Annotated in this window: 50 protein-coding genes and 1 pseudogene (2 of these 51 cut by a window edge); 27 read left to right on the top strand and 24 right to left on the bottom strand. The window is 72.3% G+C overall.

Going from position 1 to position 56,882, the window contains the following annotated elements:
• Positions 1–2,110, bottom strand: partial view of a valine--tRNA ligase gene (gene valS / locus ABD091_RS03360; RefSeq protein WP_343915732.1) — the 5' portion only. It extends 524 nt beyond the left edge of the window; the window shows 2,110 of its 2,634 coding nt (coding positions 1–2,110); it begins with the start codon at positions 2,108–2,110; its stop codon lies off the left edge, out of view.
• A gap of 80 nt (positions 2,111–2,190) precedes the next feature.
• Here valS and ABD091_RS03355 point away from each other — a divergent pair, with 80 nt between their 5' ends.
• From ABD091_RS03355 to ABD091_RS03345, 3 genes are read left to right on the top strand one after another with little or no spacing between them, the layout of a single operon-like run.
• Complete coding sequence (locus tag ABD091_RS03355; RefSeq protein WP_343915731.1) at positions 2,191–3,153, top strand: GNAT family N-acetyltransferase; 963 nt, start codon at positions 2,191–2,193, stop codon at positions 3,151–3,153.
• An 11-nt stretch (positions 3,154–3,164) separates the two neighbouring features.
• A complete protein-coding gene (locus ABD091_RS03350) occupies positions 3,165–4,517 on the top strand; it encodes a bifunctional folylpolyglutamate synthase/dihydrofolate synthase (RefSeq protein WP_343915730.1) in 1,353 nt (450 codons plus the stop codon).
• Positions 4,514–4,894: a DUF4233 domain-containing protein gene (locus ABD091_RS03345; RefSeq protein WP_343915729.1), complete on the top strand. Its 381-nt coding sequence runs from the start codon at positions 4,514–4,516 to the stop codon at positions 4,892–4,894. The genes ABD091_RS03350 and ABD091_RS03345 overlap by 4 nt, the downstream gene beginning before the upstream one ends.
• Here the strand turns inward: ABD091_RS03345 and ABD091_RS03340 are convergent.
• Both ABD091_RS03340 and ABD091_RS03335 read right to left on the bottom strand, forming a co-directional pair.
• Complete coding sequence (locus ABD091_RS03340) at positions 4,864–6,144, bottom strand: MFS transporter (protein WP_343915728.1); 1,281 nt, start codon at positions 6,142–6,144, stop codon at positions 4,864–4,866. The genes ABD091_RS03345 and ABD091_RS03340 overlap by 31 nt on opposite strands.
• Complete coding sequence (locus ABD091_RS03335; protein WP_343915727.1) at positions 6,141–6,716, bottom strand: helix-turn-helix domain-containing protein; 576 nt, start codon at positions 6,714–6,716, stop codon at positions 6,141–6,143. Before ABD091_RS03335 ends, ABD091_RS03340 begins: the two co-directional genes overlap by 4 nt.
• 101 nt (positions 6,717–6,817) lie before the next feature.
• Here ABD091_RS03335 and ndk point away from each other — a divergent pair, with 101 nt between their 5' ends.
• The 6 genes from ndk to rodA all read left to right on the top strand — a co-directional run bounded on the left by ndk (position 6,818) and on the right by rodA (position 13,288).
• Positions 6,818–7,252 (top strand): nucleoside-diphosphate kinase, encoded by a 435-nt coding sequence (ndk, locus tag ABD091_RS03330; RefSeq protein ID WP_343915726.1) that lies wholly within the window; start codon positions 6,818–6,820, stop codon positions 7,250–7,252.
• 246 nt (positions 7,253–7,498) lie between these two features.
• Positions 7,499–8,527, top strand: coding sequence for a rod shape-determining protein (locus ABD091_RS03325; protein ID WP_343915725.1), 1,029 nt, complete (start codon positions 7,499–7,501; stop codon positions 8,525–8,527).
• Positions 8,527–9,453, top strand: coding sequence for a rod shape-determining protein MreC (mreC, locus tag ABD091_RS03320; protein ID WP_343915724.1), 927 nt, complete (start codon positions 8,527–8,529; stop codon positions 9,451–9,453). The genes ABD091_RS03325 and mreC overlap by 1 nt, the downstream gene beginning before the upstream one ends.
• 4 nt (positions 9,454–9,457) lie before the next feature.
• Positions 9,458–9,970 carry a rod shape-determining protein MreD gene (mreD, locus tag ABD091_RS03315; protein WP_343915723.1) on the top strand — a complete coding sequence of 171 codons (513 nt, stop codon included), beginning with the start codon at positions 9,458–9,460 and terminating at the stop codon, positions 9,968–9,970.
• A gap of 10 nt (positions 9,971–9,980) precedes the next feature.
• Positions 9,981–12,101 (top strand): penicillin-binding protein 2, encoded by a 2,121-nt coding sequence (gene mrdA, locus ABD091_RS03310; protein ID WP_343915722.1) that lies wholly within the window; start codon positions 9,981–9,983, stop codon positions 12,099–12,101.
• Positions 12,098–13,288: a rod shape-determining protein RodA gene (rodA, locus tag ABD091_RS03305; RefSeq protein ID WP_343915721.1), complete on the top strand. Its 1,191-nt coding sequence runs from the start codon at positions 12,098–12,100 to the stop codon at positions 13,286–13,288. Before mrdA ends, rodA begins: the two co-directional genes overlap by 4 nt.
• A 72-nt stretch (positions 13,289–13,360) precedes the next feature.
• Here rodA and ABD091_RS03300 read toward each other — a convergent pair whose 3' ends face one another.
• Both ABD091_RS03300 and ABD091_RS03295 read right to left on the bottom strand, forming a co-directional pair.
• Complete coding sequence (locus tag ABD091_RS03300) at positions 13,361–14,467, bottom strand: calcium:cation antiporter (protein WP_343915720.1); 1,107 nt, start codon at positions 14,465–14,467, stop codon at positions 13,361–13,363.
• Positions 14,468–14,496: 29 nt separating this feature from the next.
• Complete coding sequence (locus ABD091_RS03295) at positions 14,497–16,434, bottom strand: sensor histidine kinase (RefSeq protein WP_343915719.1); 1,938 nt, start codon at positions 16,432–16,434, stop codon at positions 14,497–14,499.
• Between the two features lie 152 nt (positions 16,435–16,586).
• Between ABD091_RS03295 and ABD091_RS03290 the strand changes: the two genes are divergently transcribed.
• Complete coding sequence (locus ABD091_RS03290; RefSeq protein WP_343915718.1) at positions 16,587–18,542, top strand: TIGR03960 family B12-binding radical SAM protein; 1,956 nt, start codon at positions 16,587–16,589, stop codon at positions 18,540–18,542.
• A 251-nt stretch (positions 18,543–18,793) separates the two neighbouring features.
• Here ABD091_RS03290 and ABD091_RS03285 read toward each other — a convergent pair whose 3' ends face one another.
• The 6 genes from ABD091_RS03285 to ABD091_RS03260 all read right to left on the bottom strand — a co-directional run bounded on the left by ABD091_RS03285 (position 18,794) and on the right by ABD091_RS03260 (position 24,281).
• Entirely contained in the window at positions 18,794–20,077 is a 1,284-nt protein-coding gene (locus ABD091_RS03285; protein ID WP_343915717.1) for a hypothetical protein, read from the bottom strand.
• A 122-nt stretch (positions 20,078–20,199) separates the two neighbouring features.
• The gene (locus ABD091_RS03280; protein WP_343915716.1) at positions 20,200–20,493 is read right to left on the bottom strand and encodes a hypothetical protein; all 294 of its coding nucleotides are present in this window, start codon (positions 20,491–20,493) and stop codon (positions 20,200–20,202) included.
• A 45-nt stretch (positions 20,494–20,538) separates the two neighbouring features.
• Complete coding sequence (locus tag ABD091_RS03275; RefSeq protein WP_343915715.1) at positions 20,539–20,991, bottom strand: globin domain-containing protein; 453 nt, start codon at positions 20,989–20,991, stop codon at positions 20,539–20,541.
• Positions 20,992–21,332: 341 nt separating this feature from the next.
• Positions 21,333–22,055, bottom strand: a complete 723-nt coding sequence (locus ABD091_RS03270; RefSeq protein ID WP_343915714.1) for a DinB family protein — start codon at positions 22,053–22,055, stop codon at positions 21,333–21,335.
• Positions 22,056–22,158: 103 nt separating this feature from the next.
• A complete protein-coding gene (locus ABD091_RS03265) occupies positions 22,159–23,070 on the bottom strand; it encodes an endonuclease/exonuclease/phosphatase family protein (RefSeq protein ID WP_343915713.1) in 912 nt (303 codons plus the stop codon).
• Positions 23,067–24,281, bottom strand: coding sequence for an MFS transporter (locus ABD091_RS03260; protein ID WP_343915712.1), 1,215 nt, complete (start codon positions 24,279–24,281; stop codon positions 23,067–23,069). The genes ABD091_RS03265 and ABD091_RS03260 overlap by 4 nt, the downstream gene beginning before the upstream one ends.
• A 21-nt stretch (positions 24,282–24,302) precedes the next feature.
• Between ABD091_RS03260 and ABD091_RS03255 the strand changes: the two genes are divergently transcribed.
• From ABD091_RS03255 to ABD091_RS03235, 5 genes are all read left to right on the top strand, one after another.
• Entirely contained in the window at positions 24,303–25,490 is a 1,188-nt protein-coding gene (locus tag ABD091_RS03255; protein WP_343915711.1) for a winged helix DNA-binding domain-containing protein, read from the top strand.
• A gap of 146 nt (positions 25,491–25,636) precedes the next feature.
• A complete protein-coding gene (locus ABD091_RS03250; protein ID WP_343915710.1) occupies positions 25,637–27,361 on the top strand; it encodes a S8 family serine peptidase in 1,725 nt (574 codons plus the stop codon).
• Positions 27,362–27,600: 239 nt separating this feature from the next.
• On the top strand, positions 27,601–28,848 hold the full coding sequence (locus tag ABD091_RS03245; RefSeq protein ID WP_343915709.1) for a S8 family peptidase: 1,248 nt from the start codon (positions 27,601–27,603) through the stop codon (positions 28,846–28,848).
• A 67-nt stretch (positions 28,849–28,915) separates the two neighbouring features.
• Entirely contained in the window at positions 28,916–29,611 is a 696-nt protein-coding gene (locus ABD091_RS03240; protein WP_343915708.1) for a TIGR03936 family radical SAM-associated protein, read from the top strand.
• Positions 29,612–29,951: 340 nt separating this feature from the next.
• Positions 29,952–32,981, top strand: a complete 3,030-nt coding sequence (locus ABD091_RS03235; protein ID WP_343915707.1) for an Rne/Rng family ribonuclease — start codon at positions 29,952–29,954, stop codon at positions 32,979–32,981.
• A 134-nt stretch (positions 32,982–33,115) separates the two neighbouring features.
• On the opposite strand, the gene ABD091_RS03230 is transcribed toward ABD091_RS03235, so the two are convergent.
• A complete protein-coding gene (locus tag ABD091_RS03230) occupies positions 33,116–33,535 on the bottom strand; it encodes a hypothetical protein (protein WP_343915706.1) in 420 nt (139 codons plus the stop codon).
• Positions 33,536–33,755: 220 nt separating this feature from the next.
• Between ABD091_RS03230 and rplU the strand changes: the two genes are divergently transcribed.
• From rplU to ABD091_RS03205, 5 genes are all read left to right on the top strand, one after another.
• Positions 33,756–34,064: a 50S ribosomal protein L21 gene (rplU, locus tag ABD091_RS03225; protein ID WP_343920877.1), complete on the top strand. Its 309-nt coding sequence runs from the start codon at positions 33,756–33,758 to the stop codon at positions 34,062–34,064.
• Positions 34,065–34,110: 46 nt separating this feature from the next.
• The gene (gene rpmA / locus ABD091_RS03220) at positions 34,111–34,365 is read left to right on the top strand and encodes a 50S ribosomal protein L27 (protein WP_343915705.1); all 255 of its coding nucleotides are present in this window, start codon (positions 34,111–34,113) and stop codon (positions 34,363–34,365) included.
• A 95-nt stretch (positions 34,366–34,460) separates the two neighbouring features.
• A complete protein-coding gene (obgE, locus tag ABD091_RS03215) occupies positions 34,461–36,032 on the top strand; it encodes a GTPase ObgE (RefSeq protein ID WP_343915704.1) in 1,572 nt (523 codons plus the stop codon).
• A complete protein-coding gene (gene proB / locus ABD091_RS03210) occupies positions 36,029–37,141 on the top strand; it encodes a glutamate 5-kinase (protein WP_343915703.1) in 1,113 nt (370 codons plus the stop codon). Before obgE ends, proB begins: the two co-directional genes overlap by 4 nt.
• 38 nt (positions 37,142–37,179) lie before the next feature.
• Positions 37,180–37,803, top strand: coding sequence for a nucleotidyltransferase domain-containing protein (locus ABD091_RS03205; RefSeq protein ID WP_343915702.1), 624 nt, complete (start codon positions 37,180–37,182; stop codon positions 37,801–37,803).
• Between the two features lie 227 nt (positions 37,804–38,030).
• Here the strand turns inward: ABD091_RS03205 and ABD091_RS20210 are convergent.
• From ABD091_RS20210 to ABD091_RS03195, 3 genes and pseudogenes are all read right to left on the bottom strand, one after another.
• Positions 38,031–38,606: pseudogene (locus ABD091_RS20210) on the bottom strand (DUF222 domain-containing protein); the annotation flags it as partial.
• Between the two features lie 206 nt (positions 38,607–38,812).
• Complete coding sequence (locus ABD091_RS03200) at positions 38,813–39,598, bottom strand: SDR family oxidoreductase (protein WP_343915701.1); 786 nt, start codon at positions 39,596–39,598, stop codon at positions 38,813–38,815.
• Between the two features lie 70 nt (positions 39,599–39,668).
• Positions 39,669–40,043 (bottom strand): nuclear transport factor 2 family protein, encoded by a 375-nt coding sequence (locus ABD091_RS03195; protein WP_343915700.1) that lies wholly within the window; start codon positions 40,041–40,043, stop codon positions 39,669–39,671.
• Positions 40,044–40,121: 78 nt separating this feature from the next.
• Between ABD091_RS03195 and ABD091_RS03190 the strand changes: the two genes are divergently transcribed.
• Entirely contained in the window at positions 40,122–40,913 is a 792-nt protein-coding gene (locus ABD091_RS03190) for a MerR family transcriptional regulator (protein ID WP_343915699.1), read from the top strand.
• A 203-nt stretch (positions 40,914–41,116) separates the two neighbouring features.
• Here the strand turns inward: ABD091_RS03190 and ABD091_RS03185 are convergent, their stop codons facing one another.
• Entirely contained in the window at positions 41,117–41,899 is a 783-nt protein-coding gene (locus tag ABD091_RS03185) for an alpha/beta fold hydrolase (RefSeq protein WP_343915698.1), read from the bottom strand.
• Between the two features lie 302 nt (positions 41,900–42,201).
• Between ABD091_RS03185 and ABD091_RS03180 the strand changes: the two genes are divergently transcribed.
• From ABD091_RS03180 to ABD091_RS03160, 5 genes are all read left to right on the top strand, one after another.
• Positions 42,202–42,666: an SRPBCC family protein gene (locus ABD091_RS03180; protein WP_343915697.1), complete on the top strand. Its 465-nt coding sequence runs from the start codon at positions 42,202–42,204 to the stop codon at positions 42,664–42,666.
• Between the two features lie 45 nt (positions 42,667–42,711).
• A complete protein-coding gene (locus ABD091_RS03175; RefSeq protein WP_343915696.1) occupies positions 42,712–43,893 on the top strand; it encodes a cysteine desulfurase family protein in 1,182 nt (393 codons plus the stop codon).
• Complete coding sequence (gene mnmA / locus ABD091_RS03170) at positions 43,890–45,008, top strand: tRNA 2-thiouridine(34) synthase MnmA (protein WP_343915695.1); 1,119 nt, start codon at positions 43,890–43,892, stop codon at positions 45,006–45,008. The genes ABD091_RS03175 and mnmA overlap by 4 nt, the downstream gene beginning before the upstream one ends.
• Positions 45,005–45,973 carry a uroporphyrinogen decarboxylase/cobalamine-independent methonine synthase family protein gene (locus ABD091_RS03165; protein ID WP_343915694.1) on the top strand — a complete coding sequence of 323 codons (969 nt, stop codon included), beginning with the start codon at positions 45,005–45,007 and terminating at the stop codon, positions 45,971–45,973. Before mnmA ends, ABD091_RS03165 begins: the two co-directional genes overlap by 4 nt.
• Before the next feature lie 72 nt (positions 45,974–46,045).
• Positions 46,046–47,092, top strand: a complete 1,047-nt coding sequence (locus ABD091_RS03160) for a hypothetical protein (RefSeq protein WP_343915693.1) — start codon at positions 46,046–46,048, stop codon at positions 47,090–47,092.
• 4 nt (positions 47,093–47,096) lie between these two features.
• On the opposite strand, the gene ABD091_RS03155 is transcribed toward ABD091_RS03160, so the two are convergent.
• From ABD091_RS03155 to ABD091_RS03145, 3 genes are all read right to left on the bottom strand, one after another.
• A complete protein-coding gene (locus ABD091_RS03155; RefSeq protein ID WP_343915692.1) occupies positions 47,097–48,746 on the bottom strand; it encodes an MFS transporter in 1,650 nt (549 codons plus the stop codon).
• A 38-nt stretch (positions 48,747–48,784) separates the two neighbouring features.
• On the bottom strand, positions 48,785–49,372 hold the full coding sequence (locus ABD091_RS03150; RefSeq protein WP_343915691.1) for a TetR/AcrR family transcriptional regulator: 588 nt from the start codon (positions 49,370–49,372) through the stop codon (positions 48,785–48,787).
• 102 nt (positions 49,373–49,474) lie between these two features.
• A complete protein-coding gene (locus ABD091_RS03145; RefSeq protein ID WP_343915690.1) occupies positions 49,475–50,113 on the bottom strand; it encodes an alpha/beta hydrolase in 639 nt (212 codons plus the stop codon).
• 80 nt (positions 50,114–50,193) lie between these two features.
• Here ABD091_RS03145 and ligA point away from each other — a divergent pair, with 80 nt between their 5' ends.
• Positions 50,194–52,308 carry an NAD-dependent DNA ligase LigA gene (gene ligA / locus ABD091_RS03140; RefSeq protein ID WP_343915689.1) on the top strand — a complete coding sequence of 705 codons (2,115 nt, stop codon included), beginning with the start codon at positions 50,194–50,196 and terminating at the stop codon, positions 52,306–52,308.
• A 3-nt stretch (positions 52,309–52,311) separates the two neighbouring features.
• Here the strand turns inward: ligA and ABD091_RS03135 are convergent, their stop codons facing one another.
• The 5 genes from ABD091_RS03135 to ABD091_RS03115 form a co-directional block, all read right to left on the bottom strand.
• Entirely contained in the window at positions 52,312–53,427 is a 1,116-nt protein-coding gene (locus ABD091_RS03135; RefSeq protein ID WP_343915688.1) for a YncE family protein, read from the bottom strand.
• On the bottom strand, positions 53,424–53,942 hold the full coding sequence (locus tag ABD091_RS03130; protein ID WP_343915687.1) for a SigE family RNA polymerase sigma factor: 519 nt from the start codon (positions 53,940–53,942) through the stop codon (positions 53,424–53,426). The genes ABD091_RS03135 and ABD091_RS03130 overlap by 4 nt, the downstream gene beginning before the upstream one ends.
• A gap of 64 nt (positions 53,943–54,006) precedes the next feature.
• Positions 54,007–54,897, bottom strand: a complete 891-nt coding sequence (locus ABD091_RS03125; RefSeq protein WP_343915686.1) for an SGNH/GDSL hydrolase family protein — start codon at positions 54,895–54,897, stop codon at positions 54,007–54,009.
• 34 nt (positions 54,898–54,931) lie between these two features.
• Positions 54,932–55,936 (bottom strand): cobalamin B12-binding domain-containing protein, encoded by a 1,005-nt coding sequence (locus ABD091_RS03120; protein WP_343915684.1) that lies wholly within the window; start codon positions 55,934–55,936, stop codon positions 54,932–54,934.
• 141 nt (positions 55,937–56,077) lie between these two features.
• Positions 56,078–56,882: the end of an acyltransferase family protein gene (locus tag ABD091_RS03115; protein WP_343915683.1), read on the bottom strand. Its footprint extends 1,184 nt past the window's final position; only the last 805 of its 1,989 coding nucleotides appear in the window; the start codon falls outside the window, past its right edge; its stop codon occupies positions 56,078–56,080.

Raw genomic sequence — 56,882 nt, 5'->3', positions numbered from 1 at the left:
CCGTGACCTCGAGCGCGCTGGTGTAGTCGTAGGTCGCGAACGCGTCGGTCGCCTTGTTGACCACGGTCTCCAGCCGGCCGAGCAGGGCGCAGTCGACGGGATCGCTGACGGCCGAGTGGTGGAGGTCGCTCGCGCCCATCCCGAGGACGAACCGTGAGGCGTTGAGGACCTTCATCGCCAGCCGGCGGCCGACCTTCATCTGGCTCTCGTCGAAGGGCGAGTCCATGCCCGGCCGCGCCATGGCGGCGCGCCAGCGCACGGCGTCGGTGCCGAACTTCTCCAGGATCTCGTTGGGCACGACCACGTTGCCCTTGGACTTCGACATCTTCTTGCGATCGGGGTCGAGGATCCAGCCCGACAGCATCGCGTGGCGCCACGGCAGCTGGCCGTGCTCGAAGTGGGAGCGGACGACGCGGCTGAAGAGCCAGGTCCGGATGATGTCGTGCCCCTGGGTGCACAGGTCCATCGGGAAGACCCGCGAGAACAGGTCCGGGTCGGTCTCCCAACCGCCCGCGATCTGCGGCGTCAGCGAGGAGGTCGCCCAGGTGTCCATCACGTCGGGGTCGCCGATGAAGCCGTTCGCCGCGCCGCGCTGGTCCTCGGAGTAGCCCGAGGGGGCCGTCGTCGACGGGTCGAGGGGCAGGTCCTCCTCGCGCGGCAGCAGCGGGTGGTCGTAGTCCGGCTCGCCGTCGGCGTCGAGGGGGTACCAGACCGGGAACGGGATGCCGAAGTAGCGCTGGCGCGAGATCAGCCAGTCGCCGTTGAGACCGCTGACCCAGTTCTCGTAGCGCGACTGCATGTGGGCCGGCGACCAGTCGATGTGGCGCCCGTCCTCGACCAGCTCGTCGCGGAGGCCCGCGTCACGGCCGCCGTTGCGGATGTACCACTGGCGGGTCGCGACGATCTCGAGCGGCTTGTCGCCGTTCTCGTAGAAGTTCGTCATCCGCTTCGTCGGCGTCGGGTCGCCCTGCAGGTCGCCGCTCTCGCGCAGCGCCGCCACCATCGCCTCGCGGGCCGAGAAGGCGGTCTTGCCCTTCAGCGGCTCGTACGCCGCCGCGGCGGCCTCGCCGGAGAGCCACTCCGGCGTCTCGCGGGACATCCGGCCGTCACGGCCGATGAGGGTGCGGACGGGCAGGTCGAGCTCGCGCCACCAGGTGACGTCGGTGAGGTCGCCGAAGGTGCAGCACATCGCGATGCCCGCGCCCTTGTCCATCTCGGCGGCCGCGTGGGCGAGCACGGGGATCTCCACACCGAAGACGGGGGAGGAGACGGTCTGGCCGAACAGCGGCTGGTAGCGCTCGTCGTCCGGGTGCGCGATCAGGGCGACCACCGAAGGGATCAGCTCGGGGCGGGTCGTCTCGATCTCGACGGTGCCACCCTCGGGCCGGTGGAAGGAGACCCGGTGGTAGTGGCCGTCGTACTCCTGGGCCTTCAGCTCGGCCTGCGCGACCGCGGTCTGGAAGGTGACGTCCCAGAGGGTCGGCGCCTCCTGCAGGTAGGCCTCGCCACGGGCGAAGTTGCGCAGGAACGCGCGCTGGCTGGCGAGCTGGGCCTGGGGGCCGATGGTCGTGTAGTGCTGCTTCCAGTCGACCGACAGGCCGAGCGTGCGCCACAGCTGCTCGAAGACCTGCTCGTCCTGCTCGACGAGCTGCTCGCAGAGCTCGATGAAGTTGGGCCGGCTGATCGGCACCTGGCGCTTCGGGTCCGGCTTCTCCGGCGGGGTGAAGTCCTCGTCGTAGGGCAGGGACGGGTCGCACCGGACGCCGTAGTAGTTCTGGACGCGGCGCTCGGTCGGCAGGCCGTTGTCGTCCCAGCCCATGGGGTAGAACACGCTCTTGCCGCGCATCCGCTGGAAACGGGCCATCAGGTCGGTGTGGGTGTAGCTGAAGACGTGGCCGACGTGGAGCGACCCCGAGACCGTCGGCGGCGGCGTGTCGATCGAGTAGACGTCCTCGCGCCCGGCGGTGCGGTCGAAGGCGTAGGTGTCGTCGGCCTTCCACTGCGCCGACCACTTCTGCTCGAGGCCCTCGAGTGCGGGCTTGTCCGGTACGACGACGGGCCGCGGCTCGGCGGTCGTCGGGTTCTCGGACGGGGGGAGGGTCTCGGTCATGGCAGGAAAGCCTAGTTGTAGCGCGCTGAGCAGGGAAAACGGGTTCGCGTCGGCCGCCGCCGACCGCCTAGCGTGAGCCCATGGCCAAGCGACCCAAGAAGCGTGCTGCGGACCGCGGGCGCAGGCGCCCGGAGAAGGGTCTGCCGGGGCTGGAGTTCCACGACGACCCCGCCGACTTCCTGAAGGCCGCGCGGGCCCACCTCGCGGCCGACCCGGTGATGTCCTCGGTCGTCACGACGATCGCCGAGCGCTCGGTCCGGGAGGACCGGGACGGAGCCGAGCACGACCTTCCCCACCGCTGGTGGGTCGTCGTGCGCGACGAGCTGGGCGAGGTCGTCGGCGCGGGGATGCGCACGGCCCCGTTCGCGCCCTACCCGCTGTTCCTCCTGCCGATGCCCTCCGACGCCGCCGCGGCGCTGGCCCACGTGCTCCACGCGCGCGGCGAGCACGTCGGGGGAGTCAACGGTGCCCTGCCCGCGGCGAACGTGTGCGCCGGCGTCCTCGCGATGCTGCAGGGGGAGACGGCGGAGGTGGTGCTGCGCAGCCGTCTCCACGAGGCGCGCACCGTGGTGCAGCCGCGGCCGGCCGCCGGTCAGCTCCGGCTCGCCCGGGAGGACGAGGCCGGTCTGGTGCTCGAGTGGTTCGCGGCCTTCGCTGCCGACGCGGCCGAGCAGGCAGGGCGGACGGAGGGTCCGGTCCACGACCTCGCCGAGGACGAGCAGGGCATCCGGCGCCGGATCGCCGAGGAGCGGCTCTGGTTCTGGGTGGACGAGGACGACACCCCGGTCCACCTCACGGGTCACAACCTCCCGGCGCTGGGATCCGCCCGGGTCGGACCGGTCTTCACTCCCCGCGAGCACCGGGGGAGGGGCTACGCCGGGAACGCGGTCGCCCGGGTCACCCAGCGGATCCTCGACGGAGGCTCGCGCGCCTGCCTCTTCACCGACCAGGCCAACCCGACGTCCAACGAGCTCTACGCCGCGCTCGGCTACGAGCCGGTGGTCGACATGGTCGAGATGGGGATCGGACCGGTCGAGCCCTAGACTCCGGAGCGATGACTGAAGCCGCCGCCGCGCGTCCGGCCGAGACCTATGCCGAGGTCGAGGACGCCCTGCTCTCCCGCTGGCCGGAGACCCGGCTCGAGCCCTCGCTCGACCGGATCCGTGCCTTCACCGAGCTCCTCGGAGACCCCCAGCGCGGCTACCCGGTCATCCACCTGACCGGCACCAACGGCAAGACCTCGACCTCGCGGATGATCGACACGCTGCTGCGCACCCTCGAGCTGCGCACCGGCAGGTTCACCAGCCCCCACGTCGAGAAGATGAGCGAGCGGATCTGCCTCGACGGCAGCCCGCTGACCGACGAGGAGTTCGTGCGCGCGTTCAACGACGTGGCGCCCTACACCCACCTCGTCGACAGCTCGGAGGCCCATCCGCTGTCGTTCTTCGAGACGGTCGTCGGGATGGCCTACGCCGCGTTCGCGGACGCGCCGGTCGACGTGGCCGTCGTCGAGGTCGGCATGGGGGGCGCGTGGGACGCGACCAACGTCGCCGACGGCCAGGTCGCGGTCGTGCTGCCGATCGGCGTCGACCACGCGCAGTACCTCGGCGACACGCCCGTGAAGATCGCCCAGGAGAAGGCCGGCATCATCAAGGCCGGTGCCGCCGTCGTCATCGCCCGACAGGAGTCCGACGTCGAGGAGGTGCTCCTCGCCCGCTGCGCCGAGGTGGGCGCCACCCCGGTCCGCGAGGGCGTCGACTTCGGCGTGGTCACCCGGGCAGCCGCCGTGGGTGGTCAGTTGGCGACGTTCCAGGGGCTGCGCGGGCGCTACGAGGAGCTCTTCCTCCCCCTCCACGGCGCCCACCAGGCTCAGAACGCGGCGGTCGCGCTGGCGGCGGTCGAGGCCTTCGCCGCCGACCAGCCGCTCGACGCGGACCTGGTCTCCTCGGCCTTCGCCCAGGTCACCTCGCCCGGCCGGCTCGAGGTAGTCCGACGCAGCCCCACGATCGTCCTCGACGCCGCCCACAACCCCCACGGCGCCCGGGCGGCCGCCGAGGCCCTCGACGACTCCTTCGCCTTCGACCCGCTGGTCGGGGTCATCGGCGTGATGGGCGACAAGGACCACGAGGGCGTGCTCGCCGCGTTCGAGCCCCACCTCGCTCACCTCGTCGTCACCCAGAACTCCAGCTCCCGCGCGATGCGTGCCGAGCGGCTCGCCGAGGCGGCCCGCGAGGTCTACGGCGACGACCGGGTCACCGTCGTGCCCCGCCTCGGCGACGCCATCGACGTCGCAGCCGGCATCGCCGAGGAGCAGACCGGTTCCTCGATCGGCTCGGGTGCGGTGCTCGTCACCGGTTCCGTCGTCACCGTCGGCGAGGCGCGCTCGCTGCTCAAGGGCACCCGATGAGCGAGCAGGCGGGGCGCTCGCCGCGGCGGGGCATGTGCGCTGCCGTCCTGTCCCTCGAGGGCATCGTCGTCGGGCTCTCGACCCCGGTGATGGCCACGCTCAGCGACGTGTCGCTCGGCACGGCGCTCGCCGTCGGGCTGGGACTGGCCGCCGCCTGCTTCGTGGTCGCCGGCATGCTCCGCTCCGAGGCCGGGTACGCCGCCGGGTGGGTCGTCCAGGTCGCCGCGGTCGCCCTCGGGCTGCTGGTGCCCGCGATGTTCGTGCTCGGCGGCATCTTTGCGGCGCTGTGGGCCACGGCCTACTTCCTCGGTCGCAGGATCGAGCGCGAGCGGGCGGAGCGCCTGGCCTACGAGGCCGGCACGTCCACCGACTCCTGAGCCCGTGACCGCTCGGCCCTCAGGGCGGGCAGGTAGAGCAGCGCGCCCAGCACGCTGAAGGCGCCTGCTGTCACCATCGCCACCGGGGTCGTCGTGGCCTCGGCGAGCAGGCCGAGCGGCGGGCCGAGGGCCGAGAAGGTCAGGAAGAAGACCATCGACCCCATCGACAGCACGGTCGCGCGGTTGCGGGCGCTCGCCTCGCGGTGCATGAGTGACTGGTGCATGGGGCCGGCGGCTCCGTGCATGCCGTTGGTGAACAGGAAAGCGGCGATCAGCCCGACCGGCCCGACGGCGAGCCCCATGGCCACCACGCCGAGGCCGTTGAGGACGCGCGCCGCGATGGCCGTCCGCGCCACGCCCCACCGCCGGCTGGCCAACCCGGCGAGGGCGGAGCAGGCGGCGAAGATGCCCCAGCCGGCGGCCGCGACCGGTCCCATGAGCGCGCCGGCCTGCTCCTCCCCGCCGACGAGCTCGGCGAGCCGGATCGGCTGGAAGGTCTCGAAGATGACGAGCGCGGCGGTCCAGAAGACCTCCACCAGCACGATGCAGCGCAGGACCCGGTTGCGGCCGAGCAGCGCCAGCCCCTCGCGGATCACGCCGGGGGCCTCCTTCACCGAGCGGGAGGCGCGGTCGAGCCCGGTCGCGTCGAGGTGGGTCCGGGGCTCCTTCATCAGGACCGAGACGGCGACGAGGTGGACCACGTTGAGCGACGTCCAGGCGAGCATCGGGAGCAGCAGCGCCGAGGCGAAGCCGAACGGGTTCCAGGCGACGAGGCCACCCGAGAGGACGGCACCGGTGGCCATCGAGGCGCCGAGCATGGTGCCGGCCGCGGCGAGGGTGCGGTCGACGTCCGCGCCCGGCTCGGTCGCGTGGACGGTGTCGACGTACCACGCCTCGAGCGGGCCGGAGTCGAGCGCCCGGAAGACGCCCTGGAGGCCGGCCGCCAGCACGAAGCCCCAGAAGGAGTCGGCCAGGATCATCACGGTGCTGCCGACGATGTTGACCGAGGCGGCCGCGACGAGCAGCGGCCGTCGGCCGAAGGCGTCGGCGAACCCGCTGGTCGGCAGCTCGAGCAGGAACACGACGATGCCCTGGAGGGCGAAGGCGGTGAGCGCCTGGGAGATGGTGAGGCCGTTCTCCACGACCCAGAGCGTGATCACGCCGACGACGAGGCCGACGGGGAACCACCGGGTGAAGGTCAGCGCCAGGAAGGCGCGGCGCGCAACGGTGGGCGAGAAGTGGTCGGTCATGACGGGTCCCCCGGGATGTCGTCGTCCATGGGCAGCAGGTAGGTGAAGGTGCGGACACGGATCGCGGCCGGGTCGCCCTCGCCGGCGTCGCGGTAGCGGCGCACGACGGCCCGGAGCTCCTCGGCGAGCGCCCGCGCCTGGTCCGGCGTCACCACGATCCCGTCGTCGGCCGAGCCGAGGGCGTCGCGCCACGCGGCCGGCCAGTCGCGCTCGGTCTGGTACCAGTGGTCGGCCCGCTCGACCATGCTCTCGGTGTAGTGGCGGGTCAGCCAGGTCATCGACGCCTGGGCCTCCTCGTCACCCTCGAAGTCGCTGGGGTGCCACTCGTGCCCGCGGGTGGAGGCCTCCCAGACCCTCCGCTTCCCCTCGCCGGTGTCGGTGTCGGCGACCAGTCCCACCGACTCGAGCTTGCGGAGGTGATAGCTGGTGGCGCCGGTGTTGGTCGTGAGCCGGTCCGCGAGCTCGGTCGCCGTGGCGGGTCCGTGGAGCCGGAGCTCCGACAGCAGCCGCGAGCGCAGCGGATGGGCCAGCACGCGCAGGGCCTGCGCGTCGAGGCGGAGGAGGTCGGTCACGGGTGCACAATAACTCTGCACAATGTCTGTGCACAAGTAGTGTGTACGACGAGGCAGGGCCGCGGTGGGCGACGGTCCGCGCCGTGGCTAGGCTCCGGGGCATGGCTGAGCAGACCCTCGAGCGCACCCTGGTCCTCGTCAAGCCCGACGGCGTCCGCCGGGGCCTCACCGGCGAGGTGATCCGCCGGATCGAGCAGAAGGGCTACACGCTGGTCCGGCTCGAGCTGCGCGACGCGACCCCCGAGCTCCTCGCGGCCCACTACGCCGAGCACGAGGGCAAGCCGTTCTACGAGCCGCTCGTGGAGTTCATGCTCTCCGGCCCGGTCGCCGCGATCGTGGTCGAGGGCCAGCGCTGCATCGAGGGCTTCCGCTCCCTCGCCGGCGCGACCGACCCGACCGCAGCGGCGCCCGGCACGATCCGCGGTGACCTCGGCCGCGACTGGGGCCTCGCGGTCCAGCAGAACCTCGTCCACGGCTCCGACTCGCCCGAGTCCGCCGCCCGCGAGATCAGCATCTGGTTTCCGAGCGCCGACTGACCCGCCGCAGGCGGGCCAGTCGTAGCGCGAGGAGGTTGAGGAGGACGCGGCACGCCGAGCCTGCGAGGCGGGCCGACCGTCCGTCTCGAAACCCGGTGAGCCTTCCTTCGGCCTGAAGCCCCGCGTGTCTCCCCAGTTCCGGGGAGACCGCTCCTTACCCTGCACACAGGGGGCACTCCTCGGCCTGTGGCAGAGCGTCGTACCCCCTCTTCCCCAGGTACGACGAGCACGAGGGTGGGCACCCCTATGGCGAACAGCTTCATCGGCCGCGACATGGCGGTCGACCTCGGCACCGCCAACACGCTCGTCTACGTCCGCGGCAAGGGCGTGCTGCTCGACGAGCCCAGCGTCGTCGCGCTCAACGACACGACCGGTGAGATCCTGGCGGTCGGCCACGAGGCCAAGCGGATGATCGGCCGGACGCCGGACAACATCACCGCGATCCGCCCCCTCAAGGACGGCGTGATCGCCGACTTCGAGGCGACCGAGCAGATGCTGCGGTTCTTCATCCAGCAGGTCCACCGCCGCCGCTACTTCGCCAAGCCCCGCATGGTCGTCTGCGTGCCGAGCGGCATCACCGCCGTCGAGCAGCGTGCGGTCAAGGAGGCCGGCTACCAGGCCGGCGCGCGCCGCGTCTACATCGTCGAGGAGCCGATGGCCGCCGCGATCGGCGCCGGGCTCCCGGTCCACCAGGCGACCGGCAACATGGTCGTCGACGTCGGCGGTGGCACGACCGAGGTCGCCGTCATCAGCCTCGGCGGCATCGTCACCAGCCTCTCCATCCGCACCGCCGGCGACGACCTCGACCAGGCGATCGTCGCGTGGATGAAGAAGGAGTACTCCCTCATGCTCGGCGACCGCACCGCCGAGGAGGTCAAGATGACCCTCGGGTCGGCGTTCCCGCTGCCCGACGAGCCCGAGGCCGAGATCCGCGGCCGCGACATGGTCTCCGGCCTGCCCCGCACCGTCGTCGTCTCCAGCGCCGAGATCCGGCAGGCGCTCGAGGAGCCGCTCCACGCCATCGTCGACGCCGTGCGCTCGACCCTCGACCAGACCCCGCCCGAGCTGGCCGGCGACATCATGGACCGCGGCATCGTGCTCACCGGCGGCGGCGCCCTGCTGCGCGGCCTCGACGAGCGGCTGCGTCACGAGACCGGCATGCCCGTCCACGTCGCCGAGGACCCGCTGGTCAGCGTCGCACTGGGCGCCGGCAAGTGCGTCGAGGAGTTCGAGGCGCTCCAGCAGGTGCTCGTCAGCGAGCCCCGGCGGTTCTGATGGGCCAGCGCGAACGCCGCTGGCGCAGCCTCGGTGACCTCGATGCCGACCGGCGCCGCCCCTCGCGGGCGTTGCTGGTCGCGCTGGTCCTGGCCTGCGCCTCGCTGATCGTCCTCGACGTCCAGGGCGACGGCGACTCGCCGCTCGAGCCCGTCCGCGCGGCCGTCGGTGAGGTCTTCGGCCCGGTCGAGAACGCCACGGCCGCCGTGGTCCGACCGATCGCGGCGATCCCCGACTTCTTCCGGACCCGCGACTCGCTGAAGGCCGAGCTGAGCTCGCTGGAGGCCGAGAACGCCGAGCTGCGCTCCCAGGTCGCGCGGTCGGGCTTCGACCGCAACCGGCTCGCCGAGTACGACGGGCTCACGGCCGCCGCCGACAACCTCGGCCAGGCGCTCGTGCCGGCCCGGGTGGTCGGCATCGGCCCCTCCCAGTCGTTCTCGCGCACGGTCACGATCGACGCGGGCTCCGACGCCGGGATCACCCCCGACCAGACGGTCCTCAACGCCGACGGCCTCGTCGGTCGCGTGCTCCGCACGACCCGCACGACCGCGACGGTGCTGCTGGTCATCGACACCGGCTCGGTCGTCGGCGGCCGGGTGGGGGAGTCGATGGAGATGGGCTTCCTGCGCGGCCGCGGCGACCTCGGCGCCGAGGGCAAGCTCGACCTCGAGCTGGTCGACCAGGCCGAGGTGCCGGCCAAGCACGACGCCGTCGTCACTTGGGGGAGCGACGGCGGGGCGCCGTACGTCGCCGGCGTGCCGGTCGGGCGCGTGACCAGCGTCTACTCCTCCATCCGTGAGACCGCCCAGCGGGCCGTCATCGAGCCCTTCGTCGACTTCGGCGCGCTCGACCTGGTCGGCGTCGTGGTGCCCTCGGGCACCCCGAGCGACCGGGCCGTCATCGAGGCCGACGGCGAGCTGAGGTGACCCGATGAGCCTGGTCCGTTCCCTGGTGGCCCTCGCGGCGGTCGCCGTCGCGCTGGTGCTGCAGGTCAGCGTCTTCCCCCACGTCGCGTGGCACGGCATCGTCCCCAACCTGGTGCTGCTCGTCGTCGTCGCGGCCGCCCTCACCCGCGGCGCCCAGTTCGCCGCCGTGCTCGGCTTCGCCGGCGGCGTCGTCCTCGACCTCGCACCGCCCGCCGACCACGTCGCGGGGCAGTGGGCCCTCGCCCTCGTCCTGGTCGGCTACGTCGCCGGACGGGTCCACGCGGAGCAGCGTCCCGCGGCGACGGCCGTCGTGGCCACCGTCGCGCTGTCCTCGTTCGTCGGCACCTCCGTCTTCGCGCTGTCCGGCATGGTCCTCGGCGTGACCACCTTCGAGGTCTCGACGCTGCTCCAGGTCATCCTCGTGGCGGTGGTGTGGGACGTGCTGCTCACGCCGTTCGTGCTGCCGCCGCTGATGACGATGTTCCGCAAGCTCGAGCCCGCGCGGGCCCTGGCGTGAGCACGACGCGATGAGCAGCAGCGACACCCGCAGCCGGCTCCGGCTGCTGGTCATCCAGGCCCTGGTCTTCAGCCTCTTCGCGACCCTCTTCGCCCGCCTCTACTACCTCCAGGTCGTCAGCGGCGACGCCTACACCGCTCAGGCCGCCAACCAGTCGGTCCGCGAGATCGTGGTCCAGCCGCAGCGCGGCCTCATCGTCGACGCCCAGGGCCGGCCGCTGGTCACCAACCGGATGTCGTGGGTCGTCTCCATCGACCGCACGCTGCTCGAACGGATGTCACCGGCCCAGCAGGCGAAGCTGGTCCAGCGGCTCTCCGACACCGTCGACCGGTCCCCGCGCCGGATCCGCCAGCAGCTCGTGACCTGCGGCGACGAGGGCAGCGTCCCCGGGGTCTGCTGGAACGGGTCGCCCTTCCAGCCCGTGCCGATCGCGCGCGACGTTCCCCAGCGGGTCGCGCTGCGGATCCTCGAGCAGCCCGAGGACCACCCGTCGGTCATCGCCGAGCAGCAGAGCGTGCGGGCCTACCCGGAGCCCTTCGGCATCAACCTCGCCCACGTGCTCGGCTACCTCAGCCCGATCACCGAGGAGGAGTACGACGCCGCCAGCGCGGCCGGCGACCGCTCGGTCAACGGTGCCTCGTCCGTCGGCCGCGCCGGTGTCGAGAAGCAGTACGACGCGTGGCTGCGCGGCATGCCCGGCTACCAGCGGGTGGCCGTCGACTCCCGTGGCCAGGTGATCGGCGAGGAGAGCGAGATCCCCAGCCAGCCCGGTGACACCCTCGTCACCTCGATCGACGCCAAGGTCCAGGGCGTGGTCGAGAAGCAGCTGGCCGAGACCATCCGGACCGCCAGGGCCACCCACGACGACGTCACCGGCCGCAACTACGTCGCCGACTCCGGCGCGGTCGTGGTGCTGGAGGCCGACACCGGGCGCGTGGTCGCGATGGCCAGTCAGCCGACCTACGACCCCGGCGTCTGGGTCGGTGGCATCTCCAAGAAGCAGCTCGCCCGCCTCTACTCCGAGGAGGCCGGCACCCCGCTCCTCGGTCGCGCGATGCAGGGCCAGTTCGCGCCCGGCTCGACGTGGAAGCCGTTCATGACCGCGGGCGCCATGACCCACGGCTTCGGCCCGGACACCCGGCTCGACTGCTCCTCAGGCTTCACCGTCGGCAACCGCGTCTTCAAGAACTACGAGTCCGGCGCCTACGGCTCGATCGGCTTCGACCGTGCGCTCGAGGTCTCCTGCAACACCTTCTTCTACCGCGTCGGCTACTACTACTGGCAGAAGTACGGCTCCGACGTCGACGACGTGAAGGCGAAGGACCCGCTGGTCGCGGAGGCCAAGGAGTTCGGGTTCGGCGACGAGACCGGCATCGACATCCCGGGGGAGGCCTCCGGCCGGATCGCCGACCGTGCGTGGAAGCGCGACTACTGGAAGCAGATGAAGGGCTACTACTGCGACATCGCCGCCAAGCCCCAGGACGCGAAGACCAGCGACTTCGTCTACCTCTTCGCCAAGGAGTTCTGCGTCGAGGGCTACGCCTACCGGGCCGGTGACGCGGTCAACTTCGCGATCGGCCAGGGAGACACGATCGTGACCCCGCTCCAGCTCGCGCGGGCCTACGGCGCCCTCGCCAACGGCGGCACCCTCTACGAGCCGCGCGTCGCCAAGGCGATCGTGAGCTCCGACGGCACCGTCCTGAAGCGGTTCGCGCCCAAGGTCGACTCGAAGGTCGACGTGCCCACGTCGGTCCTCGGCTACATCGACCGCGCCCTCCAGGGCGTCGCCCGCCAGGGCACGATGGCCTGGCGGCTGATCGACTTCCCGCTCGACCAGGTCACCATCCGCGCCAAGACCGGCTCCGCCGAGGTCTACGGCAAGCAGTCGACCTCGTGGGTGGCGTCCTACTCGAAGGACTACGTCGTGGTGATGATGGTCAGCCAGGGCGGCACCGGCTCGGGCACCTCCGGCCCGGCGATCCGCAAGATCTACGAGGCCCTCTACGGCATCGACGGCACCACCGTCGACGCCTCCCGTGCCGCGATCCCGGGCGTCGTCGCCCCCGGGACGCTGCCGACCTTCGCGAAGGACGGCTCGATCCTGCCGCCGGCGCCCCGGGGGTCGCGATGAGCATGCTCCGTACGCCGCGGGCGTCGACGCTGCGCGTCCCGGGTCTCGACTGGCTGCTGATGGCGGCCGTCGCCGGGCTGCTGGTGATGGGCACGCTGCTGGTCTGGTCGGCCACGACGGCCCGCGACGACCTCACCGGCGGCGACCCGACGACCTACCTCCGCAAGCAGCTGGTCAACATCGCGATCGGCCTGGTGCTGATGGTGATGGTCATGGCGACCGACCACCGCTGGGTCCGGATCCTCGCCCCGGCGGTCTACGTCGCCTCGCTGGGCGGCCTGGTCCTGGTCCTGACCAACGGGTCGACCATCAACGGCTCGCGCTCCTGGGTCCAGCTGGGCGGGCTCTCGATCCAGCCGGCGGAGTTCGCCAAGCTGGCGGTGGTGATCGGCATGGCCCTGGTGGTGGCCGAGCGCGCCGAGGGCCGGCGGCGCCGTACGGTCGACTGGATCGACGTCGTGCTGATGCTGCTCATCGCCGGCGTCCCCGCCGTGCTGATCCTGCTCCAGCCCGACCTCGGCACCATGCTCGTGCTCTCGGCGACGGTCTTCGGCGTGCTCGCGGCGTCCGGCGCGCCCCGGCGCTGGTTGGCGCTGCTGGCCGGCAGCGGGGTGGCGGTCGCGCTCGCGGCGGTCGCGCTGGGACTGCTCGAGGACTACCAGGTCGACCGCTTCCTGGCCTTCACCAACCCCGAGCTCGACCCGCGCGGCGCCGGCTACAACACCGAGCAGGCCCGCATCGCCGTCGGCAACGGCGGCCTGTTCGGCGAGGGCCTCTTCCAGGGCTCCCAGACCCACTCCGGGTTCGTCCCCGAGCAGCACACCGACTTCGTCTTCACCGTCGCGGGGGAGGAGCTCGGCCTGGTCGGGTCGGGGCTCCTGATCCTGCTGCTGGGCGTGCTGATCTGGCGTGCCCTGGTCATCGCCTCCCGCGCCGACGACGTCTTCGGCCGGATCGCCGCCGCTGGCATCGCCTGCTGGCTGGGCTTCCAGGCCTTCCAGAACATCGGGATGTGCCTCGGCATCATGCCGGTCACCGGTGTCCCGCTCCCGCTCGTCTCCTACGGCGGCAGCTCGATGTTCGCCGTCATGCTCGCCGTCGGCCTGCTCCAGAACATCCACGTCCGCACCGCCACCAGCCCTGCCGCCCGCCTCGGCCCCCAGGCCCGGGTCCTCGTCCGCCGCTGACCGGGCAGTCCCCGGCCCTTCCGGGCTGCCGAGCGGGCAATCCCCGGCCCTTCACCGGTGCCGACCGGGCACTCAGGGGCTGACGGTGAGGACGAGGAACGAGGCGAAGATCGCGAGGTGGAGGCCGCCGGCGAGCGGCTTGGCCCGCCCGGGCACGACCGTGAGCACACCGACCACCACCGAGAGGAAGAGCAGCACCATCTCGGTGCTGCCCAGGCCCAGCGCGAGCGGCCCGTCGAGCCAGATCGAGGCGATGGCGATGGTGGGGATGGTCAGCCCGATCGAGGCCATGGCGCTGCCGTAGGCGAGGTTGAGCGCGATCTGCGTACGCCGGCGCATGGCCGCGCGGACCGCGGCGATCGACTCCGGCAGCAGGACCAGGAGCGCAATGATCACGCCGACCACGGCGTGGGGGAGGCCGGCGGCGTCGACGGCGGTCTCGATGGGCTTCGACTCGACCTTGGCGAGCCCGACCACGGCGACCAGGGAGACCAGCAGCAGGGCGAGGCTCGTCAGCGCCTCCCTCCCGCCCGGGGGGTCGGCGTGGCCGTCCTCGTCCTCGTCGGGCGCGGTGCCGCCGTCCTCGACGGGGAGGAAGAAGTCGCGGTGGCGGACGGTCTGGGTGAAGACGAACATCAGGTAGACGCCGAGGGAGGCGACCGCGGCGTAGGCGAGCTGGCCGCTCGTGAACTCGGGACCCGACGCCGACGTGGTGAAGCGCGGCAGGACCAGGGTGAGGGTGGCCAGCGTGATCACGGTCGCCAGGGCCGAGCCGGTGCCCTCCGGGTTGAAGACGGCGAACTGGTCGCGCAGGGCCGCGACGACCAGCGACAGTCCGACGATGCCGTTGACGGTGATCATCACGGCGGCGAAGACGGTGTCGCGGGCGAGCCCCGCCGTACCCTCTCCGCCGCTGACCATCAGGGTCACGATGAGGGCGACCTCGATGACCGTCACCGCGACGGCCAGGACCAGCGACCCGAAGGGCTCGCCCACCCGGTGGGCGACCACCTCGGCGTGGTGGACGGCGGCGAGCACCGCGCCCATGAGGAGCGCGGCGACCACGAGCAGCACCAGGTCGCCGGGGGAGCGACCCCAGGTGAGGACGAGCGCGACCACCGCGACCACGGGGACGGCGACCGTCCACCCGAACCGTCCCCGCACCATCTCGCTGACCATGACCGAAAGCCTAGGGAACGGCCGGTCGCTCACCTCGTCGGCAGCGTGAAGCTGAACGTCGCCCCGCCCTCGTCGTTGTTGCGAGCGCTGATGCTGCCGCCGTGGCGATCGACGATCCGACGGCAGAGGGCGAGCCCGAGACCGGTGCCCGAGTAGGAGCCGCGGTGGGCGTCGGCACGGTGGAACTCCTCGAAGACCTTCTCCTCCTCGCCGGGCGGCAGGCCGATGCCCCGGTCGCTGACCTCGACCCGCACGAAGTCGGGCTCGTCGTCGGCCACCGACCGGATCCGGACGTGGGGCCGCTCGCCCTCGGGGCAGTACTTCACCGCGTTGCCGACGAGGTTGGCGAGGAGCTGGGTGGTGAGCACCCGGTCTGCCTCGACCGTGTGGTCGATGTCCAGCTCGAACCCGGGGGCCCGGCCCGCCGCCCGTCCGTACGACGCCACGACCTCGTCGACGACCGTGGCCAGCTTCACCTCGGTCCGGGTCAGCACACCGTCGCGCTGGACGGTGTAGGTCAGCCAGTCCTCGATGACCTGTCGCATCCGGTTGCTGCTGACCTGGGCCCGGGTGATGAACTCACCCGCGCGGTCGGGCTTGCCGGCCGTCAAGGTGTCCTCGGCCATCTCCAGCCAGCCGTGGAGGCTGGCGAGCGGGCTGCGGAGGTCGTGGGCGACGACGCCGGCGAAACCGGCGAGCTCGCTGAGCCGCTCGCGGTTGCTGGTGACGTCCGAGAACAGCACGACGGTGCGCCCGCCGCGGTCGCCCAGCGGCCACGACGTGACGTCGAGCAGCCGGTCGCCGACGCGCAGCTCGCCGCGGTAGGTGCCGCCGGATCCCCACGCGAGGTCCTCCGGGTCGACGGGACTCCCGTCGGGTGCAGTGAGGCCGAAGTAGTCCACCCAGTTGCGGGCTCGACCGACCGGGATCGGGCGTCCCATCAGCTGGCGCGCCGCTCCGTTGTGGAGCGCGACCGCACGGTCGGGGCCGAGCACGACGAGGCCGTCGGACATGGTCTCGAAGACGGTGCCCAGCAGCACCGCCTGCTCGGAAGCGGCCCCGCGCTGCCGCTCGAGCTCGGCCGTCGCGGTCGTGCGCTGGTGACGGAGGATCGCGAGGTGGACGGTGATGAAGGTCGCCGCGGTCACCAGGGCGTCGATGATGACGGAGGCGGGGAAGAAACCGTCGTAGTCGAACTGGTTCGTCGGGCTGAGGGTCGCCAGCGCCGACAGCATCGCGATGACGAGGGCATAGACCGCTGCCCCGCGCGGGGCCAGCAGCGATCCCCCGACGAGTGCCGGCAGCAGCAGGAACCACGTCAGCGGGAGCGACGGGTCGAGGTAGGTCAGCCACACGCAGACCGCGCCGAGCGGCAGCAGGGCGACCACGGCCCAGCGCGGCGCCCGCTCGACGACCTCCTCGTCGAAGTGGAAGATCATCATCAGCGTCACGCCGGCGACGTAGGCGTAGACCGTGCCGCGCAGCACCCACCACAGCGTCAGCCGGTCGAGCTGGCCGAGCTCGACGCCGGGGAAGCCGCCCACGAGCGCGATGAGGAACGAGACCACGACCGAGAGGCCGAGCAGTCCGAGGTTGGCGGTCTGGGTGACCGGCGCCATCGTCGTACCGGTCCGGAGCCGCGCGTAGAGGACGAGGAGCAGCAGGCCACCCGCGACGTTGGCGAGTCCCATCCACGCGAGGTCGACCGGGTCCCAGCCGAAGGCGAGGCCGACGCCGGCGAAGAGGGCGAGCTGGGCGGCGAGGTGGCCCGCCACGGCAGGCTCCGGGCGGCTGCGTCCGTCCCAGACGACGGAGGTCCACAGGAAGGCCGTGGCGTGGGTCGCCCACATCTCCGTCGGCGTGCCGGCGGGTGGGACGACCTGCAGGCCGAGCACCGTGAAGGCGCACGACAGCGCCACCACGAGCGCCAGCCGGCGTCCGATGGCGGTGCCCACAGTGATCCCCACGATCCCCACAGATCCCAACCTTCCGGTTGCCCGAAGGGTAGGTCGTGGGGGCGGGTCCCCGCAGCCGCTTGGCCGCGTCCGCTGAATCGGTCCAGACGAGGCCGGCGCGTACGATGGGGCGGTTCCCAACCAGTCTCGCGAGGTGTTCAGTCGTGTCCGTCGCGTCGGTCTTCCCCCGGCTCGAGCCCAAGCTGCCGTCGGTGCAGAAGCCCATCCAGTACGTCGGGGGCGAGCTCAACTCCACCGTGAAGGACTGGGACTCCGTGGCCGTCCGGTGGGCCCTGATGTATCCCGACGCCTACGAGGTCGGCCTGCCCAACCAGGGCGTGGCGATCCTCTACGAGGTGCTCAACGAGCGTGACTGGATCATGGCCGAGCGCACCTACTCGGTCTGGCCCGACCTCGAGGCCGTGATGCGCGAGGGGGACGACCAGGGCCCGATCCCGCAGTTCACCGTCGACAGCCACCGTCCGGTGAAGGCCTTCGACCTGCTCGGCATCTCGTTCTCGACCGAGCTCGGCTACACCAACCTGCTGACCGCGCTCGACCTCGCCGGCATCCCGCTCCACGCGGTCGACCGCGGCGACGACGACCCGGTCGTGGTGTGCGGCGGCCACGCCGCGTTCAACCCGGAGCCGGTCGCCGACTTCGTCGACGCCGTCGTGCTCGGCGACGGGGAGGAGGTCGTGCTCGCGATCTCCGACGTCGTCCGGGAGTGGAAGGACGAGGACCGTCCTGGCGGGCGGGTCGAGCTCCTGCGCCGGCTGTCGGTCTCGGGCGCGGTCTACGTCCCGCAGTTCTACGACGTGGCCTACGCCGCCGACGGCACCATCGAGGCGGTCGTCCCCAACAAGCCCGGCATCCCCCACCGGGTGCGCAAGCACACCTTGATGGACCTCGACGCCTGGCCCTATCCCAAGGCGCCGCTGGTGCCGCTCGCCGAGACGGTGCACGAGCGCTACTCGGTCGAGATCTTCCGCGGCTGCACCCGCGGCTGCCGCTTCTGCCAGGCGGGCATGATCACGCGTCCGGTCCGGGAGCGCTCGATCAACACGATCGGCGACATGGTCGAGAACGGCATCCGCAAGTCCGGCTTCGAGGAGGTCGGCCTGCTGTCGCTGTCCAGCGCCGACCACACCGAGATCGGTGAGGTCGCGACCGGTCTGGCCGACCGTTACGAGGGCTCCAACGTCTCGCTGTCGCTGCCGTCGACCCGGGTCGACGCCTTCAACATCACCCTCGCCAACGAGTTCTCCCGCAACGGCCGGCGGTCCGGCCTGACCTTCGCACCCGAGGGCGGGTCCGAGCGGATGCGCAAGGTCATCAACAAGGCCGTGACCGAGGAGGACCTGATCCGTACGGTCGCCACGGCCTACTCCCACGGCTGGCGCCAGGTGAAGCTCTACTTCATGTGCGGCCTGCCGACCGAGACCGACGAGGACGTGCTCCAGATCGCCGAGCTCGCCAAGAAGGTCATCGCCAAGGGCCGCGAGGTCGCCGGCCACAACGACATCCGCTGCACCGTCTCGATCGGTGGCTTCGTCCCGAAGCCCCACACGCCCTTCCAGTGGGCGGCGCAGCTCGACCACGAGACGACCGACGAGCGGCTCCGGGTGCTGCGCGAGACCGTCCGCGCCGACAAGCGTTTCGGCCGCGCGATCGGCTTCCGCTACCACGACGGCAAGCCCGGCATCGTCGAGGGACTCCTCTCGCGCGGTGACCGCCGGCTGGGTCGCGTGATCGAGCAGGTGTGGCGCGACGGCGGGCGTTTCGACGGCTGGAGCGAGCACTTCTCCTTCGACCGCTGGATGGACGCCGCCGAGCGCGCGCTCGAGGGCACCGGCGTCGACGTCGACTGGTACACCACCCGCGAGCGCGACTACGACGAGGTGCTCCCGTGGGACCACCTCGACTCGGGCCTCGACAAGGACTGGATGTGGGCCGACTGGGAGGACTCCCTCGCGGCCGCCGCCGACCCCGACTCGGTCGAGGACGTCGAGGACTGCCGCTGGACGCCCTGCTACGACTGCGGCGTCTGCCCGGAGATGGGGTCAGAAATTCAGATCGGTCCTACTGGGCAGAAGCTGCTTCCGCTCAGCGTCGTCTAGTCGGAATCGCAGTCGTTTCTGGGTGTTCAGGTTTCTCGCATTAGATGCCTCAGTGACCAGAAACGCCGGAGGTCGGGCCGTGTCAGTCCACGGACGTCGCGGTTCCCGATTGCCGGCCACCGGTGCTACGACGTTGGACATGCCACGCCGTCAGATGACAGTCACCACCGAAATCTCGATCGTCGACAGGGATGGCCGGGAGTACCCGTTCTCGCCGGACCTTCTCGATGAGTCCGGAGTGTCTTGGAACGTCAGTCCACCGGAAGATCGGCCAGCGTCAACAGCTCAGACTTCTCGCGATGCTCCAGCCAGATCAGAAAGCTCCGGTCAACCACGTTGAGTCGGCGGTTCGACTGGTCGTAGTCGAGGATGATCGGCTTGATGGCCATCTTCCCGACCTGCAGCGAAGCCGTGGAGAGCAGGGCCTGAGTGAGGTTCCCAGCGTTGATGGGGGCCTTGGGGTGGACGGTATCGATGGTCACGCGAAGGTCGCCGTACAGCAGTCCGCGCTCAAGCTCCAGGGCTGAAGCGTTGAGGACGGCGTACAAGAGCCAGCGATGCATCTCCAGCGCAGTGGTCTGAAAGCCCAGGCAATAGTTCGTGATGAACCCGTTGTATCGGGCTGAGTGGGCGTCTACGGCCGTCTTGATCAGGTCTCCGGCATCACCGGAGACATGTGTGCGCTCATCCTGAGTCGCACGGATCCCGGCATCCTCGCAGGCCTTCCGGCAGCTCTCCTGCACGACCCAGATGCTCTCGAAGCATCCGTCTAGCAGCGTCTCCTTGAACGCGGCGTCGAACTCGATGTTGAGCAGTTCCTCGCCCCCTTCAATGACCTGAAGGAGGTCGTCGCTGGTCCAGCGGTCGGCGTCGATCGTGATGACTCGGCCGGTGAGGTCGCCGTTGTGCTGGACAAGCCGGTTCTCGTCCAGCCAGACACCGACGACGATGAAGGAGTACTTGGAGTCCTCGTGGAAGGCCTTGAGGGCCACTGCGAAGTCTCGCTGAGTTTCCTCCGGAAGGTAGTGGAAGTCCTCCAACACGATGAACTGTGGCGCGTTCGCGGCATCAAGGGCGTCCACGACATCGTTGACATCGCTCGCGTCCAGCTCCATGGGAGTGCTGGTGGTCTCGGCGCCCTCGGCCTTGGTCGCCTCGGTGCCTGCCTCCGCCTCCCCCTTGGCGGCCCAGAAGTTGAGGCCTGTCTTCAGCTTCGCGTTCACCTTGAGGTCGCCGCTCACGGTCTTCGTTGATGTTCCCTCGACGACGTAGCCCACGGCCTTGAGGATCGCGCTGTGCAGCTGCCCCAGGCTCCACTTGTTGTTGCACGTCACGACGACGTACTCGCGCTCGTCCAGGTTGTACTTGCGAAGGCACGTCTTCCCCTGCTTTGAGCTGCCGTAGACCACGATGTGCTGGTCGCGCGTGAGGGCCTCCACGAAGGCGGCGTCCACGCTGTCCCGCGTCACGTAGTTCTCCGGCAGGTCGCGTGCGACGCCGTAGACCTCATCAAGCGTGTGAACATCCCGAGTCATTCGGACATGCTTGCATGGCCGTCGCGATTTCTGGGCGCGGTGGTGTCTGCCCGGAGATGAACACCGAGATCCAGATCGGCCCCACCGGCCAGAAGCTGCTGCCGCTCAGCGTCGTCTGAGGCCTACGCCGAACGGGCGAGGGTCTGCAGGAAGACGGCGAGGATCGCCACGGCGATGCCGAGCGCTGTCCCGGCAGCGACCCGCCAGCCGAGCGACGGTCGGGTGAGGGCCAGCACGACGCCGGCGGCGCCGACCCCGGTCAGCACGGCGACCCAGAGCCAGAACTCGTCGTTCTGGAAGGGGCGCGCCCCGTCGACGAGGAGCCGGGCCACCCAGGCGAGCGCCACGGAGGCGACGAACGCGACCGGGAGCACCTGCCGGGCGACGACCGGGCGCGGAGCGACGTGGGTACCCATCTCCGGAGTATGAGGCCCCGGATCGGTGTCCCGGGGCGGAATCGACTACCAGCCGTCGGTGCCCTCCCACCCCCACCGGGGGAGCGGCAGGTCGTCCGGGACGTCCTCCGGCGCGGCGTAGCGGTGGTTGAGCAGGGCCGTGCCCCAGACGAACCAGGCGATGAGCGTGTCCCGGAGGCGAAGGTCGGCGGGGATGCCGGCATCGTCGAGCGCGGCCACGAAGGCCGCGACCGCGCGCCCGTCCATCTGCTCGTGGGGCCCGTTGCCGCTGTGGACGCGCACGACGCTCGCGTGGTCGCCCACGCCACCGGAGTACGTCGCCGGCCCGCCGAGCTGCTCGGCCCAGTAGGCCGCGAGCCGCTCGGTGTGCTGGGGGTGGGTGCCCGCGTGGAAGGCGTGGGAGACGACCGGGTCGTCGAGGCAGCGGCGGTGCCAGGCCTCGGCGAGCGCCAGGACCGCCTCGGCGCCGCCCATGGCCTCGTAGACCGTGGCGTCCATGTCCGCGACGCTAGTCCCCGCCGGCGACGGCGTCGAGGGGTCATCCGGCCGCTGACGCCGTCGCTGTCGCACTCGCGGCCGTTGGGGTAGTTGGTGGTCAGCTCCACCTCCCCGCCGCCGGTGGCCATGAGCGCTCCGTCCCGGTCCCGGACCTCGGCGGTGACGGTGACCTGACCGGCACCGAACTCGCGCCCGAGGGTGCGGCGGGCGTCGACGCACGGGGACCCGTCACAGACCTCGAGGGTCACGCTGCCCCGCCGCAGTGCCACCCCCTCGGGGAAGGGTCAACGCGAGCACGCGCACCCCGGTCCGACGGCGTGGTCCCGCCGTTGGTTCCGTCGCTAGGACGGCGCCCGTCCCGACAGCGTCTCCAGGTCGCGCACCGCGAAGCCGTGGTGGGCGTGCTCCTCGTTGAGGACGGTGCGCAGGCACTGGTGGACGGTCCGTCCCGCGGTGTAGGGCGGCCAGCGGTCGTCGTCCGGCACGGGTGCGGGCGCAGCAAGGCCCTCAGGGGAGACCTCGGCGAGCCACGCCTCGACCTCGTCGGACTGTCGCCGGCGGACGGCCTGCACCTCGTCGAGACCCGGGCGGGCAGCGGGGTCGAGCCCCTGCTCCTCCTGACGGGGCACGAACGGCGAGGCCAGCCCCAACGGGGTGAGCGGCTCGGTCACCCCGAGGACGCAGCGGCGGAACCACGAGTCGTGGACGAACACGAGGTGGCGCAGGGTCTCGACCGTCGACCACTCCCCGTCGACGCGGACGTGCTCGCTGCCGTCCGGGAGGGCTTGGACGCGCTCGACCGTCGCGTCCCACGCTTCCTTCAGCTGTCGCCAGGCCTCCTGCAGGTCGGCCGGGTCCTCGGACCGGATCAGGACGCGCACGGGGTGGCGACGGTCGAGCTCCGCCTCGACGTAGGGCATCACGTCGACGCCGTTGACCACGAGGTCGGTGACGAGGCCGTCGATCTCGACGCCCTGCATGACCACCCCGACGAACCGTGCTCCGCTGAGGTCGCACTCGCGGAACTCGGCGCCGGTGAGGTCCTCGTCGTCGAAGCGTCGCACCCGCTCACCGTAGAGGGAACCGCTGACAGCCGGTCGAGGCGTCGTACCCGACCTCAGGGTCGTCCTGACGCGATTGCGCGACGCTCATGTCGGGTACGACGACTCAGCAGGACGCCGCGACGTCGAAGACGGTCCGCACCGGGCGGTGGTCGCTGACCTGCGACAGCAGGACCTCGGACCGTCGAGGGAGGAGCCGCTCGTCGGAGAGCAGGTAGTCGATCCGCTTGCGCGGCGCCCAGGCGGGGACGGTGAACCCGTCGCCGCGGCCGACCTGCGTCCAGGCGTCGACGACCCCGGCTCGGTCGAGGACCTGCAGCGCCACGCCGCCGGGCGAGGCGTTGAGGTCGCCGCCGAGGACGAAGGGACGCGGCGAGCGCGAGACGGTCCGCGCGACCTCGCGCGCCTGCCGGCGTCGCGCCGCGGGGGAGCTGTTCTCGAAGTGGGTCGCGAAGACGTCGACCGGGACCCCGTCGAGGTCGACGGTCACCCGCAGCAGGCCGCGGGGGATCGTGCCCTCGACGAACGGCAGCGCTCGGTTGCCCGACCGCACGACCGGCAGCCGCGACAGCACCGCGTTGCCGGACCAGCCGCCGCCGTACCTCCGGTTCGGCCCGTACGCCGCGTGCATGCCGGTCCGCTGGCCGAGGACCCGGGCCTGGGCGACCCCGCCGCTGCGACCGCGGCCGCGGTCGACCTCGTTGAGCACCACCACGTCGGGGGCCCACGCCCGGATCTCCCGCGCGATCCGGTCCAGTCCCGGCTCGCCGCGCGCGGTCTTGCCGAAGTGGATGTTGAACGTCATCGCGGTCAGCCGCGAGCCCTGCGGGCAGGGCGTCAGCGTGCCGCCGGGGGCGGTCGGCTGGGCGGAGGGCCGCTCCGCGTCGGGGAGTGGCTCGACGCGCGGCCACGTCGACGACACGGTCGCGGGGCGGGTCGCGGCGAGGGCGACCAGCACGCCCACCACCACGACGCCGGTGAGCATCGCGGCCAGCACCGAGACCCGGGTGCGGGTCACACGGTCACCCGCTGCCGCAGCTGGTCCTCCACGTGGAGCGGTCGGCCGACGTAGCCGGCGAGCAGCACCATGGGGGCGACCAGGGCGGTCATCAGGAGCAGCGGCGCGGTCCAGCCGCCCGTGGCCTCGTAGAGCACGCCCACGGTGAAGGGCCCGAGCGCGGCGAGCAGGTAGCCGGCCGACTGCGTGAAGCCCGAGAGGGCCGCGGTCCCGGCGGCCGTGCGGGCGCGGAGCCCGATCAGGGTCAGGACCAGCGGGAAGATCGCCGCACCGACGCCGACCAGCAGCGCCCAGAGCACGGCCAGGGAGTGGGGCGCGATCATCAGCCCGACGTAGGCGACCGGATAGCAGGCCAGGACGGCCCACAGCAGCGACCGGTGGTCCTCCCGCCGGCCGGCGAGCGTCGGCAGCCACAGCGACAGGGGGATGCTCACCGCCGCGAGCAGGCCGACGAGGAGCCCCGCAGTGACGGGGGAGAAGCCGGCGTCGCGGAACATCTGGGCGAACCAGCCGAAGCTGACGTAGGCGTGCATCGACTGGATGCCGAACAGCAGTGCCATCGCGAGCCCGAGCCGGGTGCGGGCCACGTCGGTGACGCGGACCTCGCCCATCGCGCGGGAGGCGTGCTTGTCGTGGGCGAGCAGCAGCAGCCACGGCAGCGCGGCGACCAGGGCCAGCACGGCCCACGCGCCGAGGCCCCAGCGCCAGCTGCCGTTCGCCTCCGAGATCGGCACCGTCAGCGTCAGCGCGCCGGTGAGGCCGACGGCGAGCGCGGTCGTGTAGAGCGCCGTCACGAAGCCGATGCGGTCGGGGAAGTGGAGCTTGACCAGCGAGGGCAGCAGGACGTTGGCGGTCGCCATCCCCGCCAGCGCCAGCAGCGAGTAGACCAGGAACTCGGGCTCGGTCCCCGACTCGGCCCGCAGCGACAGCCCGACGGTGACGACCGCGAGCGAGAGGAGCGTCGTCCGGTGGAGCCCGACGACGCGGGCCAGCCAGGGGGCGAGGGCACCGACGCCGGCGAAGGCCAGCACCGGCAGCGAGGTCAGCAGGCCGGCGGCGGCCGGGCCCATCTCGAGGCCGGTCGTCACCTCCTCGAGCACCGGTCCGACGCTGACGGCGGCGGGCCGCAGGTTGAGCGCGACGGCCAGCATCCCGACCAGCACCAGCAACCGGCCCTGCCACGGGGACGTGGTCGCGGGGGAGGAGGTCATGGTTCGTGCAGGATAGGTCGCGTGCGCCACGTTCCTGACATCGAGCGCCGATCGAGGCTCGTACGCCGCCACGCGCTCGGCCCCCACCGGCTGACCGACCCGCTGGCCGCGACGGAGTCCGTCGTCTGCCTCCACGCCACCGAGCCGGCGACGGTCTATCTCTCCCTCGCCGTGCGCGCCGAGGGGGTCACGGCCGACGACGTCCACCGGCTCCTCTACGACGACCGCAGCCTGGTCAAGCAGCTCGCCATGCGCCGCACGCTGTTCGCCTTCCCCCGCGACCTGCTCCCCGCCGTGTGGGGCAGCGCCAGCGCCCGCGTGGCCGAGCAGGAGCGGAAGCGGGTCGCCAAGGACGCCGTCGCCGCCGGCCTGACCGACGACGGCGACGCCTGGCTCGAGGAGGCGCGCGAGCGCGTCCTGGCGCTGCTCCGCGAGCACGGCCAGCTCGGCGCCCAGCAGATCCGTGAGGGGGTGCCGATGCTCGACGCCAAGGTCGGGACCTCGACCAACCCGGACGCGAAGTGGGCCGGGCCGGTCCAGATCGCGCCGCGCGTGCTGACCTGGCTCGGCGCCCGCGGCGACCTCGTGCGGGGCGTCAACGGGGGCCACTGGCGCACCTCCCGCCCGCAGTGGACCGCGATGCAGCCCTGGCTGGGGGAGGAGGCCGTCCCGCTCCCCGAGGCCGAGGGCTACACCGAGCTGGTCCGCCGCTGGCTCGCGCGCTTCGGGCCCGGGACCGAGAACGACGTCGTCTGGTGGCTGGGTGCGACCAAGGCGGCCGTACGCCGCGCGTTCGCCGACCTGGGGGCCGTCGAGGTGGCGCTGGACGGCGGCGCCACCGGGTGGCTGCTGCCCGACGACCTCGAGCAGGAGGAACCGGTCGACCCGGCAGCCCTGCTGCTGCCGGTGCTCGACCCCACGACGATGGGGTGGAAGGACCGCGACTTCTACCTCGACCCCGACCTGACGCCCTACCTCTTCGACTCCAACGGCAACGGCGGCACCACGGCCTGGTGGGACGGCCGGGTGGTCGGGGCCTGGGTGCAGGACGACGAGGGCCGGGTCGAGGTGCTGCTGCGCGAGGACCCGGGCCGCGACGCCCGACGGGCCCTCGACCTCGAGGCCGAGCGCCTCACCGGCTGGCTGGACGGCCAGGTCATCAGCAGCGTCTACAAGTCACGGCTGATGAAGGGCGAGCCCCTGCCCTGACCCGACGAGGAGCAGGTCACGCCTCATGTTTGTGCGTTGCACGAACATGAGGCACGAGGAGTCTCGCCCAGCGGGACGGCCCTCACTACCTTCCTGAGCACTCAGCGACCGCTGGGACCCCCACCGAAGAGTCTCGGGAGACATCCATGTCCACGATCTCGTCAACCCCGCGTGCCCCGCGCCGCGGCCGGGCCGTCACCGCGGCCGGTGCCGTGCTCGGCGCGGTCAGCCTCGGGTTCGCCCCCCTCACCCTCACCGCAGCCGAGGCCGCGCCGGCGAAGGACCGACCCGCGCCGTTGGTCGGCGCCGACCGCGCCAGCGCCATCGACGGCTCCTACATCGTCGTCATGGAGGGGCGGGCCTCGAAGTCCGAGGGCCGTGCCGCTGCCTCCGACGCCCGTGACCTCGGCGCCCGCAAGGTCCAGCGCTTCACCTCCGCCATCGAGGGCTTCAGCGCGAAGCTCTCCGACCGTGCCGTCGAGGAGCTCCGGGCCAACCCCGACGTCGCCTTCATCGAGGCCGACCAGCGGGTCTCGATCGACGCGACGCAGTCGCCGGCGACGTGGGGCCTGGACCGGATCGACCAGCGCAACCTGCCGCTCGACAACGCCTACACCTACACGCCCACGGGCCAGGGCGTGACCGCCTACATCGTCGACACCGGCGTGCTCGGCACCCACAACGAGCTCAGCGGCCGCGTCGCGTCCGGCTACACCGCGATCAACGACGGTCGCGGCACCACCGACTGCAACGGTCACGGCACCCACGTCGCCGGCACCGTCGGCGGCTCGACCTACGGCGTCGCCAAGCAGGTGACGATCAAGCCCGTGCGCGTGCTCGACTGCAGCGGCTCCGGCTCGACCTCCGGCGTCATCGCCGGCGTCGACTGGGTGACCTCCAACCACGCGGCCGGGAGCCCGGCGGTGGCCAACATGAGCCTCGGCGGCGGCGTCTCCACCGCCCTCGACACGGCCGTCAACAACTCGATCGCCGACGGCGTGACCTACGCCGTCGCGGCCGGCAACGAGAACACCAACGCGTGCAACGGCTCGCCGTCACGGGTCGCCTCGGCGATCACGGTCGGCTCGACCACCAACACCGACGCGCGCTCCAGCTTCTCCAACTACGGCTCCTGCCTCGACCTGTTCGCGCCCGGTTCGAACATCACCTCGGCCTGGTACACCTCCAACACGGCCACCAACACGATCTCGGGCACCTCGATGGCCACCCCGCACGTCGCGGGCGTCGCCGCGCTCTACCTCCAGGGTGCTCCGAGCGCCTCGCCGGCGACGGTCGCCAACGCGATCACCTCGACCGCGAGCACCGGGGTCGTCTCCGGCGCCCAGACCGGCTCGCCGAACCGGCTGCTCTACTCGCCCCTCACCGGCGGCGGCACCACGCCCCCGCCGAGCGGTGGCAACCTGCTGAGCAACCCCGGTTTCGAGTCCGGTGCGACGGGCTGGAGCGCCTCGAGCGGCGTCATCACCAGCGACTCGGGCGCCCCGGCCCGGACCGGCGCCTGGAAGGCATGGCTCAACGGCTACGGCACCAGCCACACCGACACCCTGTCCCAGTCGGTCGCGATCCCGTCGGGCGGCAGCGCCACGCTCTCCTTCTGGCTCTACGTCAGCAGCTCGGAGACCACCACCTCCACCGCCTACGACACGCTGCGGGTGCAGGTCGTCTCGGGCGGCAGCACGACCACGCTGGCGACCTACTCCAACCTCAACAAGGGGACGTCCTACGTCCAGCGCTCGCTCAACCTCTCGGCGTACGCCGGCCAGACCGTGACGCTGCGGTTCACCGGGTCCGAGGACTCCAGCCTCGCCACGAGCTTCGTCGTCGACGACACGGCGGTGACGACCGGCTGAGCCCGGGGGGACCACGGGGCTGACGGGGGCCCCGTCGCCGGAGGTGCCCGGGTCGCTGCGGCGGCCCGGGCACCGTCACGTCCGGGTCCTGCTCGCCCGGCGGACGCCGAGGCGTGCAGGTTGTCGCACTGCACGAACCTGCAACCGCCGAGGGGTCGATGCCGACGTCACGCCGTGGTTACGGTCGACGGACCCGCACCAGCGGGCCAGTCAGTTCGATCACTCTCGGGAGGAACTGCATGTCCAGCACCATCACCCGGTCGCGTCTCCGCGGCCGTCTCGTCAGGACCGCAGCCGGATCGGCTGCCGTCCTCGCGCTCGGCGCACTGACCGCCACCACGGCGGGCAGCGCCGGCGCCGCCCCCGCACCCGCCCCGGTCGACCACCGGGCACCCGTGCTCGGGGCAGAGAAGGCCGGCGCCGTCGACGGCAGCTGGATCGTCGTCCTCGAGGACGGCGCCACCCGCGCCGACACGACCGACTCGGTCCGGCAGGCCAGGGCCGACGGCGCCACCGACGTCGACCGCTACACCACCGCCCTCACCGGCTTCTCGGCGCAGATGTCCGACCGCGCTGTCGAGGAGCTGCGCGCCGACCCCGACGTCGCCTACATCGAGGCCGACCAGCGGGTCTCGATCGACGCGACCCAGTCGCCCGCGACCTGGGGCCTCGACCGGATCGACCAGCGGAACCGACCGCTGTCGAACTCCTACACCTACAACCGCACCGGCTCGGGCGTGAAGGCCTACGTCATCGACACCGGTGTGCTGGCCTCCCACAGCCAGTTCGGCGGGCGCGTCGTCGCCGGCGCCACCGCGATCAACGACGGCCGCGGCGCCAGCGACTGCAACGGCCACGGCACCCACGTCGCCGGCACGATCGGCGGCTCGACCCACGGCGTGGCCAAGTCGGTGACGATCGTCCCGGTGCGCGTCCTCGACTGCAACGGCTCCGGCTCGACCTCCGGCGTCATCGCCGGCGTCGACTGGGTGACCTCCAACCACTCCGCCGGCCAGCCGGCCGTGGCCAACATGAGCCTCGGCGGTGGCGTCTCGACCACGCTCGACAACGCGGTCGCCCGCTCGATCTCCGACGGCGTGACCTACGCCGTGGCGGCCGGCAACGAGAGCACGAACGCGTGCAACGGCTCGCCCGCCCGGGTCTCCTCGGCGCTCACGGTCGGCTCGACCACGAGCAGCGACGCGCGTTCGAGCTTCTCCAACTACGGCTCCTGCGTCGACCTGTTCGCGCCGGGCTCGAGCATCACCTCGGCCTGGTACACCTCCAACTCGGCGACCAACACCATCTCGGGCACGTCGATGGCCACCCCGCACGTCGCGGGCGTCGCCGCGCTCTACCTGCAGGGCAGCCCGTCGGCCTCGCCGGCGACGGTGTCCAACGCGATCATCACCGGCTCCACCACCGGTGTGGTCTCCAACCCGGGCACCGGTTCGCCGAACCGGCTGCTCTACTCGCTGATCGGCTGAGCTCCCTCCTCAGCGCCTGATCGGCACGAAGTGCGAGCGCACCCGGACAGGGCCCTACCCTGTCCGGGTGCGTGAGCAGCCCGAACAGCAAGCACCCCCCGTCCAGCGGATCCGGATCCGCTACGCGAAGCGCGGCCGGCTCCGCTTCACCTCCCACCGCGACTTCTCCCGGGCGTTCGAGCGGGCCCTCGTCCGTGCCCGGGTCCCGATGGCCTACTCCTCGGGCTTCAACCCCCACCCGCGGATCTCCTACGCCGGCGCCGCGCCGACCGGGTCGGCCAGCGAGGCTGAGTACCTCGAGATCGGCCTCGCGACCCGGCTCGACCCGGACGAGCTCGGTCGCGAGATCGACGCCGTCCTCCCCGACGGTCTCGACGTGGTCGCCGTCGCGGAGTCGTCGGGCGGCGCCCTGGCCGACCTGCTGACCGCCAGCCGCTGGCGGATCGACACCGACGCGCCCGCCGACGAGCTGGCCGCCGCGGTGTCCGCGTTCCTCGCGGCCGAGGAGGTCACCGTGGAGCGGATGACCAAGAAGGGGATGCGCGCCTTCGACGCCCGCGCGGCGGTCGTCTCGCTGACCGCGGACGGCTCCGGCCTCGACCTGCTGCTGCGCCACGCCGTGCCGGCCGTGCGACCCGACGACGTGCTCTCGGCGCTGCGCTCGGTCCACCCCCTCGAGACCGGTCCCGCGCCGCTGCTCACGCGGGTCGAGCAGGGCGTGCTCGACGACGAGTCCGGCGTCGTACGACCGCCGTTCGACTGATCCGCCGCGCCGACCATCCTGTCGATCGGGATGTGGTGTGCGATACTCGCCGTGGTCGACCCCCGGGTCGACCCGACGACGTTCTCGCCGGTGCACCCGATGCAGCGGCACGACGAGCGCCCGTCGTCGCCAGACCGCGACGCGGCCGGCGGAGTGGGTGACAGACCTCCGCCACGGGCCCGGCGACCGCGGTGGGTGACGCCAGGTGTCTGGTCGACGCACCTCGCGGAGGGGGTCGCCGCCACACGAAGGCTTTGCGTCCCCGTCCGGCAGGACACCACCCGCCGCGCGGAGGTCGCCGACAAGCCCGGCGCCCGGCGCCGGGTAGAGGGAGCAGCTGATGCTCGAGGACACCCCGAACAGCCAGGAGCCCACCGGTCAGGAAGCCGCCGGAGGCGAGACCGCCCCCGCCGAGGCTCCGGCCAAGAAGGCCACCGCCAAGCGGACGACGGCGAAGAAGACCGCCGCCAAGAAGACCACCACCCGCGCGACCACGACCAAGAAGGTCGCGGCGCCGCCACCGGAGCAGGACGCCGCTGTCGAGGCTCCGGTCGAGGCGTCGGTCGAGGCTCCGGCCGAGGCGCCCGCCGCCGACGAGGCCCCGGCCGCGAAGAAGGCGGCCGCGAAGAAGGCGCCGGCCAAGAAGGCCGCTGCCAAGAAGACGGCCGCGAAGAAGGCGCCGGCGAAGAAGGCCGCCGCGAAGAAGACGACGGCGACGCAGCCCGAGGCGACCACCGACGTCGTCGAGACGCCCGCGGAGGCGGCGACGCAGGCCCCGCTCTTCCAGGCTCCCGAGGTCCCGGCGACGTCGGCGAAGAAGTCGGCCGCGAAGAAGACGACAGCGAAGAAGTCCGCGGCCAAGAAGGCCGCGGTCCCGGCGGAGGAGAAGGTCGCCGAGCCGGTCGAGGAGCAGCCGGCCCCGCCCGCCGAGGCGTCGACGACGACCGAGGCGGAGACCTCCGAGGACAGCGACTCCGGTGACCAGCAGGGCGAGGGCGGCGGCTCCTCGGGCCGGCGCCGGCGCCGCCGCGGTGGCCGTCGCCGGCGCAAGTCCGGTGGGGGCGGCGACGACTCCGCCGAGCAGTCCGACTCGGCCGGCGACGACGCCGAGGGCCAGGGCGACGGCGACGACAAGGCCGACCAGTCCGACGACGAGACCGACGACAAGGACCAGCAGGGCGAGGGCGGCTCGTCCTCGTCGCGCCGTCGTCGTCGGCGTCGCCGCGCCGGCGAGGACTCCGGCGGAGGCTCCGAGGACGACCCCCGGAACACCGTGACGAAGGTCCGGGCGGGCAGGTCCGCCGAGGACCAGATCCAGTCGGTGACCGGATCGACCCGTCTCGAGGCGAAGAAGCAGCGCCGCCGGGAGGGCCGTGAGGCCGGGCGCCGCCGCGCGCCGATCGTGAGCGAGGCCGAGTTCCTGGCTCGCCGCGAGTCGGTCGACCGGGTCATGGCGATCCGGCAGCGCAAGGACCTCACCCAGATCGCCGTCCTCGAGGACAAGGTCCTCGTCGAGCACTACGTCGCCCGCGAGTCGCAGACCTCGCTCATCGGCAACGTCTACCTCGGCCGGGTCCAGAACGTGCTGCCCTCCATGGAGGCCGCGTTCATCGACATCGGCAAGGGCCGCAACGCCGTGCTCTACGCGGGCGAGGTCAACTGGTCGGCGCTCGGCCACCAGGACGGCCAGCCCCGCAAGATCGAGTCGGTGCTGTCGTCGGGCCAGATGGTGCTGGTGCAGGTCACCAAGGACCCGATCGGCCACAAGGGCGCTCGCCTCACCAGCCAGATCAGCCTCGCCGGCCGGTTCCTGGTCTACGTGCCCGACGGCACCAACTCCGGCATCTCCCGCAAGCTGCCCGACACCGAGCGCAACCGGCTGAAGACGCTGCTCAAGGAGATCGTCCCCGACGGCGCCGGCGTCATCGTGCGGACGGCGGCCGAGGGCGCCAGCGAGGACGAGCTGACCCGCGACGTCGAGCGGCTCACGGCCCGCTGGGAGGACATCGAGAAGGGCGCCAAGAAGGGCTCGGGCGGGCCCCACCTGCTCTACGGCGAGCCCGACCTGATGCTGAAGGTCGTCCGCGACCTGTTCACCGAGGACTTCAGCAGGCTGCTCGTCCAGGGGGACGACGCCTGGGAGACCGTGAAGGGCTACGTCGACCACGTCGCGCCCGACCTCGCCGAGCGGCTCGAGCGTCACGACGCGGAGAACGACGGCACCGCCGGCGACCTCTTCGCGACCTGGCGCATCGACGAGCAGATCCACAAGGGCCTGGACCGCAAGGTCTGGCTGCCCTCCGGCGGCTCCCTCATCATCGACCGCACCGAGGCGATGACCGTCGTCGACGTCAACACCGGCAAGTTCACCGGTTCCGGGGGCAACCTCGAGGAGACCGTCACCAAGAACAACCTCGAGGCGGCCGAGGAGATCGTCCGCCAGCTCCGGCTCCGCGACATCGGCGGCATCATCGTCGTCGACTTCATCGACATGGTGCTCGAGTCCAACCGCGACCTCGTGCTGCGCCGGCTCGTCGAGTGCCTGGGCCGCGACCGGACGAAGCACCAGGTCGCCGAGGTCACCTCGCTCGGCCTCGTGCAGATGACCCGCAAGCGGATCGGCACCGGCCTGCTCGAGGCATTCTCCGAGACCTGCGACCACTGCCAGGGCCGGGGCGTCGTGATCGCCGACGCGCCCGTCGAGCCGAAGCGGGAGCAGCAGGAGTCCAAGCGCTCGCGCCGCGCGCGTGGCGGCAAGGGCCGCGACGGCCAGGACGCCTCGTCCGACCAGAAGCAGGACCAGAAGCAGGAGAAGTCGCCCTCGCCGAAGGACGTCGCGGCCATGGCGCGCCCCCACCCCGAGACCGACGAGAAGCCGGCGGACGAGGCACCGGCCGAGGTCGAGCAGCCGGTCGAGGTGGAGGAGAAGCCCGCCGAGGTGCCGGTCGCGCCCCAGGTCGTCACCCGCACCCGACGACGCAGCACCTCCAGGCCCGCCGACGTCGAGGAGCCCGTCGCCGTCAAGCAGGCGACCGAGGTCGAGGAGCCGGTCGAGGTCGAGACGTCCACCGAGGAGCCCGCGCCCGAGGTCGTCCCCGAGCCCGAGCCCGAGCCCGAGCCGGACCCGCAGCCGGAGGCGGCAGAGCCGCCGGCCGCGCCGAAGGTCGTCACCCGGACCCGGCGGCGCAGCGCCAGTCGGCCGGCCGGTCCGCCGGCGGGGGTCGAGGCCACGCCCGTGACGGCGGTCGGATCGGTCGGTCAGCCGCCCGCCGACGGGGCGGTCGAGCCCGGAACCGCCGACACCGAGTCGGGCAGCAAGCCGACCGTCGAGCACGTCCCGGTCAAGAAGCGCGGCACCCGCAAGCGCTGACAGCGGTCAGCGGTGACTGAGCCACCTTTCCCGACGCGGAAAGGTGGCTCAGCCACCGCCGCTGGGGTGTCTGCCCGGTCAGCGGTGCGTCACCCACCGTCCTGCAGCGCGGGACGTGAGTGAGCCACCGCTGGTCAGTGGACCGGGCCGAACCAGTCCCGGGCGGACCTGCTCCACAGCAGCGCGAGGGCGCCCAACAGGACGGTCTGGCCGGCGCTGTAGGCCAGCAGGACCGGGTCGGGTCCGGACGCCAGGGCGGCCAGCACGTTCGGCAGCGTGCTGAGCACGGCCACGCTGCCCAGCGCGGTGACCGCGACGCGGGCCCACTGACGCCCGCGGAGGAGTCCCGGCACGCACACGGCGTACGCCGCGGCGGGCACCAGGCCCTGAACGGCGATGGCGAGCATCGGGATGGTGCCACGCCCCAGGTAGGTGCCGATGAACCACAGCGGGTAGGCGAGGAGCGCCAGGGCGGCCAGCCCGGTCAGGACGGCGGCGACGGTGACGGACTCGGGGCGTGACACCCGGGTGGACGCAGGAGCAGCAGTGGTCATCGGTTCCCCCGTGGACGTGTGGCGAGCAGCCACACGGTAGCCGTGCGGCGCCTCGAATTGCTGCAGGCAGTGACCGTCCGTACTATTGACCCTCGGTGCGTGACGCGCGCCCATCCCTGCTCGGCACCCCGGACCACACCGGGTTCGCGGAGTGCCGCAGTGTGACGAAGCAGCAGACATGCCCCAGCAGAGCCAGAGTTCAGACGTGAAGGAGACCGCGGTGTACGCGATCGTGCGCGCAGGCGCCACCCAGCAGAAGGTCGCCGTCGGCGACGTCATCGAGATCGACAAGGTCTCGACGGCCGTCGGCGAGACGCTGACGCTGCCGGTGGTCATGGCCGTCGACGGCGAGACGGTCACCTCCGACGCCAAGGCGCTCGACAAGGCGTCCGTGACCGTCGAGGTCCTCGGTGCCACCAAGGGCCCGAAGATCGTCATCCAGAAGTACAAGAACAAGACCGGCTACAAGAAGCGCCAGGGTCACCGCCAGAAGTACACCCAGGTCAAGGTCACCGACATCTCGCTCTGAGCCCCTCCCGGGACCAGCTCCGAGACTCCAGCGAAGGACAACTGCTATGGCACACAAGAAGGGCGCAGCCTCGACCAAGAACGGTCGCGACTCCAACTCCCAGCGCCTCGGCGTCAAGCGCTTCGGCGGCCAGGAGGTCAACGCCGGCGAGATCATCGTCCGCCAGCGCGGCACCCACTTCCACCCCGGCAGCGGCGTCGGCCGCGGCGGTGACGACACGCTCTTCGCGCTCGTCGGCGGTGCCGTCGAGTTCGGCACCAAGCGCGGCCGCAAGGTCGTCAACGTCGTCCCCGGCGAGTGACCTGACGTCACTCCCAGACCTGTGAAGGGCGTCCCGGTTCCCGGGGCGCCCTTCGTCATTTGAGATCCACCGACACGAGAGCGAGGTAGTACGCCATGGCGATCCCGACGTTCGTCGACAGAGTGCAGCTGCACGTCGCGGCCGGTCGCGGCGGCAACGGCGTCGCCTCGGTCCACCGCGAGAAGTTCAAGCCGCTGGGCGGGCCCGACGGCGGCAACGGAGGCCCCGGCGGCTCGGTGATCCTGCGCGTCCAGAACGACGTCACGACCCTGCTCGACTACCACCACAGCCCGAAGCGTCGCGCCGAGCACGGCGGCCACGGCGCCGGCGGCCACCGCAACGGCGCCCACGGCGGCGACCTGGTGCTGCCGGTCCCCGAGGGCACCGTCGTCAGCGACCGCGACGGCAACGTCCTCGCCGACCTCGTCGGCCCCGGGACCGAGATGATCATCGCCGAGGGTGGACGCGGTGGCCTCGGCAACGCCGCGCTGGCCTCCTCGAAGCGGAAGGCGCCCGGCTTCGCGCTGCTCGGCGAGCCCGGCGATGAGCTCGACATCGTGCTCGAGCTCAAGGTCGTCGCCGACATCGGGCTGGTCGGCTTCCCGAGCGCCGGCAAGTCCAGCCTGATCGCCGCGATCTCGCGCGCCCGGCCCAAGATCGCCGACTACCCGTTCACGACGCTGGTGCCCAACCTCGGTGTCGTCACGGCGGGGGAGACCACCTTCACGGTCGCCGACGTCCCCGGCCTGATCGAGGGCGCGAGCGAGGGTCGCGGGCTCGGCCACGACTTCCTGCGCCACATCGAGCGCTGCGCGGCGCTGGTCCATGTCATCGACACGGCCACGATGGAGCCGGGGCGCAACCCGCTCGACGACCTCGACGTGATCGAGAACGAGCTGGCCCGCTACGGCGGGCTCGAGGACCGGCCGCGGCTGGTCGCGCTCAACAAGGTCGACGTCCCCGACGGCAGCGACCTCGCCGACATCGTCCTCGCCGATCTCGAGGAGCGCGGCCTGCGGGTGTTCCCGGTCTCGGCCGCGTCGAGCAAGGGGCTGCGCGAGCTGACCTTCGCGATGGCCGGCATCGTCGAGGAGGCCCGCGCGTCGAAGGAGGTCGTCGAGGCCACCCGGATCGTGCTCCGGCCGGGCGCTGTCGACGGCTCCGACTCGTTCACGGTCACGGCCACGGGCGACGGCTGGCGCGTGCGCGGCACCAAGCCCGAGCGCTGGGTGCGCCAGACCGACTTCAGCAACGACGAGGCGGTGGGCTTCCTCGCCGACCGGCTCAACCGGCTCGGGGTCGAGACCCGGCTGCTCGAGCTCGGCGCGGTCGAGGGCGACGCGGTCCTCATCGGCCACCCCGACGACGCCGTCGTCTTCGACTTCAAGCCGGGCCTGGACGCCGGTGCCGAGAATCTCGCCCGGCGCGGCGAGGACTCGCGCTTCGACGACACCCGGCCCGCCGCCCGTCGCCGCCGCGACATCCAGGAGGGCATGGGCGAGCGCGCCGAGGGCGAGACCCGCGCGGACGTCGCCCGCCGCCTTCGCGGCGACGCCGACGAGCAGGCGGACCGCACGACCTACGGGCCGTCGTCCTACGAGATCGGTGGCGCCGACGACCCCGACTGGGCCGAGCAGGACCCCGACCAGGAGTCCGACCGCTCATGACGCGCGAGGCGGTCACCGCCGCCCGCCGGGTCGTGGTCAAGGTCGGGTCGTCGTCGCTGACCACCGCTGCCGGCGGGATCGACCCCGAGCGGGTACGCCGCCTCGTCGACGTCCTCGCCGCGACCCGGCTCCGCGGGGCCGAGGTGGTGCTGGTCTCGTCGGGCGCCATCGCCGCCGGCCTGGCGCCGCTGGGGATGCCGAGTCGTCCGCGCTCGCTGCCGGCCCAGCAGGCTGCCGCCTCGGTCGGGCAGGGGCTGCTCGTGCACCGCTACACCGAGGAGCTGGCGCGCCACGACATCACGACGGGCCAGGTGCTCCTCACCGTCGACGACGTGACGCGGCGCTCCCACTACCGCAACGCCTACCAGACCTTCGCCAAGCTCCTCGAGCTCGGCGTCCTGCCGATCGTCAACGAGAACGACACGGTGGCGACGAGCGAGATCCGGTTCGGTGACAACGACCGGCTCGCCGCGCTGGTCGCCCACCTCGTCCACGCCGACCTGCTGGTGCTGCTGAGCGACGTCGAGGGGCTCTTCGATGGTGACCCGAGCCACGACGGCACCACGCTGATCAGCGAGGTGGCCGCGGGCGACGACCTCGGCCACGTCCGCATCGGCTCGACCGGCGCCGCCGGCCTGGGCAGCGGCGGGATGCAGACCAAGGTCGACGCGGCCCGGATCGCCGGGGGAGCGGGCATCCCGGTCGTCCTCACCTCCGCCCCCAACGCTGCCGCGGCGCTGGCCGGCGACGAGGTCGGGACGCTCTTCCACCCCGCCGGCAAGCGGCGGCCGACCCGGCTGCTCTGGCTGGCCCACGCCACCGAGCCCAAGGGCTCCGTGGTCCTCGACGCCGGCGCCGTCCGCGCGGTCACCGAGCGGCGCGCCTCGCTGCTCGCGGCGGGGGTCACGTCGGTCAGCGGGTCCTTCGTGGCCGGCGACCCGGTGGACCTCACCGACGAGGCCGGCACCCCGGTCGCCCGTGGCCTGGTCAACTTCGACGCCGAGGAGCTGCCCGCCCTGCTGGGCCGCTCGACGTCCGACCTCAAGGCCGAGCTCGGGGCGGCGTACGAGAGGGAGGTCGTCCACCGCGACGACCTGATCGTCCTGTGAGTGACGAAGGCGCTCCGCCGACCCCCGAGACGGGTCGCGTGGAGCCGCTCGGGCCCGCCGACTTCCTGCGGTGGTACGGCGGCTGGGACCCGCTGACCCCGGCGACCATCAGTCAGTTCATGGCCGGCTTCGACCGGCCCTGGTGGATCGTGGGCGGCTGGTCCGTCGAGGTCGTCAGCGGTGTGGCGCGCGACCACGAGGACATGGACATCTCGATGCTCGCCACCGACGCGACGGCGTTCCGGCACTTCCTCGGTGACCGCTGGACGGCGTGGAACGTCGACGAGAGCTGGTTCCGGCCCTTCGACGAGCGGTTCCCCGACGTGCGGCCCGACAGCCAGCTGTGGATCCGCCGTGACGCCCGCTCGCCGTGGGTGCTCGACATCCCCCTCACCCCCGTGACCGACGGGCGCTGGACCTGCAAGCGCGACCCCGGGATGGTGGCCGACCTCGACGACGTCACCTGGGTGGCACCGGACGGGCTGCGCTACCAGCGGCCCGAGATCACGCTGCTCTTCAAGGCCGCGCAGAGCCGCCCGAAGGACCGCGCCGACGCCGAGGTGATGCTGCCGCTGCTCGACGCCGCCCAGCGGGCCTGGCTGCGCGACGCTGTCGCCCGCTCGGCGGACCCCGGGCACCCGTGGGTCACCGACCTGGACTGACGGTCGCGGTCACTCCAGTCGTCGTCGGTGGCGGAGCCACTCGGATGATGGCTGGCCGTGCTTGGGTGGCGGAAGGAACTCGGGTCTGCCGTCGGCGGCGAGCATGACCTGCCACGGCCTGTGGTGGAGGGTGCGGTGGTGGTGACCGCACCCGTCTGCCGGCGGCTCGGGCTTGGTGAGGGGAAGGAGGGCGGCACGCAGGGTGGCGCCGTCCTCGACGCTCCCGCGGCGCGCTCCTGGCGGTCGAGGGCCCTCTCGTCCTCACGGTCGGTGCGGTCGGGGTCGATCACGTGGGCCAGGTGTCGCCCCGTGCGGTGCAGGCCGGAGGCGTTGAGCCGGCCCGCCTCCTCCAACATCAGTCGTTCCCCGCGACGGCGTACGTGCTGGGCAGCGGGAAGCCTCTCGACTGCGGTGACGACCACATCGGCCTGCTCCGGTGACGTGGACCCGTCCTCGAGCGCCTCCAGGGTGGCCGTCATCGGTCCGGTGAGCACGCGAGCGTGCTCCACGGTCCGCTGGGCCCGACCGCGGGTGGTGCCGGCGGTGTGGGCATAACAGTCGCTGGTCGACGCCCAGGACAGCTCTCGCTTCGGCGTCTGGCGGGCATCGAGCTCGGCCACCAGCCGCGCCTCCAGAGCAGCGGCCCGGGCCTTGAGCCGCTGCAGCTCCTCCACCCGGCGACCATCTCCTCCGAGGTGCGCGCCGATCACAGCACCCCGGACAGCGACCCCAGCGAAGACCGCGCTTCCGCCACGACACCCGCCGGTGTCGGGCAGCGGAGCGGGGTGAGGGCCATACCCCATCCAAGTCGTCACCACCGAGAACTCGGCGCCGGGTTCTGCGACTGCGCTCATGGACGAGATGCGCGCCCAGGCCTGCTGTGGACGGTCCGACGCGGCGGAAGAACGCACCGTGGGCGCGATCTCGATGCACAGCTGCGCCGGTGTGGCTTGTCCATCTTCCGGGTGCTCCTGACGCAGGACCTGCGTCAGGAGCACCGGCTGTTGACCTAGGTAGTGGGGACGGTCCCACCATCGATGACGTACTCGGCCCCGACAATCGACGAAGCGCGGTCAGAGACCAAGAAGCCGACGAGGTCCGCGATCTCCTCGGTCGTGGCGAACCTCCCGAGCGGAACCCCTCCGAGGGAGTCGAAGATCATCTGCTTCGCCTCCTCACGCGTCACGTCGTTGCCGTCGGCGAGGCGGTCGACGAAGTCGTCATAGCCTTCGGTCTGTATGCCACCGGGGCTGACGGCGTTGACCCGGACGCCGCGGGGCGCGAGCTCGTTGGCGAGGCCTTTGCTGTAGGTCCGCAACGCGCCCTTGGCTGAGGCGTAGGGCAGCGTCGCGTCGTGCAGCGGCTGCTGCCGCTGGATCGAGGTGACGTGGACGACGACTCCGGACCTCGCCTCGACCATGGCCGGCAGCAGGACTCGATCCAGCCGGACAGCTCCCAGCAGGTTGAGGTTCAGCTCGGCCATCCACTGGTCCTCGCTCGCGGCGGCGTACCCGCCGGGTGGGGTCGACGAGCCGCCGACGACGTGCACCAAGATGTCGAGGGGGCCCTCCTCGGAGATCTTGCCTGCGACCGCCTCCACGCCGTCGGTGGTGGCGGTGTCGGCCTCGATGAAGCGGTCGGGGCGCTCGTAGCCGGTCGGCATGGTCCGCGCCGTGGTCCACACGTCCGCGCCCATCTCGTGCAACCGCTCCACCACCGCCATCCCCGTCCCCTTCGACCCACCGGTGACGAGTGCGCGGCGGCCGTCGAGACGGTCGCGGTCCTGCATGGTCATGCTGTTCTCCTGGTGACTTCCATGACGAGCTTCGTGATGTGGGACGTCAGAGGTGGAGCCGGGCGCGGGCTCATACGGTGATCTCCAGCTGCTGGATCACGTCGCCGGCGATGGTGAAGAGCATGCGGAGGTCGACCTCGCCGCCGGGAAAGGTCCCCGAGAGGTGAGTGCCGACCTCCCACACGTCGTCTGCCGTCCTGGAGACGGAGATCAGCGTGGTCTCGACGTCGTAGTCGTGGGCCGACTTGTCGAAGACCTCGAGCGTCTCCTCGCGGCCGTGGAGCACATGGCCGTCGTCCATGACGGTGACGTCCTCGGCCAGGTAGCCCACGGCGGCGGTGTAGTCCTGGGCGACGTGGGCGCGGAGGTAGCTCGCCACGACCTCGGGGAGCTTGTCGTAGGCGAAGGTGCTGGTGGTGCCATCTGTCGTGGTGTCGGTGTTCATGCCTCCACGGTGCTGCGTCCCCGCGCGGCAGGGTCAAGGACGGGACTCTCCCCCGGGGGGAGGGTGCAGACTGCCGCCATGCTGGCTATCGGCGAGTTCTCCCGTCTGACGCACCTCAGCGTGAGGACGCTGCGTCGCTACCACGAGGCGGGCTTGCTCATCCCTGCCGTGGTCGACCCCTCCACGGGCTACCGCTCCTACGACGGTGGCCAGATCCCGACGGCACAGGTGATCCACCGGCTGCGGGAGCTCGACGTCCCCCTGGTCGACGTCCGACGCATCATCGAGTCACCCGACCCCGACCGCCGTGCCGCCCTCGTCTCCGACCACTTGGCGCGGCTGGAGGCCGAGCTGGACCGGACCCGCGTCGCCGTCGCGTCGCTGCGTCGCCTCCTCGACCCCGACCCGGTGCCCCTGCACGTCGAGCTGCGGGCGGTGCCCGAGGCGACCGTGGCTGCGATCGAGGACGACATCGACAACGACGCGATGGCCGCGTGGTACGTCGGAGCGCTGGCCGAGCTCCGCGCCGCGGTCGATGTCCGGTCCGGCCCCGCGGGAGGGGTCTACGACAACGCCCTCTTCGAGGACGGCTGGGGCCACGTCCTGCTGCACGTGCCAGCACCGGACCCACCGACCCGGGGGCGGGTGCACCCGGCGACCCTGCCGGCGGTCGAGCTGGCGGTCGCGACCCATGTCGGCCCGCACGACAATGCCGATGTCACCTACGGCCTGCTCGGCTCGTGGGTCGTCGCCAACGCACTCGCCGTCGCGGGCCCTGTCAGGGAGACCTACCTCGTCACGCCCGCCGACGACCCCGACCAGTCCGCCTGGCGCACAGAGATCGGATGGCCCATCTTCAGGATGTCCTGATCCGTTGGCGGCCGGCGGGCCAGTGCGCGATGCGGGTGAGGTGCCCGTCGTCGTGCACGTCAGTGGCCCACCGCTGAACCGCAGATCCGGGGACGGTGCGAGAGCGTCCCGACTCGCGGCGCCAAGACGCAGATCGAACCGTTCCACATGACGATCCGGCTAGGGCGACAAGCGCCCTCGTCGGCCGGGCAGCGCGACCGACCTCAACTGGTGCTGTCAAGGATCAGTCGGGTCGCCTCGTGCGGTGCGTCCCATTGTGGAAAGTGGCCACACCGCTCGAACCAGTGCAGCACCGCGTCCGGGAACAGCTCCGTCGCACGTGCGGCCTGCCTCCGCACGGTCACCAGGTCACGACGACCCCAGCCGATCGTGACCCGGCCGGGCACAGTGCCGGCCGGCGCACCCTGCTGCTTGGGCCCCTTGGTCAGGGCGTCCAAGGCCGCGCCGGTCGACGGGGAATCGGCCAGCCCGCTCACATCCGGCAGCACGGTCTCGCGCGAGAGTGCCCAGGGCCGCGCCGACAACTGCGCCAACAGCAGCGTCCTTCCCACGGGGTTGCCCAGCAACGCTGGCAGCGTGCCTCGCAGCGCCCGGACCAGACCGATCGATGGGCGAAGCGTGGCCCCGAAGACGGCGAGCTCGCGGTCGCTCCAGAAACCACCCGGGTCCAACGCCACGGTGTCGCCGCCGACGCCTCGCCGTGCGAGCTCAAGCACCATTCGGCCACCCATCGACTGACCGACCGTCGACACCCCGTCCAGACCCTGTTCGCGGATGAACTCTGCGACGGAGTCGGTCAGGGTGGCGATCGAGACCTCGCCGGTCAGAGGAGGCGACTCGCCGAAACCCGGCAGGTCGACGGCGATGACCTCACGGCTCCCGGCCAGCTCGTCGATGATCGGGGACCACGATCGCCATCCAGCGCCCAGACCGTGCACGAGCAACAACGGCCTGCCGCTTCCGCGGCGCGCATGGTTCAACGTCATTTCTTGAACGCTAGCCCACGCGGAAATCCGTGGATCGCCACCGCAAGCCGATCCGCAACGACACACACTCATCCACACCTCCACCGCTGCTCGATCCGTACGTTTGAAGGCGACCGGCGCTGAGCGCCCTGACTTGCCGGTCCATGCAGACCGGGCTGCCTCGGCTGTGTGGCCCGCGCCGACAAGCGGCGGGAGGCAGGACGCATCGGTCCCACGGTCGTAGAAGCTGCCGAGGGCAGCAGCTCAGCCCACCTACCCGTTCGGAGGTTGAAGCGGGGGTGCCCGCGACGCAGGGTGGAGGCATGACCGACGACAAGAGCATCACCGTCCAGCGCGCCATCGACGCCCCGACCGACGCGGTCTTCGACGTTCTCAGCAACCCCGAGCGGCACGTGGAGCTCGACGGGTCCGGGTTCGTGATCAGCGACGAGAAGTCCGACCGCATCACCGAGACCGGCCAGGTGTTCCGGATGAACATGACCGGCCCGCACATGGGTGGGGACTACCAGACCGACAACACCGTGACCGGCTACGACAGGAACCACCTGCTCGCCTGGCAGACGGCGCCGGCCGACACCGAGCCCCCGGGCTGGGAGTGGACGTGGGAGCTGACCCCGCAGGGCGCCGACGCCACCGAGGTCACGCTCACCTACGACTGGAGCAAGGTCACCGACCAGGCGCTGCTCGAGAAGATCTCGTTCCCGCTGGTGTCCGAGGCGCAGCTCGAGGAGTCGCTGGGCCACCTGGCGGCGGCGGTCTCCGGCTGACGCCGTCGGGGCCCGGTGGGGCCCACGCCGTAGGCTGAGCAGGTCATGGACGACCCCCGGACCACCTACCTCGACCACGCCGCGACGACGCCGATGCTGCCCGCCGCGGCAGAGGCGATGACCCGCCAGCTGGTCGAGGTCGGCAACGCCAGCTCGCTGCACGCCTCGGGGCGTCGCGCGCGGCGGGTCGTGGAGGAGTCGCGGGAGACGATCGCGCGGGCGCTGGGCGCGCGTCCCGGCGACGTCGTCTTCACCTCCGGCGGCACCGAGGCCGACAACCTCGCCCTCAAGGGCATGTTCTGGGCGCGGCGCGACGAGGACGAGCGCCGGGTGCGGATCCTGTCGACCGCGATCGAGCACCACGCCGTGCTCGACCCGCTGCTCTGGCTCGGCGACCACGGCGCCGAGGTCGAGCTGCTGCCGGTCGACCAGCAGGGCCGCCTCGAGCTGGGAGCCCTCGCGGACTCGATCGCGCGCGACCCTGGCTCGGTCGCCCTGGTGTCGGTGATGTGGGCCAACAACGAGGTCGGCACGCTCCAGCCGGTCGACGAGGTCGTCGCGCTCGCGGCGCAGCACGGCATCCCCGTCCACTCCGACGCCGTCCAGGCCGTCGGCGCCGTCCCGGTCGACTTCGACCGCTCGGGCCTCGCGGCGCTCGCCTTCTCCGGCCACAAGGTCGGCGGCCCCTACGGTGTCGGCGCGCTCGCCGTACGCCGGGAGGTGCCGGTCAGCGCGCTGGTCCACGGCGGTGGCCAGGAGCGCGACATCCGCAGCGGCACCCTCGACGTCCCCGCCATCGCGGGCTTCGCCGCGGCCGTCGAGCAGTCGGTGAAGGTGCAGGACGAGCACGCCGCCCGCGTCGCCGCGCTCCGCGACGACCTCGTGCGCCGCGTGACGGAGGTCGTGCCGGACGCCCACCTCCACGGCGCGCCCACCGGTGCCGGTCGGCTGCCCGGCAACGCCCACCTCGGCTTCCCCGGCTGCGAGGGCGACTCGCTGCTGATGCTGCTCGACGCCCACGGCATCGAGTGCTCGACCGGTTCGGCGTGCTCCGCCGGCGTGCCCCAGCCCTCCCACGTCCTGCTCGCGATGGGCTGCGACGAGGAGCAGGCGCGCCACTCGCTGCGGTTCTCCTTCGGCCACAGCTCGACCGAGGCCGACGTCGACGCGGTGGTGGCCGCGATCGGCCCCGTCGTCGAGCGGGCAAGGGCAGCGAGGCGGTCATGAGGATCGTCGCTGCCATGTCCGGCGGCGTCGACTCGGCCGTCGCCGCCGCGCGTGCGGCCGAGGCCGGCCACGACGTCACCGGCATCCACCTCGCACTGTCCCGCAACCCCGCCTCCTACCGCTCCGGCGCGCGCGGCTGCTGCACGATCGAGGACGCCAACGACGCGCGTCGTGCCGCCGACGTCATCGGCATCCCCTTCTACGTCTGGGACCTCTCCGACCGCTTCCACGACGACGTGGTCGAGGACTTCATGGACGAGTACGCCGCCGGCCGGACGCCGAACCCGTGCCTGCGCTGCAACGAGAAGATCAAGTTCGCCGCCGTCCTCGACCGGGCGCTCGGGCTCGGCTTCGACGCCGTCGCGACCGGCCACTACGCCCAGCTGCGCACGGGCGCCGACGGGCTCGTCGAGATGCACCGCGCGGTCGACCACGGCAAGGACCAGTCCTACGTCCTCGGCGTGCTCGATCAGCAGCAGCTGCGCCACTCGCTCTTCCCGCTCGGTGACACCTCCAAGCCTCTCGTGCGCGAGGAGGCGGCGAGACGGGGCCTGCTGGTCGCCGACAAGCCCGACAGCCACGACATCTGCTTCGTGGCCGACGGCGACAACGCCGGCTGGCTGGCGGAGAAGCTGGGGGAGCGCGCCCCCAACCGGGGCGGCGACATCCTCGACGACGCCACGGGCGAGGTCCTCGGGCGACACTCCGGGACGTTCGGCTACACGATCGGCCAGCGCAAGGGGCTGCGGATCGGGCGTCCCGCCCCGGACGGCAAGCCGCGCTTCGTCCTCGACATCGAGCCGGTCAGCGGCACCGTCACGGTCGGGCCCCGCGAACGGCTCGCCGTCCACCGGCTCCGCGGCATCAAGCCGCGCTGGTGCGGGACCGTCCCGACCGAGCTCGACGGGCCGGACGTGACCGTCCAGCTCCGCGCCCACGGCGACGAGCACCGCGCCACCGTGGTGGTCACGGACGGGCCGGAGGGACAGGAGGTCGACGTCGAGCTGCACGACGCGGCCTACGGGATCGCGCCGGGGCAGGCCGTCGTGGTCTACGACGGCACCCGCGTCGTCGGCTCGGCGACCATCAGCGCGACCGAGCGCGTCCCCGCATGACCCGCGCCACCGGGATCGGGTCCTTCCCGGGTGAGGACGCGCGGGCCTACGCGGAGGCCGTACGGTTCGTGCTCGGCGAGCTGCCGCCGCCGACGGGGCTGCCCCACGTGCCGGAGCTCCCCGGTCGCGGTGCGACCGCGACGATGACCGGCCGGGCGGTCGCGGTCGCCACCGACCTCGGCTTCGACCTCCAGCCCGCCGGATGGCGGGTCACGGACGCCGAGGGCGTCGACCAGCGCCGCGCCCGCAGCCTCCTGGCCCAGGACCTCGACGAGCTGGAGGAGCAGTCCCAGGGCTACGAGGGTCCCTTCAAGCTGCAGGTGGCGGGTCCGTGGACGCTGGCCGCCACGGTCGAGCGCCCGCGCGGGGACCTGGCCCTCGCCGACCCGGGGCTGCGGCGCGAGCTGGCCGAGGCCCTCGCCGAGGGTGTACGCCGCCACGTGGCCGACCTGCGTCGCCGGCTTCCGGGCGTCGTGGAGTGGGTGGTGCAGCTTGACGAGCCGGCACTCCCGTCCGTGCTGGCCGGCGCGATCCCCACCGCCTCGGGCTTCGGCCGCCACCGCTCGGTCGAGCCGCCGGAGGCGAGCGCGGCCGTCGCCACCGTGGTCGACGCGGTCCGCGCGTCGGGCGCCGACCCGTGGGTCCACTGCTGTGCCGCCGACGCGCCGCTGGCCCTGCTGCGGGGCGCCGGCGCCCGCGGTCTCGCAGTCGACCTCTCGCTGGTCGGCCCCGAGGGCCACGACCAGCTCGCCGAGGCGCTCGAGGCGGGGGAGAGCGTCGTGCTCGGCGTTCCCGCGGGCGACGAGGGTCGGGTCGTGGAGCAGGTCAGTCGGTGGCTCGACATGCTCGGCCTCCAGCCGACCGACGGCCTGGTCCTCAGCCCCCCCTGTGGGCTGGCGGGGACGTCCCCGACCGCGGCCCGACAGGCGCTGACCGAGCTCAGCTCGGCGGCAGCGCGTCTGTGACGGCGCGCAACCGATCGCGGGGCCGGGGCGTCTCCCTGGTGTCGTGACCGTCGCGCCGGACGAGGAGTGATCGTGGGACGCATCGCCGTGGGGACAGCACTGACCGGCCTGCTGCTGGTGACGACCGCGTGTGGGATCGAGACGGGACCTGCCGCGTCCGAGACGGTCCCGATCACCCCGCGCGCGATCGCCGCGATCGCGATCGACCACGTCGGCGCCGACACCTCCGAGCGCGGCGCGACCTACACCGACGAGGACTCCCCGCCCGGATGGCTGGGGGCCGACCTGCGCTACCGCCCCTCGCCGGGTGACGACGGCGACCTGGTGCGGGTCGTGGTGGCCCCCGGGGAGCCCGCGCAGGACCCCTGCGTCCACGCCGAGTGCGCGGAGCTCGACACCGACGTCGCGGGAGCCCGGCTGGTGCTGCGCTGGGAGGAGCTCGTCCCCGAGGAGGATCCCGGCGTGGTCATGGTCGTGATGCTGCGCGACGACGAGTACTCCTTCGCCCTCCAGGCCGGCCCGGCGATCACGGACGACCCCCGCCAGCTCGACCTTCCGGAGAGCGTCGAGGACATGGTGGCCGTCGTCGAGGACCCGCGGCTGCGGCTGGAGACCACCGCCGACGCCGTCACGGCAGGAGGGGACCTCGCCGACTGGGAGGGCGAGGACCCCGAGCCGAGCGGCCCGCCGGCGACCGGCCGCGCCGACCTGACCGACCGGGCCGTCGCCGTCGTCGTCGACGAGCGCCTCCCCGGAGCCGTGGCTGCCCGCCCACCCGAGTCGGACTGGGGCGAGGTGGTCGGCAGCGAGCTGGAGTACGAGGGCGCCCCCGGCGTACGGGTGACGGTCGCGGCCGTGGGCACCGGCGACCCGTGTCGCCCGGCCCGGTGCCGTGAGCGGCGTACGGACGTGCCCGGTGCCGCCCTCCTGGCCGGCCGGGACGAGTCGGGCCGGGTGCTCGTCCTCCGCCTCCCGGAGCAGGTGGTCGTCCTGCGTCAGGTCGGCGACGTCTTCACCGAGGCGCAGCTCGCAGCCGTGGTCGAGGACCCGCGGCTGCGGCTGCGCACCCGTGCCGCCCTCGTCCAGGAGGGGGAGGCGCTGGCGATCTGGGAGGGCTGAGCCGTCAGTGGACGCCGACGCCCTCCGGGGCCTCGTCGGAGGCGAGCTCCTCGTGCTTGACGTCGAGGAAGAGCCAGACCAGGACGGACGCGCCGACCATCATCAGGCTGCCGACCAGGAACGCCATGGTCGCGCCCTCGGTGAAGGCACCCAGCCCGGCGAGCTGGCCCACGGTCTGCTGGAACTGCTCGGCCGGCATCCCCTGGTCGAGCCCCGCGGCCGTGGCGGCCTGCGCGACGCCCGGGGCGAGCTCGTCGGCCCGGCTCTGGCTGAAGTGGAGCGCCACCGTGCTCAGGGTGGCGAGGCCGAGGGCGCCGCCGACCTGCTGCATCGTGTTGAGGACGCCCGAGCCGATGCCGGAGTCCTCGCGGCGGAGCCGGTGGACGGCGACGAGCGTCAGCGGGACGAAGTTCAGGCCCATGCCGAAGGCCATCAGCACCACGAACGGCAGGATGTGGGTCCAGTAGCTGACGTCGGCGCCGAGCGGGACGCCCTGGCCGCCCATGTCCGCCGGCAGCGAGGCGAGGATCGAGGCACCGTCCTCGGGCACCGTGATCCGGTGGAAGCCGTAGAGAGCGGAGGCCGACAGCAGCGTGCCGATCCCGGAGAGGAACCGCGGGTCGACCCGGCCGATCAGCTTCGAGGCCGCCGTCGCCGAGATGATCATCGCGACGGAGAACGGCAGGAACGCGAAGCCGGTCTTGAGCGGCGAGTAGCCGAGGACGAGCTGGACGGTGAGGCTGAGGAAGAAGAACATCGCGAACATCGCCGCCGGCGCGATCATCATGACCGCGAACGCGGTGGCGCGGTTCTTCGACAGCAGGATCCGGAAGGGCAGCAGCGGGTGCTCGACCCGCGACTCGATCAGCATGAAGACGCCGAGCAGCGCGACGCCGACGACCAGGCTGGTGAGCGTCCACCCGTCGGTCCAGCCGTAGCGCTCGTCGCCGGCGCGGGAGAGGCCGTAGACGATGGCGAGCAGGCCGCCGGTGCCGGTGATGGCGCCGGGCACGTCGAGCTGGCCGGTGTGCCGCTCGGACTCCGCGAAGACGCGGGGGGCGAAGAACGCCGCGCCCACGCCGATGGGGATCACGATGAGGAAGGTGTAGCGCCAGCCGGCGATGCCCAGCGGGCTGTCGAGGCCGGTGAGCCAGCCGCCGAGGACCAGGCCGACGGCTGCGCCCACGCCCGCCATCGAGGCGAAGACGGCGAAGGCGCGGTTGCGCTCCTTGCCGGCCGGGAAGGTGGTCGTGATGAGGGCGAGGGCCGCAGGGGACGCCATCGCGGCGCCGAGCCCCTGCACGCCCCGCGCGACGAGCAGGACGGCCTCGTTCTGCGCCGTGCCGCCGACGAGGGAGGCCGCGGCGAAGACCAGGACCCCGGTCATGAAGATCCGGCGACGGCCGTAGAGGTCGGCCAGGCGTCCGCCGAGCAGCAGGAAGCCGCCGAAGGTGAGGGCGTAGCCGGTGACGACCCACGACAGGTTGGCCTGCTCGATGTCGAGGTCGTTGCCGATGTAGGGGAGCGCGATGTTGGCGATGGTGGAGTCGAGCACCACCATCAGCTGGGCGAGCGAGAGCAGCACGAGCGCCCAGGTGAGGCGGCGGTGCTGGGCCGGGGTGACCTCCGGCGCGGGCTTGACGGTGTCGGACATGGATCCTTCTCGGGTGGTCTGGTGGTGCGGGACGCGCGTCAACGGCTGGTGACGGCGGGCAGGATGACCTGGTCGATGACGCGCTCGACGAGGGCGGGCGTGCCTTCCTCCCCGAGCAGGAAGATGCGGTGGAGCACGATCCCCGGCAGCGCGCCGGAGATGAGCTCGAGGTCGAGGTCGGGGCTGATCTCGCCCCGGGCCACGGCCCGGGCGAAGATCTCGCGGGAGCGGGCGATCTTGGGTCCGATGAACTCGCGGCGATAGGTGGCGGCGAACTCGGGGTCGCGGCCCATGGCGGTGACGACGGCGGCCTGGATGGCGACGGCGCGGGGGTCCTGGAGGCCCCCCATGCCGCAGTGTGCGGCGAGCAGGTCGCCGCGCAGGCTTCCGGTGTCGGGGACGGGCGGGTGCTCCTTGTGGGAGCAGATCGCCTCGACGACCAGCTCCGGCTTCGAGCTCCAGCGGCGGTAGAGCGTCGCCTTCGACGCCTTGGCCTCCGTGGCGACGGCGTCCATGGTCAGGCGGTCGTAGCCGGTGTCGGCCAGCACCGTGAGCGCGGCGTCGAGGATCTCGCGCTCCCGGTCACCCTCCACGCGGGGGCGGACGGCGGCGGCGTCGGGGACCACGGCGTACTCCTGTCGATGGAACGAAACGGTTTCGTTCCAAACGATAGAACGAAACGGTTTCGTTTCGCAAGCGAACAGCCAGTGAATTCGCCGAGGGCGGCCTCAGGCGTCGCGCAGGAGCGCCAACGCCGCGTCCGTGGCGGTGGTGTTCCAGGCCTCGATGCGGCGGAACATGTAGTGGCCGACCGGCCCCATGTCGACGAACGTGGCGTCGGCACCGGCGGCGCGGGCGCGCTCGACGAAGGCCCGGGTGGCGCGGGCCGAGGTGATCTTGTCGCGGCTGCCGTGGGCGGCGAGGAGGGTGCGGCCGGCGAGGGCGCGGACCGGCTCGTCGCGCGGGAACCAGGGGGCCAGGGCGACCACGCCACGCACCAGCGGGTCGTCGGCGACGTGGACGGCCGTGCGCGCGCCCATCGAGTGGCCGAGCAGCACCACGGGCAGGTCGCCGAGCTCGCGGCGTACCTCTGCCAGCGCCCAACGGGCGTCCTCGACCGGGGCCCCGGCGTTCCACCCGCGCCGGCGGTAGCGGAGGAGTCGTACGGCGGCACCGGCACCGTCGGCCCGCTCGGCCACCCGGCGGGCCATGGCGGCCGACCGGCGCCAGGACGCGCTCCGTCCGTCGACCACCTGCTGGCTGCGCTCCTTGCCCCCGTGGAGCATCAGCACGACGCCCGTGGGCGAGTCCGGGGAGGCGAAGGCGTCGAGACCGGGGGTGGGGTCGGTCGTCTCGGTCGAGGTCACGGATCGAGTCTCCACGACGGGTGTTCGGCGCCGCCGGAGTGGCGGATGGGGTGTCGGCGGCGTGCGGCAGGATGGGCGCCATGACGACGGGAGACGGGGAGCCGAAGGTCGCACCGGCTGAGGCCCGCGAACGCCACGGCGAGCTGGTCGAGCAGGTCGAGGACGCGCGCTGGCGCTACTACGTCCTCGACGACCCGACGCTCTCCGACGCCGACTTCGACGTGCGGATGCGCGAGCTCGAGGAGCTCGAGGAGCAGTTCCCCGAGCTCCGGACGCCCGACAGCCCGACCCAGAAGGTCGGGGGTGCGGTCTCGACCGAGTTCACCGCGGTCGACCACCTCCAGCCGATGCAGAGCCTCGACAACGCCTTCTCGGTCGAGGAGCTCCAGTCGTGGTACGCCCGTCTCGGCCGCGACGGGATCGAGCAGCCGCCGCTGCTGTGCGAGCTCAAGGTCGACGGCCTCGCCATCAACCTGCTCTACGAGCGGGGACGGCTGGTCCGTGCGCTGACCCGCGGTGACGGCCGCACCGGCGAGGACGTCACCCCCAACGTCAAGACCATCGACTCCGTGCCCCACAAGCTGACCGCGACCGACGAGTTCCCGGTCCCCGACCTCCTCGAGGTCCGCGGGGAGGTCTTCCTCCCCGTCGAGGCGTTCGAGCGGCTCAACGAGTCCATGACCGACGCCGGCAAGCCGGTCTTCGCCAACCCCCGCAACGCCGCGGCCGGGTCGCTGCGACAGAAGGACCCCCGCGTGACGGCCACCCGCGCGCTCGGGATGGTCTGCCACGGCGTGGGGGAGCGGAAGGGCTTCGAGCCGAAGGCCCAGTCCCACGCCTACGAGGCGCTCGCCGCGTGGGGCCTGCCGGTGTCCGAGGCGGTCAAGGTGCTGGCCACCCTCGAGGAGGTCGAGGCCTATATCGACGACGCCGGCGAGCGGCGTCACACGATCGTCCCCTACGAGATCGACGGCGTGGTCGTGAAGGTCGACGACGTCTCCCTGCAGCGGCGGCTCGGGTCCACCAGCAGGGCACCCCGCTGGGCGATCGCGTTCAAGTACCCACCCGAGGAGGTCAACGCCAAGCTGCTCTCGATCGAGGTCAACGTCGGCCGGACCGGGCGGGTGACGCCCTTCGGCGTGATGGAGCCGACCCGGGTGGCCGGCTCGACCGTCGAGAACGCGACGCTCCACAACGCCCACGAGGTCAAGCGCAAGGACGTCCGGCCCGGTGACACGGTCATCCTGCGCAAGGCCGGTGATGTGATCCCCGAGATCGTCGGACCGGTGCTGCCGCTACGCCCCGAGGGTCTCGAGCCGTGGGTGATGCCGACCGCGTGCCCCTCCTGCGGCACGACCCTGGCCGAGCAGAAGGAGGGCGACAAGGACCTGCGCTGCCCCAACCACGAGCAGTGCCCGGGCCAGGTCAGCGCCCGGCTCTCCTTCGTCGCCGGCCGCAGCGCGTTCGACATCGACCACCTCGGCTACGAGGGGGTCATGGCCCTGCTCGAGGCGGGGGTCGTGGTCAACGAGGGCGACGTCTTCGACCTCGACGAGGCCAAGCTGCTGCGGACCGACCTCTACACCCGCGCGGCGGGCAAGGCCGACGACGGCAGCACGACCAGGGACGGTCGGGTCCTCAGCGCCAACGGCCGGGCGCTGCTCGACAAGCTGGCCGATCGTCGCGACGTCCCGCTGTGGCGGGTGCTGGTCTCGCTGTCGATCCGCCACGTCGGTCCGACCGCGGCGCGGGCGCTCGCCCAGGAGTTCGGCTCGATGGCGGCGCTGCGCGAGGCGAGCGAGGAGCGGCTCGCGGCCGCGGAGGGCGTCGGGCCCACCATCGCCGCCGCGGTCATCGCGTGGTTCGAGGTGCCGTGGCACGTCGAGATCGTGGAGAAGTGGGCCGCCGCCGGGGTCTCGATGGAGGACGAGCGCGACGAGTCGGTCGCCCGCACCCTCGAGGGCCTCACGGTGGTGGTGACCGGCTCGCTCGAGGAGTTCAGCCGCGACTCCGCCAAGGAGGCGATCCTCAGCCGGGGAGGCAAGGCGGCGGGGTCGGTGTCGAAGAAGACCGACTACGTCGTGGTCGGCGAGAACGCGGGCTCCAAGGCCGAGAAGGCCGAGCAGCTCGGCCTACCGATCCTCGACGAGGCCGGCTTCAAGCAGCTGCTCGACGCCGGCCCCGACGGGATCTGATCCTCAGCTCTCGTAGGTCATGCCGCCCAGGCGGACGTCGGCGTTCGTTCCCGGTCCGCCGGGGGCCGGGCTGTCCGTGCAGTCGCCGGTGTCGGCCTCGCAGCGGGTCAGCGTGCCGCCGCCGACGCGGAACGGGTCGCCGTCGCTGGTCCAGCCCCACCCGTCGCTGCCGGCGAACTCCTGCACGGAGCCGGTGGAGACGTCGTAGACCTGCATCACGTCCTCCGCCCCGGGAGGGAGGTCCTGGCGCACCACGCGGAGGAAGCGTCCGTCGGGCGAGAGCATGCCGTAGGGGGCGGTGCCCGGCTCGACCTCGACGTCGAGCACCGGCTGGCCGGTGGCAGCGTCGAGGACGGACAAGGACTCCCCGTCCCCGGCGACCACGTGACCACCCCGCACGAGCTGCATGCCACCGTCGAGGCCCTCGGCGATCGAGGTCTCACCGGTCGCGAGGTCGACCACGGCGGTCTTGGTGCGGTAGCCGACGAACAACCGGTCGGCGTCGAGCGTGAGCGGCGGCACCTCCCAATAGCTGGGCGGGAGGTCGGGCAGTGGCACGGTCTGCACCACCTCGCCCGTCCCCGCGTCGCGGACGACCGCGACGAACCCGTCCCCCTCGGGCTCGGCGAGGACGTAGACGTCGCGCGCGGGGTCCGTGGCGGGTCCGACGCCCTCCGGGATCGTCCCGAGGTCCTCGGTGGATCCGTCCCATCGCACCAGCGTCAGCGACTCCGGTCCGGAGCCGTCCGAGGCACCGCCGTTCGGGTTGCTGCGCACGAGCACGCCGACCGACGTGTAGTGGAGCGAGTGGACGGTGTCCGGCACCTGTGCGACCCGGTCACCGACGTGGACGTCGGACCCCACGCCGTACGCGGCCGGTGCCGGGGTGGCGGCATCGGGCGACGTGGGCCCGACGTCGCGTGCCTCCGGACTGCCGCCGAGGAGCCCGACACCGACGCTCGTGACGACGACGGCCGCCACGGTCGCGACCACCGCGCCGGTGACCCGGCGCCGCTGGCGGATCCTGCGGCCCGCTCCGATCACCGAGGCGGCGTCGGGCGGGGGCGGCACGAGGCCGGTGGCCTCGTCGTGGAGCAGCTGCGTGAGTCGTTCGGTCATGAGGGGCTCCCGGTGGTGAACGGGACGACGGAGTCGCCGAGGTGGGTGCGGAGCACGGCGAGCGCGTCGTAGGTCTGCGACTTCACGGTGCCTTCGGAGCAGGAGAGGGCGCGGGCGGTCTCGGCGACCGACAGGTCCTCGTAGTAGCGCAGCACGACCACCGCGCGCTGCCGGGGCGCGAGCCGGGCCAGTGCGGCGAGCACGGTCGGTCGCAGGGTGGGGTCGGACGGCTCGACGGGTGTCTCGGCGGTCTGTTCGGTGGGAAGCTCCCGGCGCCACGACTTCCTGCGGATCCACTCCGCGGCCGTGTTGTGCAGCGTCGTCCGGGCGTAGGCGGGGGCAGCGGCCACCTCTCGGACCTTCCCCCACGACGCGTAGGTACGCGCCAGGGCGGTCTGGACGAGGTCCTCGGCCAGTCCGTGGTCGCCCAGGATCAGGTAGGCCGTGCGGTACAGCGAACCCCAGGTGCCGTGCACGAGCTCGGTGAACTCGGCATCGGTGGGTGGTCGGGTCATCCGGCTCCTCCTCGAGACAGGGTGTCACCCCACAAGATGCGGGCAGGAGCGCCGGCGGTTGGGTCTAGCCCCGCACCGCCTCCACGACCAGGTCGGCGACGGCCCGCTGACCGGCCGGCAACGGGTGGAAGGGGATCGCACCGCTCGGGTCGGAGCCGGCGCCGTTGACCCACGGGTCGTCGCTGCAGAGCTCGTGGCCGCGCGAGGCGCGTGCGAGGTCGACGTACGTCACCCCCGCCTCGGCCGCCGCACCGGCGACCGTGTCGACGAGGGCCTGGTTCGCCTGGCGTGCGACCGAGCGGGCCGCGGGGTCGTCGGGAAGGCCCTCGCAGGTCCCGCGCTTCGGAACGATCTGCGGATAGCCGACCACCACGACCTCGGCGTCGGGGGCGCGGCGACGCACGTCGTCGACGGCCGCGACCAACCGGTCCTGCACGCCGGTGAGGCTCTCGACCAGCGGCGCCACCTCGCACGGCGCGTCGTCGGCGGAGGCGCCCAGCCCCAGGCAGCCGGTCAGCAGCCGGACGAAGAAGCCGTCGTCGTTGCCGCCCAGCGAGAGCGTCACCAGGTCCGTACGCCGGTCGAGCGCGCCGGCCTGGGGCGGGATCCGGCCGCCGCCGAGCTCCTGGGCCGACGTGACGGAGGCGGTGTCGGCGCCGACGCAGCTGCGGTCGTCGAGCCGGACCCGGAACCGCGAGCCGAGGTCGTCCGCGACGAGCGAGGGGTAGTTCTCCTCCGAGCGCAGGCAGGGCAGCGACGACCCCGGCAGTCCGGGGGCCGCGGTGAAGGAGTCCCCGATCGCCACGTAGTCCAGGCGGGGGCCGGTGGGCGCCTCGGCGGTGGCCGACGTCGTCGGTGCGGCCGGTGCCCGCGCGGGGTCCGGCGCGGCACTGCCGGCGGAGCAGGCGGTCAGCAGACCGGCCAGCGCCGCGACGACGAGGAGGCGAGGGGTCACCCGTCCACGGTGGCAGCCCCCACCAAGCGGCGGCTCAGGCCAGCAGCGCGTTCGTCGCCGGGAAGTCGGCGAGCCGGGAGCGCAGCCCGGCCCACACCTCGTCGGTGACACCGGCCGGCGCGCCGCGCCGGACCATCACGCCGTCGAGCCAGGCCCGGGCCGCCGCCGGGACCGTCGGGTCGTCGGTGAGCACGCCGCCGGCCATCGAGGCGACCAGGTGGGGCGTGTAGGTCGCGAGGACGATCCGCCAGTGGTCGAGGCCTCTGTCGTCGTCCGGCATGGTCACCGGGCCGACGACCTGCTCCAGCACCTCGCGGGAGAGGTCCTCGGCCAGCTGTTCCAGGCGTGCGACCTCCTCGTGGACCAGCCCCGGCTGCGGCACGACCGCGTGGGGGAGGCTGGCGGGCAGGTCGTCGAGCAACGCCCTCGCGGCCGCCGGCGTGGCGGCGTAGGCGCTCGCGCCGAGGCGGGTGGCGCGCAGCCCGCCGCTGTCGAAGGCAGCGCCTCCGACGACGACCGGCACGCCGGAGTGGGCCACGGCGTTCACGAAGCGCGCGACGCGCGTGAGCGAGGAGGAGAGGGAGGCGCTGATCATCACCGCGGTGGGCTGGACCTCGTCGATGCGGCGCAGGAGCTGGTCGGAGCTCGCGTCGGGCCCGACGTACTCGGCCGGCCAGCCCCACGACCGCAGCGAGGCGGTCACGACCAGGGCGGCGAGGCTGTGGGTCTCGTGCTCCGCGCAGGCCACCACGATGGGTCGCCGGCCGGTGCCCGGCGGCGGGACCTCGTCCATCAGGCGGCGGACGACCTCCTCGGAGATCGCCGTCGCGGCGTGCTCCTGGCTGACCGACCACTCGCCGGCCGCCCAGGTGTCGCCGATGCGCTGCTGGACGTGGACGACGATGCCCTCGAGCGCGTCGGGCAGCGGCACGCCCATGTCGACCATGCGTCGCACGACCTGGTAGGCGCCCTCGCCGTCCTGGCGCACGAGCGTCGACCAGTAGTGGTCGGCCGCCGGGATCATCATCGGAGCGGGCATCGGATCAGCCTAGGCAAGATCGGGTACGCCGCGCCCCACCCGCACGGGTGCATGTAACGCCGGGTTACAGCTTGTTCCCCCCAGGCTATTTCCCGGGTGGAACAAGCCACAACCCGGCGTTACAAGCAGCGGCCCGCCGGCTCAGCCGACCGCGCCGGTGCGGGCGAGGGCCTCCCACACGGCGTCGCGGCGACTCACGGCGTAGGACGCCGTGACGTGGTGGTCGTCGCGCCAGACGACCTGGTCGTCGACCACGGGAAGGCAGATCGGGGAGTCGGGGCACAGCGCCGGGTTGAGGTCGACCGGCTGCACCTCCGGCCCCTCGAGCGCGAGCCGGTGGACGAGCCGGTCGGTCGCGCTCAGGACGGTCTTCGCCGGGACCGAGCACTCGGCGGCGTCGGCGACGGTCGTGAGGCAGTCGGGCGGGTCGAAGGTCTCCGGCATGACCAGCCGGTCGACGACGAGGGTCCGCGGCACGACACGCGAGATGTCGCGCAGCGTCCTCCGGGTCTCGACCCGCGTCATCCTCGCCAGTGACATCTCGCGACCGTCGCGGCGTCGTACGAGGTCGGACCACTCGTCGGCGTCGTCCCGCGGCCGGGACATGATCACCACGACGTCCGGGTCGAGCTCGGGGAGGACGTCGGCGTACCAGTCGACGCGGGCGTCGACGCAGTTCTCCTTCTCCTCGTCGCTCGACTTGCGGTTGTAGAGGCCCTCCTGCCACAGGCACCCCTCGACGACGTTGAGCGACAGGGTGAGGTCGCGTTCCTCCGCGAGGTCGGTGAACATCGGGACCAGCGACTGCGCCTGGCTGTCCCCGATGAGCAGGACGTGCGGCCCGTCGCCCTCCACGACCGTGCACGCCGACGGGTCGTCGGCGGTGCACCAGCCGACGTCGCCGTAGTCGCCCACGACCTGCTCCCAGTCGACGTCGGCGGGGACC

It is taken from the genome of Nocardioides aestuarii (assembly GCF_039527245.1).
In the GTDB taxonomy this organism is placed as follows: domain Bacteria; phylum Actinomycetota; class Actinomycetes; order Propionibacteriales; family Nocardioidaceae; genus Nocardioides; species Nocardioides aestuarii.
This window is presented reverse-complemented; position numbering and strand designations above follow the sequence as displayed.

Bases quoted from the DNA above. Each gene is read 5' to 3' on its own strand.
- ABD091_RS03355 (WP_343915731.1), top strand. From the start codon at position 2,191: ATGGCCAAGCGACCCAAGAAGCGTGCTGCGGACCGCGGGCGCAGGCGC.
- ABD091_RS03350 (WP_343915730.1), top strand. From the start codon at position 3,165: ATGACTGAAGCCGCCGCCGCGCGTCCGGCCGAGACCTATGCCGAGGTC.
- ABD091_RS03345 (WP_343915729.1), top strand. From the start codon at position 4,514: ATGAGCGAGCAGGCGGGGCGCTCGCCGCGGCGGGGCATGTGCGCTGCC.
- ABD091_RS03340 (WP_343915728.1), bottom strand. From the start codon at position 6,144: ATGACCGACCACTTCTCGCCCACCGTTGCGCGCCGCGCCTTCCTGGCG.
- ndk (WP_343915726.1), top strand. From the start codon at position 6,818: ATGGCTGAGCAGACCCTCGAGCGCACCCTGGTCCTCGTCAAGCCCGAC.
- ABD091_RS03325 (WP_343915725.1), top strand. From the start codon at position 7,499: ATGGCGAACAGCTTCATCGGCCGCGACATGGCGGTCGACCTCGGCACC.
- mreC (WP_343915724.1), top strand. From the start codon at position 8,527: ATGGGCCAGCGCGAACGCCGCTGGCGCAGCCTCGGTGACCTCGATGCC.
- mreD (WP_343915723.1), top strand. From the start codon at position 9,458: ATGAGCCTGGTCCGTTCCCTGGTGGCCCTCGCGGCGGTCGCCGTCGCG.
- mrdA (WP_343915722.1), top strand. From the start codon at position 9,981: ATGAGCAGCAGCGACACCCGCAGCCGGCTCCGGCTGCTGGTCATCCAG.
- rodA (WP_343915721.1), top strand. From the start codon at position 12,098: ATGAGCATGCTCCGTACGCCGCGGGCGTCGACGCTGCGCGTCCCGGGT.
- ABD091_RS03300 (WP_343915720.1), bottom strand. From the start codon at position 14,467: ATGGTCAGCGAGATGGTGCGGGGACGGTTCGGGTGGACGGTCGCCGTC.
- ABD091_RS03285 (WP_343915717.1), bottom strand. From the start codon at position 20,077: ATGACTCGGGATGTTCACACGCTTGATGAGGTCTACGGCGTCGCACGC.
- ABD091_RS03280 (WP_343915716.1), bottom strand. From the start codon at position 20,493: ATGGGTACCCACGTCGCTCCGCGCCCGGTCGTCGCCCGGCAGGTGCTC.
- ABD091_RS03275 (WP_343915715.1), bottom strand. From the start codon at position 20,991: ATGGACGCCACGGTCTACGAGGCCATGGGCGGCGCCGAGGCGGTCCTG.
- ABD091_RS03260 (WP_343915712.1), bottom strand. From the start codon at position 24,281: ATGACCTCCTCCCCCGCGACCACGTCCCCGTGGCAGGGCCGGTTGCTG.
- ABD091_RS03250 (WP_343915710.1), top strand. From the start codon at position 25,637: ATGTCCACGATCTCGTCAACCCCGCGTGCCCCGCGCCGCGGCCGGGCC.
- ABD091_RS03245 (WP_343915709.1), top strand. From the start codon at position 27,601: ATGTCCAGCACCATCACCCGGTCGCGTCTCCGCGGCCGTCTCGTCAGG.
- ABD091_RS03235 (WP_343915707.1), top strand. From the start codon at position 29,952: ATGCTCGAGGACACCCCGAACAGCCAGGAGCCCACCGGTCAGGAAGCC.
- ABD091_RS03230 (WP_343915706.1), bottom strand. From the start codon at position 33,535: ATGACCACTGCTGCTCCTGCGTCCACCCGGGTGTCACGCCCCGAGTCC.
- rpmA (WP_343915705.1), top strand. From the start codon at position 34,111: ATGGCACACAAGAAGGGCGCAGCCTCGACCAAGAACGGTCGCGACTCC.
- obgE (WP_343915704.1), top strand. From the start codon at position 34,461: ATGGCGATCCCGACGTTCGTCGACAGAGTGCAGCTGCACGTCGCGGCC.
- proB (WP_343915703.1), top strand. From the start codon at position 36,029: ATGACGCGCGAGGCGGTCACCGCCGCCCGCCGGGTCGTGGTCAAGGTC.
- ABD091_RS03200 (WP_343915701.1), bottom strand. From the start codon at position 39,598: ATGACCATGCAGGACCGCGACCGTCTCGACGGCCGCCGCGCACTCGTC.
- ABD091_RS03195 (WP_343915700.1), bottom strand. From the start codon at position 40,043: ATGAACACCGACACCACGACAGATGGCACCACCAGCACCTTCGCCTAC.
- ABD091_RS03190 (WP_343915699.1), top strand. From the start codon at position 40,122: ATGCTGGCTATCGGCGAGTTCTCCCGTCTGACGCACCTCAGCGTGAGG.
- ABD091_RS03185 (WP_343915698.1), bottom strand. From the start codon at position 41,899: ATGACGTTGAACCATGCGCGCCGCGGAAGCGGCAGGCCGTTGTTGCTC.
- ABD091_RS03180 (WP_343915697.1), top strand. From the start codon at position 42,202: ATGACCGACGACAAGAGCATCACCGTCCAGCGCGCCATCGACGCCCCG.
- ABD091_RS03175 (WP_343915696.1), top strand. From the start codon at position 42,712: ATGGACGACCCCCGGACCACCTACCTCGACCACGCCGCGACGACGCCG.
- mnmA (WP_343915695.1), top strand. From the start codon at position 43,890: ATGAGGATCGTCGCTGCCATGTCCGGCGGCGTCGACTCGGCCGTCGCC.
- ABD091_RS03165 (WP_343915694.1), top strand. From the start codon at position 45,005: ATGACCCGCGCCACCGGGATCGGGTCCTTCCCGGGTGAGGACGCGCGG.
- ABD091_RS03155 (WP_343915692.1), bottom strand. From the start codon at position 48,746: ATGTCCGACACCGTCAAGCCCGCGCCGGAGGTCACCCCGGCCCAGCAC.
- ligA (WP_343915689.1), top strand. From the start codon at position 50,194: ATGACGACGGGAGACGGGGAGCCGAAGGTCGCACCGGCTGAGGCCCGC.
- ABD091_RS03135 (WP_343915688.1), bottom strand. From the start codon at position 53,427: ATGACCGAACGACTCACGCAGCTGCTCCACGACGAGGCCACCGGCCTC.
- ABD091_RS03130 (WP_343915687.1), bottom strand. From the start codon at position 53,942: ATGACCCGACCACCCACCGATGCCGAGTTCACCGAGCTCGTGCACGGC.
- ABD091_RS03120 (WP_343915684.1), bottom strand. From the start codon at position 55,936: ATGCCCGCTCCGATGATGATCCCGGCGGCCGACCACTACTGGTCGACG.